The following is a 57,671-nucleotide window of genomic DNA, read 5'->3' on the forward strand; positions in this document are numbered from 1 at the left end:
TGCGTCGACGTGTGCCCGAAGGGGCTCAACCCGACCAAGGCGATCGGCAAGATCAAGGAATTGATGGTGCGCCGCGCGGTGTAGCGCGAATGGCGTAACAAGCATTGAACGACTGCCGAAGCTGAGCGTGAGCCAGCTTCGGCAGTTGTCGTTTGAGAGCTAGCCCAAGCGCGCAAACGTCCCGTCGAAAACGGACAGACACTAAGACTAACTAAGCACATTTTTAACTATCCGGTTAGAATATCGAGATCGAACAGGTGCCGTCCTCGGCACCGTTAATCGCCATGCTCCTCGCATGGTGTTGAGAAGGGCCGTGCCGCGCGCAACCCTGCGCCGTGCAGCAACGCTTCGTCTGCAAGCGTGTTTCGCCGATGCGTTCCCATCCAGCGTACCGAAGGCTCTATCCTTCGCGACCGACCGCGCCCGAGCTTCTTGGAGAAAATAGATGTCTACGAGTAATACCCGTGTTTCAGCCGCGCTGAGAACCGGTTGTGTGTTGTTGGGGCTCGCAATGCTGGCCACGGGTCTGTTCTTCGTTGCAGGCGGCGCGAAGCTCGTCTTGCTCCACGGCAGCCCGTACTTCGTGATCGCCGGGATCGTGATCGCCGTGGCCGCGGTGCAGTTGATTCGCGCGCGGTCTTCCGCGGTCATCGTGTATGGCGTGGCGTTCGTCGGCACGCTGATCTGGGCCTTGATCGACGCAGGCTTCGATTTCTGGCCGCTGGTGTCGCGTCTCATGTTGCCGACGGGCTTCATGGTGCTCACGTTGCTGCTGTGGCCGTCGTTGCGCAAGCATGAGAGGGTGACGCCCGCGTCGAAATGGGCATACGGTTTGAGCGCGCTGTTTGCGTTGGGCATGGTCGTCACGTTCGTGCAGATGTTCGAACCGCACGACCCGGTCGCCTTCGAAGGCACGGCTGCGCCGCTCGCACCGCTTGCACAGAACGACGCGCAGAAGAATTGGAGCAACTATGGCAATACGCCGGGCGGCAGCCGTTTCGTGGCGCTGAACCAGATCACGCGCGACAACATCAAGGACCTGCATGTTGCATGGACTTTTCATACGGGCGACGTGCCGGTGAGCCCCGGTGGCAACGGCGCGGAAGATCAGCAAACGCCGTTGCAAGTGGGCGATCGCATCTTCATGTGCACGCCGCATAACAACGTGATCGCTGTCGATGTCGACAGCGGCAAGCAAATCTGGAAGCGCGAAATCAATGCGCAGGCGCAGGTGTGGAACCGTTGTCGCGGCCTTGCATACTTCGATGCCACGCAAGCGCTTACGCAGCCTTCGGTCGCGGGTTCGACGCCCGTGATCGCGCCGACGCTTGCATCGGGCGAAGCGTGTCAGCGCCGCATTCTGATGAACACGATCGATGCGCGCCTCGTTGCCATCGATGCGGATAACGGCGCGCTCTGCGAAAGTTTCGGCGACCATGGTTTCGTGAATCTGAAAGCAGGCCTTGGCGCGGCGGATGACCCCAAGTATCAGCTTACTTCCGCGCCGACGCTTGCAGGCACGACCGTGGTCGTAGGCGGGCGAGTAGCGGATAACGTGCAGACCGACATGCCCGGTGGCGTGCTGCGCGGTTTCGATGTCATCACGGGGCAAATGCGCTGGGCTTTCGATCCGGGCCATGACGATCCCAACGCGCAACTCGAGCCGGGTCAGACCTTTGCTCGGAGCACGCCGAACTCGTGGGCGCCCATGTCGTACGATCCCGCGATGAACACGGTGTTCATCCCGATGGGCAGCTCCTCGGTGGATCTCTGGGGCGCGAACCGCACGGCTCTGGATCATCGTTATGCCACGTCCATCCTCGCGCTCGATGCCACGACGGGCAAGGAGAAGTGGGTCTACCAGACGGTCCACAACGATTTGTGGGACTTCGACGTTCCCATGCAGCCGAGCCTGATCGACTTCCCCGAGAAGGATGGTTCGACAAAACCTGCCGTGGTCTTCGGCACGAAGTCCGGGCAGATCTTCGTGCTCGATCGGCTTACGGGTCAGCCACTCACGCGCGTCGAGGAAAAGCCCGTCAAGAAGGGCAGCATTCCCGGCGAGCAGTATCCCGATACCCAGCCGTACTCGGTCGGCATGCCGCTCATCGGCGCCGATACGCTGAAGGAATCGGACATGTGGGGTGCCACGCCTTTCGATCAACTCATCTGCCGAATCAGCTTCAAGTCGATGCGTTACGACGGACTCTTCACGCCGCCCGACACGGACATCTCGCTGAGCTTTCCAGGCTCGCTCGGCGGCATGAACTGGGGCAGCCTTTCGACCGATCCGAATAGTCATTACATCTTCGTGAACGACATGCGCCTCGGCCTCTGGGTGCAGATGATTCCGCAGAAGACCGACAACGTGCAGGCCAGCAACGGCGGCGAGTCCGTAAACACCGGCATGGGCGCGGTGCCGCTGAAAGGCACGCCTTACGCCGTCAACAAAAACCGCTTCATGTCGCCGCTCGGTATCCCTTGTCAGAAGCCGCCTTTCGGCACGCTTTCCGCGGTCGATCTGAAGACGCAGAAGATCGTATGGCAAGTGCCTGTGGGCACGGTGCAGGACACGGGTCCCTTCGGTATCAAGATGGGGATGAAGATGCCCATTGGCATGCCGACGCTCGGCGGCACGCTGGCGACGCAGGGCGGCCTCGTGTTCATCGCGGGGACGCAAGACTACTACCTGCGTGCCTTCGAAAGCGCGACCGGCAAGGAGGTATGGAAAGCGCGTCTGCCGGTGGGAAGTCAGGGTGGACCGATGAGCTATGTATCGCCGAAAACGGGCAAGCAGTACGTGCTCATCTCGGCGGGCGGCGCGCGACAGTCGCCGGATCGGGGCGATTATGTCATCGCCTATGCACTGGATCATTGAGTACGCGCCGTTGCTTGGTTAAAGTGACGGCTTCTCTTCGAGCCTGTCGGCCTGGCGCGTCAGCACAACAACAATATGCGTCTTACATCTCTTTCGGGCCGCTGTCTGGCCCTGACCCTGCTAAGCACGTTTGGCGTGGGCGCTACGGCGGTTCATGCGCAGAGCGCCGTGACCTTGTATGGAACGATCGACACGAGCATCGAGGTGACGAATCCCGGTTCAGGGTGGACGCCGCGCATGGATTCGGGCGCGTATCGCGGTTCGCGCTTCGGCATGCGGGGCGCCGAACCACTGACTGGCGACACGCGTCTCCTGTTCGATCTCGAAAGCGGCTTCAGTTCCGCTGACGGGACGCTTGCGACCGCGGGCACCTTGTTCAATCGTCAGGCATGGATCGGCGTCGGCGCGCCGTGGGGCGAAGTGCGCATGGGGCGTCAGTATTCGCCGATCTACATTCCGTTCAAGGGACAACTCGACGCCTTCGGTGCCGGGACGATCGCATCGGGTCTCAACAACCTGTCGAAGATCACGCCTTATACGGATAACGGCATCACGTATCTGTCGCCGGACATTCACGGCTTCACGACGACCATCATGTTCGCCTTGCGCGATGCCGGCGCGGGCAATGGCTTGTCGGGCAATTACGAAACCTTCGCGTATCGCAACGGGCCGTTCCGTATTGCTTACGCGCATCAGGACACGCAGGGCAGCACGGGGCTACGTTCCAATCTGAGTGGCGTGTCGTATCGCTTCGGCAAGACGACGGCGTTTCTCAACTTCTTCAATGGCGATGGCGGATCGCCGCGTTATCACGACGACGGCATGTCCGTCTCGATGCGCTACGCGTTCTCGCCGGCTCTGCGCGCATCGCTTGGTTATGCTTATGCGCGCGATCGATCGGGCGGCGACAATAACGCGGACCAGTTCAGCATTGCGTGCGAATACGATCTTTCGAAGACATTGATGTTCTACGCGACAGGCGCGATGCTGCGTAATCGCGGCGATGCCACCTTCACCTTGCGCGGTGTGAATGTGACGGGGCTTCCGGCCGCGTATCCGGGTGCGCCGATTCGCGGCGTGCAGATCGGCGCAATCGAGCGATTTTGAGCGGCTCCAGGCGGCTTTAAGCGACGCTAAGCGGCTTTATCGAAGTGCGTCGATCAAACCGCGCAACGCGACGCGCAACGGATCGTCCGATGTCGGCTTGCGACGAACCTCATCGCGGGCGCGCATGTCAAGTCAGGCATCGAAATTCAGCATCATTTGACCTATCCGAAATAAGAAGTCGAACAGAATCCATGTACAAAAAAGGCGCGGCACTCGAATTGCAGTTTGCTCCGGCTCGTTTGAATAGCGGCGCTGGCGATCCCTACTGGATCGATCTGACCGTGGAAGAAGCGCGACGTCTTCATGCCGAACTCGACGCGTACCTCGCCGCCGATCGCGAGCGGGGCGCAGACCCGCTGGTGGTCACGCTCGACCGTGGCGCAGAGGACGAGACGCTCAAGGACGAGCAGCCGCCAGCGGCACGCTCCCACGTCGAATCCGAATTCAAGCAATGGGTCTGCGTGATCTGCGGATGGATCTACGACGAAGCCACGGGTGATCCTGAACACGGCGTTGCAGCCGGCACGCGCTGGAGCGACATTCCGGACGACTGGCGCTGCCCGCTGTGCGATGTCGGCAAGGAAGACTTCGCGCTGGTCGAGTTCTGAAAGACCTTCGTTCGTTTCATCGAGTTACCGAGTTGCCGAGTTGCCGACTTGCCGATTAGCGGGCGACCTTGCATCGGCGCTTGTCCGTGGTCTGTCGCGATGGAAGGTATCTGCGATAATCGGCGCATTGCATCGAGACCCCACCGCCATGCATCCATTGCTCAACGCCGCAGCACTCGCAGAACGCGCGCAAGCCGCCGAAGATCGCGCGCGGGGTGTTGCATGCGACTGCACGAAGACGGCCCTCGATGGCTGGCAATCGCAGCCTTTATCGCTAGACGAAGCGGCGCTCGTTCAGGTCGGCACGCTCATGCCGCCGAATGTTCCCGAGCCGACTTACGCGGAGTATCCGCCGGGGAATTCGCAATACTGGTCGGCGGAGGCACCTATCGCGCCGCGCTACTTTCCGTATAACCGCTGCGACGTGTGGGAATGCTCGAAGTGCGGCAGGCTCTATTTGCGTTATACGGAAGGCGGCGGTTATTTTGTCGATCGTCGCATTCGCGCGCTCAAGGCGCGTCTCGTGGAAGACGCCGCGCTTGAATAAAGCGCGCGGCGCGACTCATCCCTTGCCGCGCGCGGGAGCGCTTTCCCCCTCGGGCGCAGGCGTTCCCTTCGATGTCCCTCGCGCCGCGCTGACGAGATCGCGCAACGTCCGCACGACACGGTAGCCGATCAATCCCCATGTCGTATTGGCAATCTGCATCGTCCATGCATGGCTGCCGTTGTTGCGGCTCCAGTAGGTCTTGAAGCGCTCGGAACCCACGCCGAAGTCGATGTCATAGCGCTGCTCGAAGGCCCACTTCACGCTGTGTTCCCATGCAATGGAGCCCGGTCCGAACCGGCCGTATTCCGCATTGAATCCCGCGATAACGGCGTTCGCCATCGGATTGCCGTGACTCATGATGACCGCGGCCATTGGCTGGTCGTCGAGTGTCACCATCACGAGTCGCGCGGGCGGTTCCTTGTCGGACGTCTCGCCGCGATAGGTGAGCGTGGAGATGAGAAAGCGTTCATAGTATGGCGAAAACAGCCATTTTCCGCGCTTGCCGACACGGTCGCTCCAGCCACGCTTGGATTCGAGCATCCAGCGTACGTAGCGCGCGATTGCTTCGGTATCCGATGTATTGACCATACGAATACTCAGTGCGCCTTCCTTGGCCAAGCGACGTTCGAGCTGACCGGGCTTCTTGCCGAACATCGTGCCGAGCGAACCGGAGAACGTCTTCCAGTCGCTTTCGTCGCGCAATTTCGCTATCCACGATTCATGTCGCGACCGGCCGAGAATATGCCGCTCCGCCGACGCAATGCGATGCAACTCCGACCCTTCGTTCATATAAGGCAGGTGGATGAAATCCGTCTTGAAGCGTTCACACGCAATACGCCATGCGCGCTCGATCAGCGCCCGTGCGTCCTGACCGTCCTCGACGAGCACGCTGGTGTAATCGCCGGCATCGGGGCTAAGGGGCAGCAGATACGTCCACAGTGCGCGTCGATAAGCAACGAGCGGCCACACCAGCCGAAGCTCGCCGTTCTCGCGCAAGACGATGCAGCGCAACTTGCGGCGTCGCGGTTTGGCAACGTGGAGCCACGCAAGCAGACACACATCGAAACGCTGGAAGTAGCGGCCCTGTGCTTTCAGCCAAAGCGTCTCCCATTCGTCCTTGAGCGCACGCAAGCCAGGCTCGTCGCAGACGAGTTCGATTCGTATCTCGGAGTCGCGCATCGGGTCGCTCTTGACTGACTGTCCATCCTTGAATATCCCACGACTTCAGAGCGACTTAGGTTCGGGATCGCTCATAGGTTTTCATGATTTGCGCGCCGTCGCGCAGACCGTAAGGTTAGAGTAATTTAGGCGTCAGATTGTCGATGCTTTGCCGAAGCAATGGCGCATGTATCGCACGACATGCGAGCGCTCGACGATGAATCGCATGTAAGCGTTTGCGCACCGCAACGTGCATGTGCGAGGGGGAAGCCCGGCGCGCGAGGCGTATATGATGGCAGCGTCTTACTTCCGGGAGCGACCATGCAGCCGACTACCTTGCTTGTCCCCACTTTCACGCAAATGCTGAAAGGACTTGCCGCCTGGCTCGACAAGGCCGACGCGCATGAAAAAGCGCGTGGCATGACCGCCGATGCATTGCTGCCGTTGCGTCTCGCGCCCGACATGTTTCCACTCGCGGCACAGGTGCGCTTCGCCTGCTTTCAGGCGCAGGAGCCGGTGCATCGTCTGCTTGGCGCGGCGCTGCCCGATGCGCTGATAGCGCTGCGCGCGGAAGGCGCTCATTCGAACGAGCAACCCGGCACTTTCACGGATGCAAAAGCCTGCATAGCGGATGCCATCGGCTTTCTGTCGAACGTCGCCCCGAACGCATTCGATGAAGTAGGCGGCCGGCCCATCGCGCTCGATCTTCCCAACGGCGTCGTCTTCGATATGACTGGCGAGCAATACGCGCGCGACTGGGCGCTGCCGCAGTTCTATTTCCATATCATGACGGCCTACGCGATCCTTCGTCATCATGGCGTGCCGCTTGGCAAACCCGATTACGTGGCGCACATGCACGCGTACATCAGGCCAGGAACGCTGCCGGGCGCGAATTCATGACGCAGGGTTGCCGTATGCCGTCGAACGAATTGCTGCGCCAAGCGTGCGCAGCGTTTCGCGCGCTTGCCGGTCGGTGAGACTGGAGTACATGACGACATCGCGTGCGGGCAGCGGCGGCAACTCGAAGCGCGATCCGACATCGATCGTTCCCTTCGGCGTGACGCGTCGTCCGAGCGCGGCAGCTGCCAGTCCCGCCGATACCGCCGCGCCTATCGTGCCCAATCCGCCGCCCACGAACACTTCCGTCCACGCGATGCCGGCTGTATCGAGTGCATCGATTGCCATGCTGCGCACGCTGCACGGCGGAGGCTGAGTCGCAAGCCGCAGCGGCTCGCCATCGCAATGCTGAAAGTCGGGCGCGGCCATCCAGCCGAACGCTTCCTCATGAATGGTCTCGCCGTCCAGACGCCGGCTGTCGTGGCGCAGAACGACGGCGGCATCGAGCAGGCCTGCGTCGAAATCCTCGAGCAAGTCGCGCGATGACGCGATTCGCATCTGCAGCACGACGCCCGGTTCCGCCTCGCTCACGCGCCGCAGCAAAAGCGGCAGTTCCGTACCGACGATATGGTGGCCGATACCGATCGCCATGCGGCGAGTTCCAGCGCCGAATGAACCGAGCGCGCCCTGATGCGCGGCAAGCAGCGCACGCGCCGGTTCGAGAAACGCGCTGCCTTCCGCCGAAAGACGCACGAGCCGTGGCGTGCGTTCCAGCAGCCGGCGCGCGAGGCTATCTTCCAGACGCTTGATCTTCAGGCTGATGGCGGATTGCGTGGAATCCATCGCCTCGGCCGCGCGGGTGAAGCTTTTGAGGTCCGCGGTGAGCACGAATGCCTGCACGGCCTCGATATCGAGAGTCTTCATGGTCATTCTATTTTCGAATCATTGAAATATCGATTCATATCGTTTTCAAATGATAGGGCGATGGGTATTCTGAATGCAAGCTTCTTCCACGCTCGTTCACTCTCGAAAGGATCGATCATGCTGCTCGCTCAATATGCTCATCGTCTCCCGGCCGATTACGACACCAGCATCATTCGCGCGCGCGCTAAAGAACGCGGACCCTTGTGGGACGACTTGCCCGATCTGCACTTCAAGGCGTTCCTGCTGCGCGAGAGCGGCCGTCATGGCGCGCTCGAAAACACTTATTCGTCGCTTTATCTGTGGCGTCGTGACGAGGCCTTCGGATCCTTTCTCGTCGATGGCCGCTTCAAGACGGTGACGGACAGTTTCGGACGGCCGCGAATCGAAACGCGCTTCGCGCTCGATGCCGCGAGAGGCCCGGCACGCATCGCACGCTTCGTGTACAAGGAAGAACTGGCTGTTTCACCGGACACGGATTTGCAAACGGTGTTCAAGGCGGAGATCGAGCGCAACCGGCAGACGGCCGCCGAGTCGCATGTGGTCAGCGCGGCGGTCGGTGTGGACGCACAGCAGTGGAAGTTGACGCGCGTAGTGGTGAGCGAACGCGAGCCCGTTGCAACGGGCAAGGCGATCGCCTACGAAGTGCTGCATTTCGCGACGCCGTTGCTGCATGAGCTGGAATCGGCGAGCCGTTGAAGATGCGCGAACCGGCGTATGGGCCGTGGCTCATCTTCGCGGTTCATAGGCCGGTTTGTATCGATGGAAGCCAGGCTATGAGTAGAACGATGGCGTCGGCATGCGTCCATTGAGCGCCCACTCGCCAAGCTCGCGCACCTTGTAGTCGATCGGATCGTGCAGCGTATGCATGCGCACGTTGCGCCAGAAGCGGTCGAGTCGTAACGCGGCGGCGGTCGATCGCGCGCCGGTCACGTCGAACATGCGATGCGCTACATCGAGACCCGCACGCGCCGCCGCCACACGCGATGCCGCCACCGCGACGGCCACGTCGCCGCGTTCGTCTTCGGTGAGCGCGAGGCCGCGTTGCCATGCGGTATCGAATTCATGCATGGCGCGTTCGGCAAGGAGCCGCGCGCTTTCGAGCGCGAGCCAGAAGTCGCCGTAATGCGCGAGCACGTATGAGTCTTCGCTCGGGCGCGCCGCCGGCGATGCGATCCACGGACGCGTCTGCGCAAGCGTCGACTCGCGCGCCGCCTGCAGCGCGCCTTCGCCGATGCCGAGATAAATGTGGCTCAGGATCGATTGCGCGAGCAGCGGCCTTAAGCACGCGAACGGGCTGGAGAGCGGGCCGGGATCGTCGAGCAGTTCGTCGGCTGCGACTTTCACCTGATCGAAGCGCACCGTGCCGCTATCGGTCTGGCGCTGTCCCATGTTGTCCCAGTCGTCGAAGATGGTGATGCCTGCGCGCTTAGTAGGCACCACGCCGATCAGAAGACGTCCATCGGACTTGAATGCGGAAGCGAGAAGCCGGTCGGAGTCGGTGGCGCCGGAGCAAAAGCTCTTGCGGCCGTCGAAGATATAGCCGTTCGCGCCGTCCGCTTCGGCCCGCGTGCCCTGATCCAGCGGGTTGAGCGCGTTGCCCCAGAACCATCCTTCCTCGATGGTTTGGCCGAGCCACTGGCGAATCTGCGCGTCGCGGCCGAAGAGGCGGATAGTCGCGAGTTGCAGATGATGGAACGCGAAGAGATGCGCGAGCGAGCTATCGACTTGCGCCATGCGTCGGACGACATCGAGTGTCGTGGACCAGTTCGCGCCACCGCCGCCGTATTGTTCGGGCACGCTCAAGCGCAGCAGGCCGATTTCACGCAGGAGACGGCGCTCGTGCAGAGCGGTGCCGCCGGCTTTGTCGCGTGCAGCGGCGGTTTGCGCCCATTCGCGCAGCAAGGCTTCGAGGGTTGCGCTCAAGGCATCGTCGATGTGGGTCATGCCGGTGTCTCCCGATAGCGTTTCGCCATATGCGGGGACACGAGCGTATCCCGGCGCCTCGCAAGGTAACGCACGATAGCGCGCCGGGCAAGTTATCGCTTGATAAGAGCCTGTCTTGCGGATGACTTCTCGCGTGAGCCAGGTGCCGCACTACGCAGCCAATGCCTCCACCACCTCATCGACTTCGGCCAAGGCAGCCGCATGCTCGCGAATCAGCCGATAAACCGTATCACCCGGCACCGTCTCATCCTCCAGCAACTGCGCGGCAATCGCGCGCAGCACGGGCTCGTTCGCGCGCAGCAGCGCGTAGCAGGCATCGTTCAGATCGTGGAGGAGCCGATTCGCGTGTTCGATCGCGTTCTTGAGCTGAAAGCCCGCATACTGCTGCGGCAGCGACGCAAGACTGAAGAGATCGCCGTCCGCGTTGAAGCCTTGCTTCGACACCATGTCGAGACCGATGCGCGATGCTTCCTGAAGATCGTGCGCCGCGCCGCTCGATGCTTCGCGGAACATCAGCAGTTCCGCATTGCGCCCGCCGAGCAGCACCTGAATCTCGTTGCGCAGTTCGGTTTCGCGGTACAGGTGCTTGTCCTGCATCTTCGTGATCAGCGCCACGCCCAGCGCGCCGCCGCGTGGCAGGATGGTGACTTCTTCCAGCACGCCCGTGCCGAGCAGCGCGGCGACGAGACCGTGTCCGGCTTCGTGAACCGCGATACGCTTGCGCTCGCTCTCCGACAACGCACGCTCCGCACCGTTGATGTCGCCGATGCGCGCAATCTTCACCGCTTCCACGAAATGCTTCGCGCCGACTTCCCGTTCGCCCGCCTTGCGCGCGACGAGACCCGCCTGATTGACGATCATCGACAGCGTGGCCGGCGACACGCCGGTAGTCAGACGCGCGAGCTGATCGAAGTCGATATCGTCTGGCTTCGTCTTCAGCTTGGCCGCATAGAAACGCAGGATCTCGGCGCGATCCGCGAGATCGGGCAGCCGCACCTGAATGGTCCGGTCGAAGCGGCCCGGGCGTCGCAACGCTTCGTCGAGACTGTCCGGATGATTGGTCGCCGCGACCACGATCACGCCTTCGTTCGAAGCGAAGCCGTCCATTTCCGCGAGCAACTGATTGATGATGCGGTTGCTTTCGGCTTCCACCGGACCGCCGCCGCTATCCGTGCGCTTGCCGAGCCCGTCCGCCTCGTCGATGAAGATGACCGTCGGCGCGTTCTTGCGCGCCAGTTCGAACAGATGCTTGACCTTCTGAATGCCCACTCCGTAATACTTCGCGCTGAAGTAGCTGCCCGTGATCGCGATGAAGTTGGCGCCGCATTCGCCAGCGAGCGCTTGCGCGAGACGCGTCTTGCCGACGCCGGGGCCGCCCGTCATGAGGACGCCGCACGGCGCGCGCACGCCCATGCCGGTGAATTGCGCGGGTTCGGTGAGCCACGCCTGCACATCGGCGAGCGCCGCCTTGGCTTCACCCGCGCCGATGACGTCGGCGAAACGCAACGTCGGCGATTTGGCGAGCAGACGCGCGCCACCTCGCATTTCGCGGCGCATGAACCAGATCAGACCGCCCATCATCAGCATCGGCAAGAGCAAGCTCAAGGCGTCGCGCACGAGGTCGAACCGGTCGGTCCAGCGCGCCATGCCCGTGCGCACGTTGACATCGGGGAGCCAGACCAATTGGTAGGGCGACGCGTTGCCTGATTTCAGGTCGCCGAGCAGCAGGGCGTTGGAGAAGGCGCCGTTATGATCGGCGACGAAGTATTGGTCGGCACGAAGCGTCGAGACGAGGATGGCGTCGCGGCTGACGCCGATCGCGGCGACGTCGTGTTCGCGGATATCGCGCATCATCTCCGAGACGTCTTTTTCCCGATGCGTCCACGGCGACGCATCGCGGCGCATCTGACTCGCGACGCCTGCCACCGTCGGCGTAGTCTGCGTAGCGGCCGGTTCATCGCGCGAAAGCAGCACGCTCACGGCTGCCACGAGCACGGCTGCGGTCATGCCACACGCGATGAAGCGGCCGATGCGCGACCGTAGCAGTTTTCTGAGCCTATCCATTAAACATGTCCTGAGGGGCGCGGCGAGGCGGCCGTTGTAGCTGTCGTGATTCGATCTGACGAGGCGCTTGCAATGGAGCGAGTTACGCACTGTGCGAGCGCTCGAGTGACGCGTGTCGTACTCAAATTGAATGACGGCAGAGGGCGCGCCAATCTTTAGTGGCGGCTTGAGGCGGGAAGCTACAGCGCGAGGGCGGCTTCGGTAAAAATGGGGAGTTGCGAGCTGCGGGGCAGCTTGCGTCGTGACGTCACGGCGTTAAGTCGCTGACCACTCAGAACGGCTCGGTCTGCCACCGCAACACAGGATGCGTCGCTCCCGCGGGCATCGCCCAGACGCCGTTCGTGCCGAAGTTATATGTCGGACCAAAACTCGCCGTCTGGCTCATCTGGGCCGTGGTGCGTCCTTGCGAGGCGGGAACGGTATTGCCCACGGTGACGCCCGCCGGCGCGCCCGTCGTCTGCTTGTTCCAGTACACGTCCTTGCCGATCACACCATCGTTCTCGAAGGCGATTCCTGCAGGCGCCGGTCCCTGGCCCGCCTGCACGTTGTCGATCACCGCGCCCGTGGCGAACGACTGCGTGATCTTGCCGGTCGCCGTGTTGATCCGCACGAGCGCGCCCGGCGCCGATGTGCATACGCTCGCCCCGAATCCGCAATAGTTCGGGCTGAACGTGGCGCTGCCCGTGGCGTACGACTGCGTGATCGTGCCCGCGTTGCCATCGACGAGTCCGCCCGCGCCGTTTGTGTGGGCATAACCCTCCGCGTTACCCGTGGCGTACGACTGGCTGATCACACCGGTCACGTCGTTGGCGGCAACGAGGCCGCCTGCATCCGCGTCCGCGGACACGTTCGCGCTGCTCGACGAACGAGCGATCAGGCCGGCATTTTCCCCCACGAGGCCGCCGACACTGATCAACGATGCGCCGGCGCTGCCGCTCGAATGCGCGTTGACTATGGTGCCTTGATTGAGGCCCGCGAGCACACCTACAGCGCCGAAGAAAGCGCCCGTGCCGTAGGCGCCGCCATCCACGTTGATATTGCGCACGACACCCGTCGTGCCGATGACGGCGAACATTCCGCCCGCGACGTAGTCTTGCGATCCGCAGCATATATCGGTCGCGTTGCTGTTCAGATTCGTGACGGTCCGACCCATGCCGTCGAACTGTCCGGTGAAGGGCGTGGCGACGCTGCCGATCTGCGTGCTGTAGCCGAAGGCCGAACGGTTCGCCGCAATGTCCTTCCCGAGCGCATAGTTACCGGCCAGATCGAGCACGACGTTATCCAGATCGGCAGGCGTATTGACGAGCTTGTATGCCGTCACCTGACCGACGAGCCCGCTGTAGACGGGCGCCTTCCACGCCGCGTTCGCGCGGATGGTTCCTCGCGTGAAGCTGCCGGTCATGTCGTAGAGCGCGCTGACGGTCCCGGTGCTTTTCGACCAGTCGATGGTGCCGCCGTTCTTCACGCTGCCGCCGTTATCGATAGCCGATCCATCCGCGCGCAGCACGACGCTGCCCGAGCCCGCGTTGCGCAGTGTCGTGTGAGGCGCAATCGAGACGTTGCGATACCCCGCGAGCGTGAGACCGGCGGCGCCTTTCCACCGCATATCCGCCGATACGGCCAAGTCACCGTTCGTCCCCTGTCCGCCCGTCGTGGTCAGCGCAACCGAGGTTCCCGCGCCGAGGCTATCCTGCAGCGCGTGCGCCGTGGCTGACCGTACCGTGATCGATGGCGTCGCGATGTTCCACTGCGCGGCGTGCACTTCGGCGTTGTCGCCGAACGCGAGTTGCGCCGCTTGCGTATCGACCGTGCCGCCGCTGCCATCCGCGTTCTTCGCCGTGACGACCCCACGTTGCGTGACCTTGCCGTCGCCTGCGACCAGCCAGACGTGGCCATCGCGCGTGGCCGTGCCCGTCGCACGCACGCGCGTGCCTTCGCCCGCGAGCGCGTAGACGTTGCCATCGGCGGCTTGCAGGTCGATCTGCGCGGCGTCGATGCGCCCCTTGTTCGCGATCACGCCGTCGCTGCCCGTCTGCACGAACACCTGCTTGCTGCTCTTCGAGTCCTGCAGCAAGACCTTTTCGCCGACAGCCAATTCCGCCGTGCCTTTGGGCGCCTTCACGCTGCCGGCATTGACGACTGCGCGTTGCGCGATCAGGAACACGTCGCCGCCGCTCGAACTAATGCTTCCGAGATTGATGACGAAGCCATCCGACTTGCCCGCCAGGGTGAGCGCGCCGCTGTTTTTCATGAAAGCGTCGTTGGCGACGTCCAGCGTCGAGGCGACGAAGCGCCCGCCCGTAGTGACGACACCCGAAGGCCCCACGACGATGCCCTGCGGATTGATTACGTAAAGGCCGCCCGTGGCGCTCAGGCGTCCGAGGATCTCCGAAGGCGAGCCGCCGGTCACGCGGTTGAGTGTCGCGCCCGTGCCGTTGTTGAACACGACCGCATTGCTTGTGCCGATGGAAAAGCTCTTCCAGTCGATGACGCCGCGCGTCGAGCCTGGCTGCGTGATGACGAGTTGACCGTTCTGCCCCGCGATGCTTCCCGCGCCCGCCGCATAGTGGCCTCCCTGCGGCAGAACACCGGCCGCCATCGCCGTTTGACCGACGATCGTCGCAGCGAGCGATACACCGAGCACAAGCGGCACGAGTCTCGAAGAAGCACGGAGGCATTGCAGCGAAGGCGTAATCATGGACGTTCCTTTCCACTTGTGGCGCATCTTCACGACGAACGACGCTTCGCCGTTGTTACTTCGACAACCGGTTCCCTGTGAAAGACGACGGGCGCGGTTCGTTCGCCGCGTCAGCGGGCGGGGCGGTCGCCGGCATGAATCGTGACCGTGCCGTGACGATTAACTGCACCAGGGAAGTGGGTCGAAAGCAGGCATCGGGAATACATCGGAATGCTAGGTATTCCAGGTCTGATCGGAATGCCCGAACGTTCGTCGAGCGTGGCAGATGTTGCCTTTGAATATAGTTTGGATCACGAGATTATTCAACTTGGCGGATACCCGCCATGAGGCTCGATGTTCGATGAATGTCGTGTCGTGTTGGCCTTGAACGCAGCATTGCCGACACGCCGATGTCGCTCCGAGCCGCCTTCGCTCCAACCACGCATCGCGACGCCGACATTGTCGAATTCGAACGCAAGCCGCGTTTGCGCTTGAGGGGCGGACTCACCGCGCGCAGGGCCTACGAGCGCTCGGCCTCTTGCGAACCGATGAGCCGACTTGCGGCCATCGCGTCGAATGAAGTCCATTCCTCATGCCAAGTCGATGCCCGATTTGCCCGTTCTGTGGTTTTTTATTGACAAATAGTTTGCTTTATTTTGGCTTCGTACACTTGAACCGGGCAGATCACACACATCTCGCATGCGGAGCGGACAGATGACAATGGAATCCGGATCACGTCGTAAAGCGTTGAAGTTCGGTGCGGCGGCAGCCGTCGGCGCGCTGGTCGGGCCTTACGTGACCCGTAGCGCACAGGCGGCCGAACCGATCAAGCTCGGCAGCCTGCTCGACGGAACCGGTGCGCTCGGCCTCGAAGGCCGTCGCATGATTCAGGCAACCGAATTCGCCGTCAATCAGATCAACGACAAGGGCGGCCTGCTTGGGCGTCCCATCAAGCTGATTGCCTACGACACACAGAGCAGCATCCAGCTTTACACGCAGTACGCGCAGCAACTCGTCTTGCAAGACAAGGTGGACGTGATTCAGGGCGGGATTACCTCGGCGTCGCGCGAAGCCATCCGGCCGATCTTCGATCGCAGCAAGACGCTTTATTTCTACAACACGCAGTACGAAGGCGGCGTGTGCGACCGCAACGTGTTCTGTACCGGCACGACGCCCGCGCAGACGGTGAATCATATCGTCGACTACGCGATGAAGAACTGGGGCAAGAAGGTCTATATCATCGCCGCCGACTACAACTACGGTCATATCACCGCAAGCTGGATGACCAAGTTCGTGAAGGCCGCAGGCGGCTCGGTGGTCGCTACGGACTTCTTTCCGCTCGATGTCACCAATTTTTCATCGACGATCAGCCGCATTCAGGAAGCCAAGCCGGACATGGTGCTCTCGGCGCTCGTCGGCGCGAACCACGTCGGCTTCTATAGGCAATGGGCGGCGGCCGGCATGAAGTCGAAGATTCCGATCGGCGCGACCGTGTTCGGTCTCGGCGACGAACTCACCACCATGGATGCCGCGACGACCGACGGCATCATCACCTGCTTCGGGTTCTACAACAACCTCGGCACGCCCGCCGCCGATGCCTTCGTCAAAGGCATGCAGGCGAAATACGGCCCGAGTCTGACCGACCTCGGCGAACTCGATACCGCGACGTACGAGGGCATCATGCTTTGGGCGGAAGCGGTGAAGAAGGCCGGTTCCGTGGAGCAGGCGAAGGTCGTGGCGGCGCTCGAAACGGGCATCACCATCGACGGGCCTTCGGGCAAGGTCAAGATGGACCCGGCCACGCATCACACCATTCGCAACGCTTATCTCGCGCGTCCGAAGAACCAGAAGTGGGAGATCCTGCAGACTTTCAACGACCAGTTCCCGTCCGATACCGGCGGTGCGTGCGACCTCATCAAGTCGCCGCGCACCAACAAGCAGTTCACGCCGCAAGTCTGAGCGGAGTCGAAGCGATGGCAACGGATCTCGTGGGATTGCTCGCCTTCAACGTGCTGACGGGCATCGCCACGCTCGCGTTAATCACGATCGGGCTGGGCGTCATCTACGGCATGATGCGCATCATCAATCTCGCGCACGGCGAGTTCATGATGCTCGGCGCATACACGGCGGTGACGGCCAGCACGGCCGGGATCAACATCTGGATCTCGATGCTGATCCTGCCGCCCATCGTGGTCGGACTGTTCGGGCTGCTGTTCGAGCGCGTCATCATCCGCTTTCTCTATGGCCGGATGATGGACACCATGCTCGCGACCTGGGGTATCAGTCTCGGGCTGATCGGGCTCATTACGTCGATCTTCGGCAACGTCATCAAGTCGGTGCCCATGCCCGTGGGCAGTTTCTCGATCGGGCAGTATCACGTGAGCGCCTATAGCCTCGTGCTGATAGGCGTCTGCGTGGTCGTGATGGTCGCGATGCTGCTGCTCCTGCGCAAGACGCGCTTCGGCCTGATCCTGCGCGCCACCATGCAGAATCCGGCGATGGCCGCGTCGCTCGGCGTGCGGCCGTCGGCGGTATACATGGCGACGTTCTCGCTGGGCGCGGCGCTCGCGGGACTCGCGGGCGGCGTGCTCTCGCCGATCTCGGGTGTATCGCCGGGCATGGGTGCCGCGTATATCGCGAAGGCGTTCATCACCGTGCTGGGCGGCGGTCCGGCGATCATCGCGGGCACCGGCCTCGCGGCGGGTCTCTTCGGCTTCATCAACGAGATCGTGTCGTTTCTGTCGACGCCGGTCATCGGCGACATCGCGCTGCTTGCTTCCGCGGTGCTCCTGATCCGCATCCTGCCGCAAGGCATCACTGGTCGATTCCTGAGGCGCAGTTCATGAAATCGCTTCGGCTGGGCGGCGCGGGCGCCGTCATCATCGTCGCGCTCGTCGTCATGTTCGCGTTGCCGAAAACCATCAGTGCGTTCGGCGTGATGCAGGCCACGCTCTTCGCGGCCATGGCGGTCTACGGCCTGAGCCAGGGCTTCGTGTGGGGCTACGCCGGCATCCTCTCGTTCGGGCAGGCGGCGTTCCTCGGCATCGGCGGCTATACCTATGCCATTGCCGCCATCAATCTCGGCGACACCACCGTTTCCGCCGCGCTCGCGATCGTCGCGCCCATGCTGTTCGCGGCCTTGCTCGGCTACTTCATGTTCTTCGGGCGTATCAGCGATGCGTATATCGGCGTGATTACGCTCACCGTGTCCGTGATCCTGTTCGAGTTGATGAACTCGACTTCGGGCAGCCAGTATCACATCGGCGAAGCGGTGCTCGGCGGCTTTAACGGTATTCCCGCCATACCCGTGCTCGCGCCGCCCGGCGCGCCCGACGAGCCGCTCGATCAGATCGGCGTGTGGTATGTCGCAATGGGCACGCTCATCGTGGCGTATGCGCTCCTCAAGTGGATACTCGCGTCGCGCTTCGGCCGCGTCGTCGTGGCGATCCGCGAGAACGAAACGCGCGCCATGCTGATCGGCTACGACCCGCGCGTCTTCAAGCTGCTCGCGTTCGTGACGGGTGCGGGCATCGCGGGGGCTGCGGGCTGTCTCTTCGCCAACTGGGGCGGCTTCATCAGCCCGACCGTGTTCGCGCTCACGATGTCCGCGCAGGTCATCATCTCCGTGCTGATCGGCGGGCTCGGCACGCTCATCGGGCCGATTCTCGGCGCGGTCGCGATCCAGTATCTGATCAACGTGGCGGGCACGCAGCATGTAATCGACCCGAGCCTCGGGCTCGGCATCGTGCTCGTGGCCTTCGTGCTGCTCGTGCCGCAGGGCGTGGTGCCGGTCGTGCGCTCGGCGATGTTGCGCGTGTTCAGCTCATCGAAAGAAGTCAAGGCCGTGGCGCCCAACGCGGCGGCCAACCCGGAATCACGCCCATGAACGCGCTTCCTCCGCTTCTTCAGGCCAAGGGCGTCACCATGCGTTTCGGCGGCGTGACCGCCGTGCGCGAGGTGGACTTCTCCTTGCGCGAAGTCGAACTGCGCTGCCTGATCGGACCGAACGGCGCCGGCAAGAGCACCTTCTTCAAGGTGCTCACGGGACAGCTCAAGCCGACCGAAGGCAGCATCCACTTTCGTAACAACGACGTGACCGGCAGCAATCCGCATCAGATCGCGCGGCTGGGCGTGGGCATCAAGACGCAGGTGCCTAATGTCTTCAACGGGCTTTCGGTGCGCGAAAACGTGTTTATCGGCGCGGGACGCAGGAAGTCGATAGCGCAGGCGCGGCGCATCGTCGACGAAACCCTCACGCGGCTCAAGCTCGACAGCATTGCGGACCGTATCGTGGGCCAGCTCGCGCACGGTCAGCGTCAGTGGGTGGAGATTGCAACGGTCCTCGCGCAGCAACCCGAACTCATCCTGCTCGATGAACCCGCCGCCGGCATGAACCACGACGAAGTGCATCGCACGGCGGAGCTGATTCAGGAAATCAACCGCACGCAGGCGCTCGTGGTGGTGGAGCACGACATGCAGTTCATCCGCATGATCGCGCGCACGGTCACGGTGTTCTCGCAGGGCGCGGTGTTGGTGGAAGGTTCCGTGGATACGGTGCTCGCCGATCAGCGCGTCAAGGACGTTTATCTCGGGAGGCGCGCGGCATGAACGACACGATTCTCTTCGAAGTCTCGCAACTCTGTTCGGGCTACGGGCGCATTCCCATTCTGAATCAGGTCAATTTCACGGTGAGGGAAGGCGAGCGCGTCGGCATTCTCGGGCATAACGGCATGGGCAAGACCACGCTTTTGCGCACGCTCACCGGCCATTTGCCGACCACGGCGGGACACGTGCGCTTCAACGGCGCGGACATCACGCATCTGTCGGCGACGGCGCGGGCGAAAGCAGGCATCGGCTATGTGCCGCAAGGGCGCGAGATCTTCCCGCAGCTTTCGGTGATGGAGAACCTGCGTGTCGGATGCTTGTTGTCGAAGCGCGCGGAAGGCGAAACCATCGAGGACATTCTCGGGCTCTTTCCGCGGCTCAAGGCTTATCTCGACCGGCCGGGCGGCGCGCTGTCGGGCGGCGAGCAGCAATTGCTCGCGCTCGCGCGATGCCTGTGCGGCGGCCCGAAGATCATCTTGCTCGACGAGCCGACCGAGGGCATTCAGCCTTCGATCATCGATGAAATCATCGACACGTTGAAGAGCGTGGCCGAAGCACGCAGCCTGACCGTGCTGCTGGTCGAACAGAACCTCAACTTCATCGCGTCGCTGTCCGAGCGCATTCTGATCCTGCAGAAAGGCACGGTCACGCGCGAGATTCCGCCCGAGATCGTCACCGATCCCGCCATGCTCGACGAGTTCGCGGGCATTGCCTGACGCGCCTTCCTTCCGCCAATCCATAAGCAAGCGATCAAACATCATGACGAAAATTATCGATGTAACCGAGCTGACGGTCGAACAAGTCCAGGCCGGCTTTGCGAGCGGCGCGTTCACGTCGGAGACGCTGACGGCCGCGTTCCTCGATCGCATCGCGACCTACAACCCGCGCTACGTGGCGCTCAACTTCCTGAACCCCGCCGCGCTCGACGATGCCCGCGAGATCGACCGCCGCCGCGCCGCTGGCGAGGCTCTCGGGCCGCTCGCTGGCGTGCCGGTCGTGGTCAAGGACACGATGGACATGGCAGGCTTTCCGACGACCGGCGGCTGGACGCTGCTCTACAGCAAGACGGGCGGCGTGGACCTGATGCCATCGACGGATTCGCCGGTCGTCGCCCGCATGCGCGCGGCGGGCTGCGTGATCCTCGGCAAGACCAACGTGCCGGTGCTGAGTGCCACCGGCTCGCACGCCAACGATAGCTGGGCGGGTCCGACGCTCAATGCCGTCGATACCGCGTTCATGCCGGGCGGCAGCAGCGCCGGCACGGCCACCGCCGTGGCGGGCAGCATGGCGGTGCTCGGTCTCGCGGAAGAAACGGGCGGTTCGATCCAGAATCCGGCGTCGGCGCAGGCGCTCGTCGGCATCAAGCCGACCTTCGCGCTCGTGCCGAATGCAGGCGTGATGCCGCTTGCGGGCAGCACGCGCGATGTCGTCGGTCCGATCGCCCGATGCGTACGCGATGCCGCGCTCACGCTCGATGTACTGGCCGGATTCTCGGCGGAAGACTTGAAGACGGTGGCGGGCGTCGGCATGAAGCCCGCTGGCGGCTATGCCGCGGGACTGCGTGAAGATGCGCTCAAGGGCAAGCGTCTAGGCTTGTACGGACCGGGATGGCGGGATCGCGCGTTGTCGGAAGAGACGCGTCACTTGTACGAGCGCGCGCAGGCGGAACTCGAAGCGCGCGGTGCGGTGCTCGTCGACGATCCCTTCGCCGGCAGCGGCTTCGCGGCACTTGGCATGCCCGCGCCGGGCTCCGATTACTTCGACGCGCGCGGCATGGAAAGCCTGCCCTACGACATGCAGAAGTACCTCGAACGCCTGGGACCCGGCAACACCATCACGACATGGACGCAATTCGTCGAAGCGACGCGCGCCGAAGATCCGTTCGGCGCAACGGGCGTGCTGACCTATATGTCGAGCCTGCCCGACATGGCCGCCAATCTGCGCGATGCAGCCGCGCCGCCTGTCATCGATGCCTTCTATGCGTTGCGCGTAACCTATCTCGCCATCTTCGAAGACGTGATGACGAAGCACGCGCTCGACGGCCTCGTATTCCCGCAATTGCGCGACGCCTTGCCGCCGCGCGAGGGAACCGAGACGCTGCACGAGACCACGGTCTGCGAAATCAACATTGCCGGATTGCCGGGCGTGACCATTCCCGCCGGCTATTACGAATCGGGTTCGCCGTTCAACCTGATCTTCGTGGGACGGCGCTTCAGCGAGCCGGCGCTGCTCGCCATGGCTTACGATTACGAGGTCGCCGGACGTCATCGGCGCGTCCCCGAACTGACCGCTTGAGGAGCGCGCGAGAGACGAGGCAGTTTCCAGTAACGAGACCATGTCCGAGCACCGCTACCAAGAAATTCTCACCCGCCTTCGCGACGAGGGCCGCGTCTCGGTTACGCCGCTCGCGAAGATACTGGACGTCGCCGAGGAAACCATCCGGCGCGATCTGAAGGAACTGGAGCAAAGCGGCTTGCTGCGCCGCATCTACGGCGGCGCCGTGTTGCCACGGCTCGATGTCGAGCGGCCCGTGACCGAACGCGGCAAGGTCAATGTAAAGGGGAAGGCGCGCGTGGCGGAACTTGCGGAACCGCTCATTGAAGACGGCATGTCGGTGTTCATCGACTCGGGCACGACGACCATTGCGTTCGCGCGGCGGCTGATCGGCCGTAACGTGACGGTGACGACCAACTCCATCAACATCGCGCTCTTGCTCGGCACGAGCGTGAGCCGCGTCAACCTCACGCCGGGCATGTTGCGCGGCAAGGACAACGCACTCGTGGGTTACGAGACGCTCGCCTATGCAAGACGCTTTTTTTACGATGCCGCGTTCATGGGCATCGCGGCGTGCGACCTGAAGCACGGCTGGATGGACTACGAGGAACACGAGTCCAATTTGCGTGGCGTGCTCAAGTCGCAGACACGTCATTCGGTGATTCTCGCGGATATCGACAAGTTCGGGCGCGAAGCTTATCTCAACACCTTTCCCATTTCCCAACCTGTCACGGTGGTGTGCGACCGCGCGCCGCCCAAGCCTTTCATGGATAAATTCGCCGAGCATGACATCACAATCATTCATGCCTGAGGCGCTCGGCGCGGGTGAACCGGGTACGCTTGCGGCCTTGCTGACGTGCTTTGCCGCGTTCGGCGGCTTGAAGACGGGCGGCGTCACGCGCCTCTGTGCGAGCGCGGCAGACGGCGCGGCGCGCGATGCCTTCGCCACGCTGCTTCGCGATGCCGGCGCGCATGTCGTCACCGATGCGGTGGGCAACCAGTTCGGCGTTTTCACCCTGACCGACGCGGCCGATGCGCCGCTCGTCATGATGGGTTCGCATCTCGACAGCCAGCCGCGCGGCGGACGCTTCGACGGTGTGCTGGGCGTGCTTGCCGCCTTCGAGGCGGGCCGCCGGCTAATGCTGGCGAAGCGCGCGGGCGCATCTTTCAACGCTAACTTCTGCGCGGTGAACTGGACGAACGAGGAGGGCGCGCGCTTTCGTCCGAGCCTGCTTGGCAGCGGCACGTTCACCGGCAAGATCGCCGTGGCCGATGCCCTCGCCAGTATCGACGACGACGGCGTGACGCTCGGCGCAGCGCTTGCCGCCATCGGTCATGACGGCGTGGATGCGCCGCCGCCCGTGCCCGCGTGCTATGTCGAAATGCATGTGGAGCAAGGCGGTTTGCTCGAAGCCGAATCGGTGCCTGTCGGTGTGGTGACGCGCAACTGGGGCGCCGCGAAAATGGACGTGCGCTTCACGGGCGAGCAGGCGCACACGGGGCCCGCCAAGATGCACGCGCGGCGCGACGCGCTCTTCGCTGCGGCACAGCTGATCTGCGACGTGCGCGCCATCGCGGACGAATGGCCGGAGCGCATCCATACGTCTGTCGGCAGGCTCGTCGTGCAGCCGAACTCGCCGAACGTGGTGCCGGCGCAAACCGACTTGTCCGTGGAACTGCGCGCCGTGGATGACGCCATTCTTCGCGAAGCCGAAGCGCGCATTCTCGCGTGCATCGACGCAGCCGCGAAGCGCGCGAACGTGGGCGTGCAAATCCTGAGCCGCACGAGCCGGCCGATCCGAGAACTGCCGCCCGCAGTGGGCAATCTCGTGCGGACTTGCGCGCGCGCGGCGGGCGTGCAGAGCCGCGACATCGACACCATTTCGGGCCACGACGCGTTGAGCCTGCTCGATGTCTGCCCGACCGGGCTCATGTTCGTGCCGAGCGTGGGCGGCATCGCGCATAACGAGAACGAAGAAACACATGGCGAGGACCTCGACACTGGCATGACCGTGCTCATGGGCGCGGCGTATCGCTTGTGTGTATCGCGCGGCGATCCGGTCGCGGCGGCCGCTTGGGAGCCTCGGCGATGAACACGACCGCGCGCGAGCGCAACCCCGCCGAAGTGGCGGCCAGAGCGGCCGCAGCGGCAATCGCCTCGATCGATGCATGGCGCGGTGTCGACGTACGCCACGAACCCGCGTTTGCGCCGGTCATGTCGCCGATGCATCGCGGCGTGTCGCATAGCGCCTGGCGCGTGCGCGTGGACGACAGCGCGACGTTCTTCATGAAAGTGGCGCACGGCGATCTGACAGAATCCATCGATGCCGGCGCGTCGTTTCTTGCGGCGCGAGCGGCGGCATCGCTGGGTATCGCGCCGGCGGCGCACTACGTGAGCGAAGCGCACGGCGCGACCGTCTTCGACTTTCTCGATGACGGCTGGCGCACCGCGCATCTCGACGATCTCGCACGACCCGCCACGCTCGACGCGCTCCTGCAAGCGAAGCGTGCCATCCATTCGCTGCCTGCGTTTGCGCGCACGACGAACGTTTTCGAGCGTATCGAGCATCTTGCCGAAGGCATGCCGTTGACGCCGGATCAGGTGTCATGGGTCGATCTCGCGGGCGACTTGCGCGCGGCGATCGACGCGGCCGGTGCCGACGTTCGCCCTTGCCACGCGGACGGCGTGACATCGAACGTCATGCTGCACGACGATGGCGCACTCATGCTGGTGGACTTCGACGAAGCCGCGAACACCGATCCCGCGTTCGACCTGGCCGTCACGTTGAATGAAGTGCTTGGCTTCGGACACGACTGGATGCAGGCCATCGAAATGTCGATGGGCGCCGCCTCGGAACGCATGCTCGCGCGCTGCCGCGCCTACGCGTTCGCCGACGACTTGCGCTGGGGCTTGTGGGGCATGCGCATGGACCGCGACTCGCCGCGCCGCAACGTCGAATTCCTCAAGTATGCGCAATGGCGGTTGCTGCGTTGCTCCATGGCGCTGCCGCGCTGGAACCTCGACGCCGCGCCGGCATCGATTTGAGAGGTCATGCTCATGCAGATCAAGACGATTGGCGGCGCCGCGTGCGACGCCGAGCGCGAGGTGGAAGCGGTGCTTGCAAGGATCGAACCGTGGTCGGGCCGCGCGTTGCGCTATGCGCCCGTGTTGGGCGGCATCAGCAACACGAACTGGCGCGTGTGGGTCGACGGCGAAGCGCAAAGCTATTTCGTCAAGGTGCCGGGCCGGGGCACGGAGCAGTTCATCGACCGCAAGGCTGCGTTTGCCGCAAGCCGGCTCGCGGAGCAGATCGGCATTGGTCCGCGTCTTTACGACTATGCTTTCGAGCAGGGCGTGGAGATCAACGACTTCGTCGAAGGCCGCGCGACCTGCTCGAACCGCGACTTTCTGGAGCGCAACGTGCGCGCTTCGGTCATGCACGCGTATCGCACGCTGCACGGCGCGCCGCCATTGCCGCTCACGAAGACCATTTTCGATCTGATCGATGAACACGTCGCGCAAGTGCATGAAGTAGGCGGCACGCTGCCCGCCGACTTCGCGCTGATTCACGCGCGCTATCGCGAGGCGCGCGCGGCGCTGGAGGCATCGGGACTGGATATCGTGCCGTGCTTCAACGATCCCATGCCGGGCAATTTTCTGCGCGACGACGCGGGTACGATCTTGCTCATTGACTACGAATACGCATCGAATAACGACCGCTGTTATGACATCGGCGCGCTCTCCGGCGAGATGTTCTTCACGGCCGACGTGGAAACGGAATTGGTCGAGACATACTTCGGCCGCGTGAGCAACGACGTCATGGCACGCGTCACCGTGCACAAGGCGCTCGCCGATATCAAGTGGGCCACTTGGTCCATGTTGCAGAACGAAATCTCCACGCTCGATTTCGACTACGCCAAATACGGCGCGTGGAAGTTCATGCGCGCACGCTCGGTGATCGAGGCGCCGCGGTGGCAGGACTGGTTGCGCAGTCTTTGAAGAAAGTCGTCGAGCGTTACGACCGTCCAAAAGAAAGGGCGTGCTCTCGCACGCCCTTCAAGTCGCCACGCAGCGAATCAGACTTTTGACAACCCCCTGGGACTGCAGCGCTTTATGTGATCGACGATCGCCTGAATCAGCGGCAGTCTCTTGCACAATCAATCCGTGACCAGATTAACGACCGAAAGGTCGCGGACTTGAGAAAACTTGCGAACGCCGGTTCGAAATTCAACGCTCAAGTTTCACGCATGGCGTGACGATAGCGCCACGCCCTTGAGCAACATGTCCAGATCGTCCGCGTTGAACGGCTTCGACAGCACGGCGACACCGAGACGTCGCGCCTGTTCGAGATGCTCCGCATAACCCGTCATCAGCGTCACGGCCTGCTTGGGGCGTTGCCGCTTGATCCATTCGACGAGGCCGATGCCATCGCAAGTTCCGGGCATCTGGATGTCGGATAGAACGAGGTCGAATTCGAGGCCTTCTTCCAGCACCTTGAGCGCGGCATCGCCGGAAGGCTCGTGGCGCGCGCTCCAGCCGAGCACATCGAGAACGGCGACGAGCCCCGCCGCCACTTCCTCGTTGTCTTCGACGAGCAGGATGGTGGACTTCGCGCCGCCCGGTTCGATGGCACCCTCGCGCTCCGCCGGTGATGCTTCCGTGACGCCCGCCGTCCAGTGCGGAAGGTAGAAGAAGATTGTGGTGCCGCGCCCGACATCGGTTTCCACGCGTGCCTTGCCGCCCGCCTGTTCGGCCATGGCGAGCACTTGTGCAAGGCCGAGCCCGGTTCCCGCGCCAGCCTGCTTGGTGGTGAACAACGGCTCGAACGCGTGCTGCGCGACTTCTCGCGTCATGCCGGTGCCGCTGTCCTGGCAGGAGAATTCGACATACTCGCCGGCTTCGAGCTCGTAGCGCCCTTGAGATAACGCCACGTTCCTGCAGCGAACGATAAACGTGCCGCCTTGCGGCATCGCGTCCTTTGCATTGCCCGCGATGTTGATGATCGCCGAAGTGATCTCCGACGGATCGACCTTGATCGGCCACGACGCCTCCGCCACTTCGATCTGCACGGCGACCTTGCTGCTTACAGCCGAGCGGATCAGCGCCTCGGTTTCGAGCAGCCACGCGCCGGGTAGCAGCGTCTGCATCTGCAACGGCTGTCGGCGCGCCACGCTCATGAGACGGCGCGCGAGCGCCCGTGCGCTCGTGGAGGCGCGCTCCACTGCATCGATCTCGTTCTTGACGCCGTTGTAGTTCTTGCGCCGGACGATCTCCATGTTGGCCGTCACGACCATCAGCAGATTGTTGAAGTCATGGGCGACGCTCGCGACGAGATTGCCGAGCGCGCCCATGCGCTGCATCTTGCGCGTGGCTGCTTCCGCCGAGCGGCGCCGCGACAGCTCGCGCCGCCAGTTCTGCCAGGAGGTTTCCTCCGCGCGAAGACGCCGCAGCGAAAACACGATCAGCACGCACAGACACATGCAAGGAATCAGCGCGACGGCCACGAGGGACATGTCGTCGCGCAGCCAGTTGCTGACCACATCGTCGATTGCGTAGCCGGCGGAAACGTAGACGGGGTACTGACCGGCGCGCCGGTACGCGAGCATCTTGCGGGTGCCGTCCAGCGGCGAATCGATTTTGATGATGCCCTGTTCCGCCCCTCGCGCGAACGCGGCCGCGAGAGGCTCGTGCTTCGGTGGCGGGTTCGCCAGGCGTGGCGCGGGCAGGCGGAGCAGAATGCCGCCATCGGCGCGATAGAGGCCGACCGTCAACGCAGGCGTCTCGGCGATGAGCCGCTGATAAAACTGCAGCAAGTAGGAGCGATGCAGGGAAACAACGATGGCGCCGAGAAAGCGCCCGTCGGGAGCGGTCCGGGCGGCGAGCGTGTTCACGATATCGGTGCCCTGAACGCGGCCGCGCTCGGGCAGCGAGACATAGAGCTGCGAGGAGGTCGCGCGCGTCGCCATGAAGTCGCCGCGGTCGCCGATAGAGACGTCGGGCGTCGGGGAGAAGCGGCTGCTGACGATCAACTGGCCGTTCTTATCGACGATGGAGAGCGCGACGACCTGCGGATGATTGGCGACGAGCGCTTCGAGTTTCCTGTGCAGGCTTGCCTGTTCGCGCAGAATCTGCCGCTCGTCAGCCGTTCCGACCACGTCCTGGACGCGCGAGATGAGGTCGCGGTTCGAGTCGAGCAGATTGGTGAGTTTCCCTTCCGCGACCCACGCCAGCCGATTGAGTATCTCCGACTGCTCCGCGACCGCACGTTCGTAGGTGTAGTAGGCGTAAAGCGCCGACAGACTCAGCGGCACGACCACCGAGGCGGTCAGCGCGAGGACGAGCCGCCGGCGGGCAGCCCTGAAATTGAGCGGAGGAAACGAAACCCGGTCCGACGGGTCGGAATGTTGAGTCGCGAACTCAGTCATTAAACACCCCGGTCACGCTAAGGGGAGTCATCCGACGCCGGCACATGTTTGCGCGAAACATCGATTCAAATTCCTTGGCGGTGGCGCGCCCGCGACCTCCTCCCCGTATCACGCCTGGTTCCTAGCTGCGGATGTTCGCTCCGCTAAGCTTGCTCGCATCGTGCCGAAGGGGGCTTTGTCAGGCGAACGGGAAAGGTCTGGACGTCGTAAGACGTACCTACTATTTCATAATACTCATACGGTTGATGGTAGCACGCCTTGTTGCCGACTTAATTGCCTGTGGTTTTTTGATTGCTAGGCGGCAGCGGAATGGCCGTGGCGCTTGGCTCGGGCTCCGGTAAACTCCGCGTTCATCGTTTGGCCGGCACGGGCTCAAAAGTTGCGCAATCTGGCCGTAAACCTTGATGCGAGCCGCGCGGACAGCGAGCAGAAGTCCGCTAAACCGGCTCTTTAGCAACGAATAAGAAAGCGAGTCGTCGAGCGTCGCGTGGCGGGGTTCGGCAGGAGAGAATCGTTGGGACCGTGGTTCAAGAGGAGCGCCCGAGCAGAAAGCCCGGCATCGTGGGTCGACAGACACTCGGTGCTGGTTGCGCTCGGCGCGACACTGGCGAGCGTCATCGTGCTGATCGCCACCGTCGCGGTGCTGATCTCGAGCCGCGAGGAAGCCATCGCGAAGGCGCGCCGCACGTCGGCGAACGTCGCGGTGGCGCTCGCGCGCGACATGTCGAGAAACCTCGAAATCTACGATCTCTCGCTGCAGGCCGTCGTCGACGGCATGGCGGACCCGACCATATTGAAGCTGCCGCCTGAACTGCGCCGGCAGATTCTCTTCGACCGTTCGACCACCGCCGCTTATATCAGCGGCATCTATGCGCTCGACGAACGCGGCCGGATCGTGCAGGGCCGTGCGCGGCTTCTTCCGACCGTCGATCTCTCCGATCGGGATTACTTTACGGTGCATCGCGCCAATCCGAATGTCGGGCTCTTCATCTCGAAGCCGTACGCGTCGCGTCTGCGAAACGGCGCGCCATCGATTGCCCTCAGCCGGCGGATTTCCAAAGCCGATGGCAGCTTCGGCGGTGTCGCGCTCATCTCCATCAACCTCGATTACTTCCAGCAACTGGTGGATGACATCAGGCTCGGCCACGAAAGCGCGGCGACGATCGTACAGAGCGATGGCGACATCGTCGCGCGCAATCCGAAGCTGCGTCCAGGCAGCGTCAGCAGCATTCGCGGCTGGCCGATCTTCTCGAAGATGTTCGGCGTCGAGAGCGGCTCGTTCGACGCGCGCTCGCCCGTCGACAACGTCGACCGCATCATGACGTTTGCGCGCGTGCGCGGCAGCAATCTCGTGATGATGGTGGCGCTCGGAAAGGACGACGTGACCTCGGAGTGGCAGCAGCACTCGCTCATCATCGGCACGCTGGTGGTGGCCGTGGCGGGCGCGTTCACCATCGTGGTCTGGCTGCTGGTCTTCGCGGTGCGCCAGCGCGACGCGGCGCAGGCGAAGCTCGTCGAGATCGCGGACACGGACGGTCTGACCGGCGTCGCCAACCGCCGCAAGCTCGATGCGGCGCTCGACGAACTCTGGACCTCGGCGGCGCGCGAAGGTTATCCGGTCGCGCTGCTTTTCGTCGATGCCGATCGCTTCAAGGCTTACAACGACACGCACGGCCACGAAGCCGGCGACCGGGCGTTGCAGTTCATCGCCGAATGTCTCGTGAAGCATGCGAGAGGACCGCACGATCTGGTCGCGCGCTACGGCGGCGAGGAGTTTGTCGTGGCGCTCGCCGACTGCACCCGCAGCCGCGCGGAGGCGGTGGCGGAGGCCATGCGTATCGACGTGGCCAATTCGAACGGCGCGCGACTTCGCCAGCAATTTCCTCCGACGACCGTGAGCATCGGCGTGGTGGTGGCTCGACCCGATAGCGGCTCGACTATCGACGACGCCATGCGCCGCGCCGACGAAGCCTTGTATGTGTCGAAGAGCGGCGGACGCAATCGCGTGACGCTCGCGGCTGTGTCCGAGAAGCGGCGCGGCGAACCGGTCGGCACCGCGCCTTGATGCCTGACGCCTGATGCTTCAAATCAATTCGCGCGAGGCCGCATGCTCGACTCGCGCGAGATGAAACGCGCGCCGCAACTCGAAGCCGAGACGTTCATATAGACCGATAGCCGCGAGATTGTCGCTGAACACGTGCAAGAACGGTGTCTCCGCGCGCGCCTCGATCTCTCGTTGCAGGATCTGCATGAGCCGCCCGGCAAGGCCTCTGCCGCGATGCGTTTCATCGACACATACGGCGCTGATCTCGACGTAACCATCCAGATGCAGGCGTTCACCGGCCATTGCAATGAGCCGCCCGTTGTCTCGCACGCCGATGTAATTGCCCGTCTCGCGGGTCCGTACGGAGAACGGCCCGGGCCGCGTTCTTCCGGCAAGATCCAGCATGTCGTCGTTATCTGCCTGGGTGAGTCGGATCACATCCAGCTTTTCGACGCTTGCGGCTTTGGGCGCTTTGCGAGTGTTCGCGACCATCTGATGAAGGATGCCGACACGCGTTATCTGCAAGGCATCGTATGACGGCAAGGGCTGCGTGGAGAGCAAGGCTACTTGCTGCCCAGGCTGCAGAAGGCGGTGAAGGGCGTCATACGCATCCGGCGTTGCGGTTGCCAGCGCGGCGAACGGCGCGACGTCGGGATGATATCGACGAACGAGCGTGTCGCCGAGCGCGAGGTGTGCGTGTCGGGTCGTCAGCGCCTCCCAGATAGGGCGGTCGAGGTCGGCAGGTTTCGGATGGCTCATGGGCGCTCCAATGGCGTGTGATTGCTGTGCAGTCTAGACGGCCCGGGCGCACGGGGCTATAGTCGCAAATGACATTATTAGCACTATTTGCGACATGAGACTGGCAATCCTCGCGCTCGACGGCCTGTTCGACACCGGACTGACCGTGTTTCTCGATACCTTTTCGATGGCCAATGAAGTGGCCGCCGCGCAAGGGTTCGAGGCCGCGCCGTTCGAGGTGAGGCTCATCGGCATGCGCAGACGTATTCGCACCGCGCATGGCTTGTCGACTTCGGTCGAATTGGCGAGCAGCGCGCCGTCGCCGGACTGGATCGTCGTGCCCGCGCTGAACGTGAGGCAGCCGGAGCGGCTTGCCGAGGCGCTCGAGCGTCGCGACACGCGCGAGGCGATCGCTTATCTGCAAGCGCGGCACACGGCGGGCGCGGGCGTAGCGGCGGCGTGCATCGGCACGTTCATATTGGCCGAAGCCGGTTTGCTCGATCATCGCAAGGCCACGACCACATGGTCGCTTGCACCGTTTTTCCGACAGCGCTATCCGGCCGTCATGCTCGACGATTCGCGCATGGTCGTCGCATCGCAAGGCGTCGTCACGGCGGGCTCCGCAATGGGTCATCTCGATCTCGCGCTATGGTTGCTGCGTCAGGCGAGTCCCGAACTGGCGACGCGTGTCGCTCGCATGATGCTCATCGACAAGCGTGCGTCTCAGGCGGAATACATCATCCCCGATCATCTTGCGCATGCCGACCCTTTAGTCGCGCGTTTCGAGCGATGGGCGCGCGACAATCTCGCGGCGGGCTTTTCGCTTCAGGCGGCGGCGAGTGCCTTGTCGGTCGGGCCGCGCACGTTGCAGCGCCGTACCGAGTCGGTGCTCGGCAAGTCGCCGCTGGCATTCTTTCAGGACTTGCGCATAGAACGCGCGCAGCACCTCGTCGCTATCGGCTACGACATCGAGAAGATTGCAAGCGAAGTCGGCTATGCCGATACGGCGACCTTGCGCACCTTGCTGCGCCGCAGGCTCGGCCGTGGCGTGCGCGAGTTGCGCGCCGGGCGATAACGCCAGGCATCGGGCGACCACGAACATAAAACCGGGAGACGGCATTGACACAGGGACACTCGAACTGGTTCGTGCGCGCGCGGCTCAAGACGCGCCAGCTCTTGTTGCTCGCCGCGATGGAGGAAGAGGGCAACGTGCGCCGTGCCGCCGATGTCCTCGGCATGACGCAGCCAGCGGCATCGCGGCTTCTGAAGGAACTCGAAGATGTGCTGGACGTGCGTCTCTTCGATCGCACGCCGCACGGCATGCAGGCGACGCTCTACGGCGAAGTGATGATCCGTCATGCGCGCATGGTGCTGTCGAATCTCAACAAGGCGCAAGACGAGATTGCCGCCTTGCGCGCCGGTCTGGTGGGCGAAGTGCGCGTCGGCGTGATCGCGGCGGCGGCGGCCAGAATGGTTCCGCTCGCCATCGGACGCGTGAAGGCGCAGTATCCGCAACTGCAAATCTGGCTGCAGGTGGAGACTTCCGATGTCATGCTGCCGCTTCTCACGCAGGGGCAACTCGACGTGATGATCGGCCGCGTGCTCCAGCAGCACGTGCAACTGAAGCCCGCCGTGCAATACGCGCCCATCGCCGATGAACCGCTGTGCGTGGTGGTGCGCCCCGGGCATCCGCTCGAACAGACTGCGGGGCTCACCATGAGCGGTATCGCCGACGCCGAATGGGTGCTGCATCCGCCGGGGAGTGTCTTGCGGCATCGTATCGACATGGCGTTCGCGGAGCTTGGGCTGAACCCGCCGCGGAATGTGGTCAACACCAACAACTTTCTGGCGATATCGAGCCTTCTGTTGCAGAGCGACATGCTCGCCGTCATGCCCGATGAAGTGGCGCGGCAATACGAGCGCTTCGGCACGCTCAAGCGTCTTGCAATCGACCTGCCTTGCCGCATGGATGCATTCGGCATCATTACGCGGCAAGCGCATGCGCTTTCGCCCGCGGCGACCGTGGTGCTGCATGCGCTTCACGACGCCGCCGCCGAAGTATACGGCGTATCCGCCGATGCCCTGAGCGCCTGACCGGGTAAGCCCGAATCGCGTTTTCCACTATATCAACATTGGTATCGGGATCGCTGAATAAGTGATTGGACCATCATGGGAGTGAGGGCTAACCTTGCCCGGGGCTCAGCCTGAGCCTTCGACCCCGGACTTCGAGCCGCGGCGCACATGATCCAATCAGGAGACAGCCATGAAACAGACCCGACGCGCGGTGCTCGGCGCAATGCTTGGTTCGGTGCTGGTACTCGCCGCGAGTGTGAATGCACACGCCGACGACAAGAAGATCACGCTCGGCTTCGCACAGGTCGGCGCGGAAAGCGCCTGGCGCACGGCCAATACGGTCTCGGTCAAGTCCGCCGCGAAAGACGCGGGCATCAACCTCAAATTCTCCGACGCCCAGCAGAAGCAGGAAAATCAGATCAAGGCCATACGCTCCTACATTGCGCAGAAGGTCGATGTGATCGCGTTCTCGCCGGTCGTCGAGTCGGGCTGGGAGCCGATTCTCATCGAAGCGAAAAACGCCAAGATTCCCGTGATCCTGACCGACCGCAACATCGACGTGAAAGACAAGTCGCTCTATGTGACGATGATCGGCTCGGACTTCCTCGAAGAAGGCCGGCGCGGCGGCAAGTGGCTGGAAGAACGCTACAAGAACGAGAAGGGGCCGATCAACATCGTCGAGTTGCAGGGCACGGTGGGATCGGCGCCAGCGAACGACCGGCGTGCGGGTCTGCTCGAAGTCATCAAGAACGATCCCAAATTCAAGGTGATCGCCTCGCAAAGCGGCGACTTCACGCTCGCTGGCGGCAAGCAGGTCATGGAAGCCTTCGCGAAGACCTACGGCAAGCAGATCAACGTGGTCTACGCGCATAACGACGACATGGCGCTCGGCGCCATTCAGGCAATGGAGGAGGCGGGCATGAAGCCGGGCAAGGACATCACGGTCGTCTCGTTCGATGCAACCAAGGGCGGTTTCGACGCCATGGTCGCGGGCAAGATCAACGTGGACGTGGAATGCAGTCCGCTGCTCGGCCCGCAGTTGATGACCGCGGTGAAGGATGTGGTCGCGGGCAAGGAACTGCCCAAGCGTATCGTGACCGAAGAGACCATTTTCCCGATGAGCGTTGCCGCTGCCACGCTGCCGCAGCGCAAATACTGAAGCTCGGGCGCCATCGCACGTCCATCGCGCCATCATGTGAGCGCGATGGACGACTCATTCCCTTTCCGGCGATATCCATGACCGACACACCCGTGCTCGAAACCATCGGTTTGTCCAAGTCGTTCCCCGGCGTGCGCGCACTGCACAACGTCGATTTTCGTTTGTTTCCGGGCGAGATTCATACGTTGATGGGGCAGAACGGCGCCGGCAAATCGACGCTCATCAATGTGCTGACGGGCGTCCACGAGCACGATGCAGGCGAGATCCGGCTCGGTGGCAGTCCCGTGAATTTCGCCGCGCCCATGGAAGCGGAAGCCGCCGGAATTCGCACGCTCTATCAGGAAGTGAACCTGTGTCCGAATCTCTCGGTGGCGGAGAACGTTTTCGCGGGCAGACAGTTGAAGCGGCATGGCGCGATCGACTGGAAGAGCATTCACATGCGGGCGCAAAAGGCGCTCGCGGACCTCAACGTTTCGGTGGACGTCACGAAATCGCTCGATACGTATCCCATCGCCGTGCAGCAGATGGTGGCGATTGCGCGTGCCTTGTCGGTCGATGCGCGCGTCCTGATCCTCGATGAACCGACCTCCAGTCTCGACGACGGCGAAGTCACGCGCCTCTTCGACGTGTTGCGCAAGCTCCGCCATTCAGGTCTCGCGATTCTCTTCGTGACGCACTTTCTGGAACAGACCTATGCGGTATCGGATCGCATCACGGTCATGCGCAATGGCGAGCGCGAAGGCGAATATCTCGCGAAAGATCTTCCGGTCGAACTGCTCGTGTCGAAGATGGTGGGCCACGAACGCATGACCGAGCGCCTGAAGCGCGCGGCTTCCGAGCCGCCCACGCAACGAGGCGCGGCTGCGCCGTTTCTCGAAATGCGCGGCGTGGGCCGTCGCGGCTTGATGAATCCCGTGGATCTCGACGTGCAGCCGGGTCAGATACTCGGGCTCGCGGGCTTGCTCGGTTCGGGGCGCACGGAAACCGCGCGGCTTCTCTTCGGCGCGGAGCGTTCCGATGCAGGCGCGACGAAGGTGTCCGGCAAGCCGGTCAAGCTGCATTCGCCGCGCGATGCGGTGCGTCAGGGCATCGGCTATTGCCCGGAGGATCGTAAGAAGGAAGGCATTGTCGCGGACCTGTCGATTCGCGAGAACATCATCCTGGCGCTTCAGGCGCGGCTCGGGCTTTGGCGCTGCATTCGGAAGGCGAAGCAACGCGAGATCGCCGAAGACTATATCGAGCAGCTAGGCATCAAGGCGCGCGATGCCGAGCAGCCTATCGGTCTGCTCTCTGGCGGCAATCAGCAAAAGGTGCTGCTCGCGCGCTGGCTTGCAACGGAGCCGCGCATGCTGATTCTCGATGAACCGACGCGCGGCATAGACGTGGCCGCGAAGTTCGAGATCATGGACCGCGTGCTCGCGCTCTGCGCGAAAGGGCTCGGCATTCTCTTCATCTCGTCCGAAGTGAGCGAGGTCGTGCGCGTGAGTCACCGGATTGCGGTGTTGCGCGACCGGCGCAAGGTCGCCGAGGTCGCGGGACATACGACCTCGGAAGACGAGGTGTATCGGCTGATCGCGGGAGGATCGCAATGAACCGTATCAAAGGTGTCTTGCAGCATCCGCTCGTGTGGCCCTGCGTGACGCTCGTCGCGCTGTGTCTGCTCGATCTGGCGCATAACCCGCGGTTCCTGTCGATTGCCATGCTCGATGGCCACCTGTTCGGCGCGCCCGTCGATATCCTGAATCGCGCGGCGCCGCTCGTGCTCGTCGCGCTCGGCATGACGCTCGTGATAGCGACGCGCGGCATCGATATCTCGGTGGGCGCGATCGTCGCGATTGCCGGCGCGACGGCCGCCACGATCCTCGCCGACGATCCTTCCCGCGTGACGCTTGCCATCGCGGCGGCGCTCGCGGTCGGCGTTCTCGCGGGCATGTGGAACGGCTTGCTGGTGGCGTTCATCGGCATGCAGCCGATCATCGCGACGCTCATCCTGATGGTTGCGGGACGCGGCGTCGCGCAGTTGCTGACGGGCGGCCAGATCATCCCGATCGGCGCGCAGGCTTATTTGATGGTCGGCGGCGGCTATCTGGCGGGCGTCCCGTGTTCCGTGTGGATCGCGGCGGGCGCGCTCATCCTCACGGCGCTTCTCGTCGATCGCACCGCGCTCGGGCTTTTCATTCGGGCTATCGGCGTGAATCCGGTTGCAACCCGGCTCGTCGGCTTGCGCTCGAACGTGATCGTGTTCGGCGTGTATGCATTCTCCGGGTTGACGGCGTCCATGGCGGGCATTCTCGCCAGTTCGAACGTTCGCAGCGCCGACGGCAACAACGCCGGTCTCCTGCTCGAACTCGACGCGATTCTCGCCGTCACGCTCGGCGGCACTTCGCTGCTCGGCGGGCGCTTCAGTCTTGCAGGCACGGTGCTCGGCGCGCTCATCATCCAGACGCTCACCTACACGACTTATTCCATCGGTGTGCCGCCCGAAGCGACGCTCGTGGTGAAGGCAGCGGTGGTGCTCGTCGTCAGCGTGATTCAGTCGTCCACCGCGCGCGCCGTGCTGATGCGGCAGTTGCGACGCGTCTTTCCGTCCGCTTCGAAACAGCCGCTCGCGGAGGCATCCCGATGAAAAGTTTCTTCGACCGTCTGACGGACCCGCGCATCTTGCCTATCGTCGTCACCGTCGTTCTGTTCGCGGCTCTGTTCGGCTTCGGCTCGGTGATGTACACCGGCTTCTTCTCGCTGCAAGTGCTGCTCGGCTTGCTGATCGACAACGCGTTCTTGCTGATCGTCGCCATTGGCATGACGTTCGTGATCGTGTCGGGCGGCATCGATTTGTCGGTCGGCTCGGTCGTCGCTTTGACGACGATCCTGTGCGCCGTGTTCGCCGAACGTCTGCACTGGCCGGTGTGGATCATCGTGCCGCTCGTGCTGGCCTTCGGCGCCTGCTATGGCGCGGCGATGGGCGCGCTCATCCACTTCTTCAGGCTGCAACCGTTCATCGTCACGCTGGCCGGGATGTTCCTCGCGCGCGGCGCCTGCTTTCTCATCACGACGCAATCCATCACCATCACCGATTCCACGTTCCGCGCGCTGTCCGCCTTTCATGTGGATGTCGGCGGCGCGTCGCTCACGACGGGCGCGCTGATCGCCATCGTCACGCTGATCGTGGCGATCTTCGTCGCCCACTTCACGCGCTTCGGACGCAACGTGTATGCGGTCGGCGGCAACGAACGCTCGGCGCTGCTGATGGGCTTGCCCGTCGCGCGCACCAAGGTCGGCGTCTATGCGCTCTCGGGTTTCTGCTCGGCGCTCGGCGGCGTGGTGTTCACGCTATACGTGCTCTCGGGCTACGGATTGCAAGGGCAGAGCATGGAACTCGACGCCATCGCCGCGACGGTGATCGGCGGAACCTTGCTCACGGGCGGCGTGGGCTATGTGATCGGTTCGGTGTTCGGCGTCGGCATTCTCGGCACCATCCAGACCTTGATTACCTTCGACGGCACGCTCAGTTCATGGTGGACGCGCATCGTGATCGGCGCGCTTCTGTGCGCGTTCTGTCTGCTGCAGCGAGTCATCGAACGTCATGCCGCGCGCCGTAAATCGAATGGGACGAAGCTCGGCGAAGGCATCGGATCGAAAGAGCCGCGCACGCCTTTGCCGCCCGATGCCGCGAGCAAAGCCGAGCCGCTCGCGATGGTCCCCAGAACCTGAAGCACGCACATAAGCACGCACACCCTGCCACCCTCGTCGAGAATCCGTCATGCCCAATGAAAAACGCCTGCTCCGTTCCGCTCAATGGTTCGGAACCCAGGACAAGAATGGCTTCATGTATCGAAGCTGGATGAAGAATCAGGGCATTCCGGACCACGAGTTTCAGGGCAAGCCGATTATTGGCATCTGCAATACGTGGTCGGAACTCACGCCTTGCAACGCGCATTTCAGGAAGATCGCGGAGCACGTGAAGCGCGGCGTCTTCGAGGCGGGCGGCTTTCCGGTGGAGTTTCCGGTGTTTTCCAACGGCGAATCGAATCTGCGGCCTACAGCCATGTTGACGCGCAATCTCGCCAGCATGGACGTAGAGGAATCCATTCGCGGCAATCCCGTCGATGCCGTCGTGCTGCTGGTCGGCTGCGACAAGACCACGCCCGCCTTGCTGATGGGCGCGGCGAGTTGCGACGTGCCCGCGATCGCGGTCAGCGGCGGCCCGATGCTCAACGGCAAGCATCAGGGTCGCGATATCGGTTCGGGCACCGTCGTGTGGCAACTGAGCGAGCAGGTGAAGGCGGGCAAGATCACGCTGCATGAATTCATGTCGGCGGAAGCGGGCATGTCGCGTTCGGCTGGAACCTGCAACACCATGGGGACGGCATCGACCATGGCGTGCATGGCCGAAGCGCTCGGCGTGACCTTGCCGCACAACGCGGCAATTCCCGCGGTGGATGCCAGGCGCTACGTGCTCGCGCACATGTCGGGCATGCGGATCGTGGAGATGGCGCTCGACGACTTGCGGCTCTCGAAACTCCTCACGCGGCAGGCGTTCGAAAACGCGATTCGCGTCAACGCGGCCATTGGCGGATCGACGAATGCGACCATCCATCTGAAGGCGATTGCCGGCCGTATCGGCGTGGACCTGGAACTCGACGACTGGACGCGCATCGGCCGCGGCACGCCGACGCTCGTCGACTTGCAACCGTCCGGACGCTTTCTGATGGAAGAGTTTTACTACGCGGGCGGTTTGCCCGGCGTGATCCGGCGTCTGGGGGAAGCGGGCTTGCTGCCGTATCCCGACGCGCTGACGGCCAACGGCCGCTCACTCTGGGACAACACGAAAGACGCGCCCATCCACGACGCCGAGGTGATTCGTCCACTCGACCGCCCGCTCGTGGAAGACGGCGCGCTGTGCATTTTGCGAGGCAATCTCGCGCCGAACGGCGCGGTGCTCAAGCCGTCCGCCGCGACGCCGGCGTTGCTCAAGCATCGCGGCCGGGCGGTCGTGTTCGAGAACTTCGACGACTACAAGGCGAGGATCGGCGATCCCGAATTGAACGTCACCGCCGATTCGATCCTGGTCATGAAGAACTGCGGCCCGAAGGGTTATCCGGGCATGGCCGAAGTCGGCAACATGGGCTTGCCGCCGAAGCTGTTGGCGCAGGGCGTGACCGACATGGTGCGCATCTCCGACGCCCGCATGAGCGGCACGGCTTACGGCACGGTGGTGCTGCATGTAGCGCCCGAAGCGCGCGCCGGTGGTCCGCTCGCGGTGGTGGAAGAAGGCGACTGGATCGAGATGGACTGCTTCGCGGGGCGCCTGCATTTGGACATCAGCGACGAGACGCTGAGGACGCGTCTCGCCCGCTGGGCGGAAGAACCGCGCAAAGCGGGCGAGAACACGAGCGGCTACGGCAAGCTGTACATCGATCACGTTTTGCAAGCCGATCAGGGCTGCGATTTCGACTTTCTCGTGGGATGCCGTGGCGCCGATGTTCCGCGCCATTCCCATTGACGCCCGCGCGTTCTGCCTGTCAGCCGCGCGCTCCGAAGGCGCGCTGGATTTTCTTCTCGGTGTTGTACTGACTGAGCGCATAGACCGACCAGATCGCGGCGGGAATCCAGCCAATCAACGTGATCTGAAGAAGCAGGCAGATGATGCCGGCAATCGGTCGGCCGATCGTGAAGAACTGCAGCCACGGAAGGATGAGTGCGAGCAAGAGACGCATATGCGGTCCTCGGATGTGATGGTCTGGTGACTTTACCATCCGCGTTGCACCTGCTCGCGCGATCCCATAACATGAGGCCGGGACCTACTTTGCCGAACTCGCCAAACGCCCGGCCGACATTCGATGACCGAAGCCACCGACCTCGCGCACCTTGTTGACGCGTTGCGCCAGCATCGCCTGCTCGATGCCGATGAAGAACCGCGCTTCACGCGCCTGACGGGTGGCGTGTCTTCGGATATCTGGCGCGTCGATGCGCGCCGCGCTACGTTCTGCATCAAGCGCGCGCTCGGCAAGCTCAAGGTCGCGGCGGACTGGCATGCGCCCGTCAGCCGCAATGCCGCCGAAGCCGCGTGGCTGCGCTGTGTCGCGACCTGGCTGCCGCACGCGGTGCCTGCGCTTCTGTTCGAAGACGCGCCGCTCGGCTGCTTCGCGATGGCGTATCTTCCTGCGGAACATAACTCCGTCTGGAAGGCGAAGCTGCTGAAAGGCGGGATCGACGACACCTTCGCCGCGCAAGTCGGTTTCCTTCTCGCGCAGATTCATGAGCGAAGCGCGGGTTCGGCTGCGCTCGCGGTGCAGTTCGCGAATCACGATACCTTCGAGTCCATCCGCATCGAGCCTTATCTGCGGGCGACAGCCGCGCGTCATCCCGACCTGGCGAACACACTCGGCGATCTGGCGGATTCGGTTTCGGCTGCGCGCATCGCGCTGGTTCATGGCGACGTGAGCCCGAAGAACATCCTATGCGGTGCCGACGGCCCCGTCTTTCTCGATGCCGAATGCGCAACCTACGGCGATCCGGCCTTCGACCTCGCGTTCTGCCTGAATCACCTCGTCCTGAAGAGCTTTCTCAATCCGCATTGGCGTGAACGCTATGCCGGAAGCTTCGACGCCCTGAGCGGTCGATATCTGGCGGCTGTCGATTGGGAACCGGCGGAACGGATAGATCTGCGTTGCGCGCGGCTCTTGCCGGCGTTGTTGCTCGCGCGGGTCGATGGCAAATCGCCCGTCGAGTACCTGCAAGATCCAGCCGACATACAGGCGGTGCGCGAACTTGCGCGCGGTCTTCTCATCGAACCGGTCGATTCCCTTGCGCAATGGCGAAAGCGCTGGAACGAGGCGGCATCCATCGATAAACCCGCGGGAGTCTGAATATGAGCAGCGCGATTGCATCCGTCCACGGCCGCCGCATTTGGGATTCGCGCGGACGTCCGACCGTGGAAGTGGAAGTGACGCTGGCAAGCGGCGCCAAAGGACGCGGCATGGCCCCGGCGGGTGCTTCTCGCGGGCGTTTCGAGGCGGTGGATCGGCGCGACGGGGCGGCCGCGCTGGGCGGCTTCGGCGTGAGCGATGCGTTACGCGGTATCGACGATGAAATCGCGGCGGCGCTGATCGGCATGGATGCGCTCGGGCAGACGCAAATCGATGCGCGTCTGATCGAACTCGATGGCACCGAGGACAAATCGCGGCTTGGCGGCAATGCGTTGGTCGCGACGTCGCTTGCGGTTCTGCATGCCGCGGCGGCAGACCGTCGGCAGCCGCTGTGGGCTTATGTCGCCAACGGCCGAACCGTCAGCGTTCCGATCCCGGAAATCCAGATCTTCGGCGGCGGCGCGCATGCTGGCCGGCGTATCGATATTCAGGACCTGATGGTCATGGCGCCATCCGCGAAAAGTTTCGACGAAGCGCTGGAGATGACCGCCGAGGTCTATCTGGCTGCGGGCAGGATCATGGCGAAGCGTGGTCATCTTGCCGGTGTCGCCGACGAAGGCGGGCACTGGCCCGTGTTCGAGAGCAACGAAGCGGCGCTGGATACGCTCGTCGCGGCTATCGAAGAAGCGGGGTTCGTTCCGGGCGAGCAAGTCGCCATTTCGCTCGATATCGCCGCATCCGAATTCGGCTCGGGCGGGCGTTACAAGCTCGGCCTGGAGCGCCGCGAGCTCGACAGCGACGCCATGTGCGAACTGATGCTCCGATGGTGCGACCGTTACCCGATCGTGTCGATGGAAGACCCGTTGAGCGAGGACGATGCGGCCGGCTTGCGCCGATTCACGGCAGCCGTGGGAGAACGCGTGCAGGTGATCGGCGACGATTACCTCGTGACGAACGCGGCGCGCATCGCAAAGGCCGCCGAGCAACGCGATGTCAACGCTGTCCTCATCAAGTTGAATCAGGCGGGTACGGTGACGGAGACGCATGCGGCGCTGGAAGCGGGAAAGAACGCGGGGTTTGGCACGATCGTATCGGCGCGCTCGGGTGAGACGGAGGATACGACCATCGTGCATCTTGCCGTTGGCTGGAATGCGGGCCAGCTCAAAGTCGGCTCGTTCTCGCGCTCGGAACGCATGGCCAAGTGGAACGAGGCGATTCGCGTTGAAGAAGCGCTTGGCGACGCGGCACAGTTTGCGGGTATGTCGATGCTCGGTCGCAGGCGATAGGTGCGCGTCCGTTAAGAGGCCCAAGCGAACCGTCCCGGTGCCTTTTTACAATATCCAGACGAATAATCAGCATATATTCCACGAAAAATACATAACGTGTGGAATTTAACCAGTGGCTGCTTCGTTCATCCCTTAAGCGATCGCGAGCGTTGACGTGTGCGCGAGTATGTTGCGTTCGACGGTCTGGCAAATTGTTTGCTCATGTTGTCGGCCTTAAGGCGTGAGTCACGCCTTCGTTTCAACATGGTCTGGAACTTGCCGCGATGAAAGCATAATCCATCGGTGTGCGTAATTGCGCATCGACGCGCAAAGATAAAGGCACCGATGAACGAAGCGCCAGCGGCAGAGCAACAATGCGTGGCATTTTGGACTATGCTGGCCTGAGCACTATCGAACGATGGGCAGGTGTGGACAACAAGGCATGGCAAGCGTGCACACCATTTGATTCGTCCCCCTTACTAGCGTACCCGCATCATGAAAAATGATGCGGAAGCGGAGAGGCGCATGAAAATCGCGTTTGTTGTCGACAGCTATCCTGTTGCATCGGAAACCTTCGTGGTCCGTCAGATCGCGGGATTCGCGGAACGAGGACATCATGTGGTCGTTCTTGCCGCGCGCTATGACGAAGGCGCCGACGATCCGCTCAAAGGCCAGATCGAATTACGCATATTTCGTCGCAAACAGGGCACGGCGGCACGCATTGCGCATTTGGCGCGCTTCGGACTGAGTTCACTCTCAACGCCGGAAGGACGCAAACGCATTGGCGTGGCCTGGCGCGCGGCGACATCCGGTTGCCGCTCGACCCTGTTCGACCTCTCGGGCGGCGGAGCAATGTCGCACGAAAGTTTCGACGCGGTAATCGCACATTTCGGTCCCCTCGGCGTGCGCGCCATGTATCTGCGCGATGCGGGCTATTTCGAAGGCCCTATCTCCACCGTCTTTCATGGCTTCGACATGAGCGACGAAGCGCTCGTCAAGCGTTATCTGCCGCACTACAAGCAGCTCTTCGGAAGGGGGTCGCTGTCGCTGCCGGTCAGCGAATTCTGGCGGATGCGCCTGATCGACTGGGGCGCGCCTGCATCGCGGACGCTCGTGCATCACGTGGGAGTGGATGTCGAGCAATTGCCGCTTGCCACCGACAAGCAAAAGCCCGGACGCCCGCTCAAAGTGCTGAGCGTGGGAAGATTCGTCGAGAAAAAAGGCCTTGAATACGCGATTGCCGGCGTTCGCGATTGCAGCCTGCCCGTGGAATACAACGTGATCGGCTACGGCCCACTTGAGGCCGACTTGCGCGCGATGGCCGCGAATAACCGCAATCCGGTCAACTTTCTCGGCGCGCGCGCACAGGACGAAGTGTTCGCGGAACTAAAGCGCACCGACGTGTTTCTGCTGCCGTCCGTGACGGCCGCCAACGGCGACATGGAAGGCATTCCGGTGTCGATCATGGAAGCGATGGCTACCGGCGCGATCGTCGTCGCAACGCGTCATAGCGGCATTCCCGAGCTCGTGGTGGATGGCGAGACCGGCGTGCTCGTCGACGAGCGTTCGGGGCCGAGCATTTCCGCCGCGCTCGAAAAAATCGCCAAAGGACAGATCGACACCGACAAGATGCGCGCGACCGCGCGGCACACTATCGAAACGAACTTCAACAACCGCACGTTGCACGCGGAACTGGAGGCCATTCTGGTCGAGGCGCGCGCGGGCGAAGCGCGCGAGATCGCAACGTGATGCGGTCTCGCGCGGTATCAGAAATCCGCATGCGAGCGGACGAAATTCACGAAGCTCAGATACGTCGGCAAGATCGGCACGCTGTTGTGCATGATGCCGAAGGTGTGGTCGCCGCTGTCGAGCACGTAATACATGGTGGATTGAATGTTGTGCGTCTTGCGGGCGTCGTAGAACGATTGCAATCGGGACTGCACGAACGCGCTCCGGTAGTCGTCGCTTTGTTCGGGATTGGCATTCCACTCGGTAATCATGAAGGGAACGCCGTAACGCGCCTTGCAGTATTGCGGCAGGTCGAAGTGCGGGCCCGCGCCATCCGAACCGATATCGAACAAATCGCCATAGACTTCGTAGTTATGCCATGTCGTCATGTCCCAGCGGACTACGGGATGACCGCTCGTGCCGTCCGGCTGATTGCCTTCCCATAACGCGTCCGACGCACCGATATCCGCCACGCAGAAGTTGATGCCGCACATGGCGTCGGGCTGCGCGGCCTTCACGCCGTCGATCAAACCGCGCATGACGCCGCGCATGACCGGCCAGTTATCGTTGTTGAAGTCGGCGACATCCGTTCCGGCGCGATTCGAGTCGATTACAGTCTGAGCTCGGCGCGTGAGTTCGTTGCCGCATTCGTACATCGTCACGCCGTAGGGCTTCAGCGTGCTCGCGACCGTCACGCCTGTGCTGTAGGCCTTGGCGTATGCCGCGGCCTCGCTCCCGAACAGGTTACCCCAGTCATCCGTCAATCCTTGTTGAATCAGACAGAACAGTTCGATGCCCGTTCCGTTCATGGCCCTCGCCATCCTTGCGACAGGTCTGAGTTCAGCCGACGTCTCATTGCACCCGAGCCGATAGATACTGCAACCCATGCCATTCAAAATAGCGATGGTTTGCGCGGGTGTGTAGAGATAATCGTAATGACCGTTCATGCCGAAGAACATGCCGGATTGCGCTGCGAGCGGTGTGCGCGGGTCCCGGCAAAGTAGCCAATCATTCGACCACACATAGAATTGCCCGCTCGTGTTTCTCTGATAGATCTTGCCGCCCGACCAGAGAAGCATCAAAACGTTGGCAATGGATATTGCCGTGTCGTTCTGAAATACGACGCCGTTATTCACCGTCCAGACGGAGCCGCGTTTGTCCACGATCGCGGTTGCGTCAGGAATGGTCGTGCCATCCGGCGATGGGCCTTGCGACTCCGCTCTTGCAGTGGGATTCAGTTGTCTGGACCGCCCGGAAGCGCTCGATGTCGAGTTCGGTACGTCGCTTTCGCTTCCGCCTCCGCAGGCGGCCAATGTATAGGTTCCGGACAACGCGCCCAGGCTAGCTAAAAATCTACGTCGATCAATCATCGAATATGCTAATCCGCCTTCTCGCGGAAAACTCCAATTACTCTGCGATAAAATCGCCATTCTTTAAACATAGTAGGAATGCGAACTAATAAATCGAAGGCGAAAGGATGCCTGCGCTGCCTTGACCAGAGGCGCGGTCGAGAGCCCTCGAGACCTGCGTTAAGCGATGACTGCGTTGACGCCAGGGACTACGCGGAACACTTCGAGTCTGAACGAATTCGGCGGGGATTTGCAGGTCGCTTCTCGAACTACAGAGTTGCGCAAACGCTTTTCCTTAACGGCGCTTTGTGAGGCGGCAATATGAAAAAACGTGAATGCGTCGTAAAGACAATGCAGAGAGCGTGATCGAAATCTTGAACCATCGATAACGCACGAACGCTTCGGGTAGCGAAGGCTTGCGAAATGCAACGCAACCGCGGACGCGACGTTGTTCAAGAGGAAGAGCCTTAGGGAAACGATGTGACGTGACGTGAACCGATGGCTCAGTGTGTTCACGTCACGCCTGAGTGACCAATGCGGGCGGTGTCAGCGTTTCGACAACCGCACACACGCCGATTCACCCGATCGTCCGCGTCGACATTTTCGGCGTGGATAACAGAGGCGCCGCCTGCAACATTTGCCCCCACTGATAATCCACGCTGTCCGGGAAGAGGGGATATAGTCCACCGCCCGGCGTGAAGGTCATTTCGCCGAAGAAGATCTTGCAGTCGGGTGCATAAAGATCCACGCGCACATAGTCGAAGGATGCCGACAACGCTCTCGCCTTGGCGAGGATCGCGTCGAGGTTGGCCGGGCGCTCGCAAGGCGTCGCACTACGCGGATAGTGTCCGATCCTGATGTCGAGGTGGTTCCACGATTCATCGAAGAAATCCCCGCGCGGATGGCCCGTATAGCGATCGGAGATCAGCAGGACAAACAGCTTGGAAGGTCCCTCTTCGGGATTGAAGCAGTGGATCTTGAAATCGGCGGGAATGTTGCCTTGTTCATCGAGAAGCAGGGCTTCGAAAAGCAGCCGCGGTTGAATCGCGCGGTAATGCCGCTCGCGCCCGGTTCTGGAAAAGTCGGTTGCAAGCCACCGGTCGGCAAGCGTCCTCAGTTCCTGATAACTCGTTTCCGCTTTGTCGCGGACGATCTTGACGAAGCCGCTGCCGTGATTGGCCTTCATGACGAAGGAGTCGGGCAACGCCTCGAAATCCTCTTCGGTGAAGAGCTCAGACGCCTTGAGCAGCGGAATCAGATGTTCTTCGCCGATCACGCGCCTGACGAAGTCACGCACAATGAGCTTGTCGGCCAGATCGGTAAAGCGCGCGTCCGGGTTCAGACTGCGCCGGAGCATTTTCTCGTTGAAGGTTTCGGGATTTGCAAGACTCGGGAATCGCCCGATCTTCCTGCGATGCTGCAGACGGAGGAAGAGTTCGTCGGGCATCCAATTTTTGAAGGCGTTCGCGATCATCGTGAATTAGATATTCATTCCGTTTTGGCGAAGCAGGGCACGCACAATGTGCCATATTCAAAATAATGCAGCTACTGAATAAGTCGCGATGAAAATCGCAGCCTTTCAGACGTGAAGAAGGTCACGTGGGTCAAGTATGGCCAGCGACGTGGCTGGTTTTGTGCGCTAACGCACGTTGCGATGGAACGTAAGGGACGTCAAGTTCACGTCTTACTAATGCGCGGAGTTTATTTCTAAAGCAAGCGCATGAGGTCTGATATCTCAAGCTCTTTCGAATCTGTATGTAATCAGGTTGATAGATTGCGTTCAGAGGCGATATGCGACCGAAGCCATTCCGTTCACATCCAACCTGCGTTCTGTAATCGGGCTGCCGGCAGCGAAGCGTTCGAGCCGGCCAACGACTGCGACCAGGTTGGCCGACCAGTGCGAAGAGATCGTGTAATTCGCGGCCAGATTGAAGTGGACGTCGCGCAGGCCCGAGCCGGTGGAGTATTGCGGCAATCCGGACACCACGCTTTCCGGTTGTGAAACGCCGAAGAACGTGCGCGTATAAGCGCCATTGGCCCAAGTCAGCCCCGGCCCCGCCGACAGCAGCAATTTGCCGATGGGCGCGGAGACATAGAGATCCGCCATCGCGGTGAGTCCTTGCCCGGTGCCGCCGATGTCCTGATAAACGGCTGTCGATCCGGTGAAGGCCCAGTACGTGTAATCGGCGAATAGTCGCAGCTTCGGTCCGTAGTGCACGTTGGGCAGGCCGTCGAGTCGCGCGTCATCGGACGAGGATCGCGACTGAAAGTCGAAGCTCACCGACATGCCTGCATGGTAGTTCTCCCCGCGCAGCACGTTGACGCCGAGCACGTCCGGACCTTGCGAAAAGATACGGTCGCGCCAGGAAATATCCTGCACGGGCAAGGGAAATACCTTGATCCGCGACGATCCCGGAAATTCGGGGAACACGTACAGTCCGGGCCCGATCGAGATTTTCCAGTCACCATTCGTTTGCGTGTCCGCGTCGGCGGCGTGTGCCGGTCCAAATGCGAGCACGGCCGCAAGCGCCACGCAGGTGCGCGCGATGAATGTTTGCGCGCGCTTCATGCTCTCTTCGCGCCTGCAGCCGTTTGCCGGAGCCGACGCGCCAGGGCACGCGACATCACGGGACCTGTGCCATCGGTGGAGTCGCAGGCAGATGCGCTCTCGCGCAGGAACATCGTGCATTCGCGAGCCACCACTTCGCGCTCGTTGTCGGACGTGATCATGTGATAGGAGTCGTCGAGCCAGATGGTCCGCAAGAAAGAGGCGCCTACGTTTGCCGCGACGAATCGCGCGTTGTGCGGGCTCGAGGTCTCGTCGTCGATAGCGTGAATGACGAGGCAGTCGCTCGTGACGCGCTTCAGCTTGCCACGCACCGATGCCGCGAGACGGCTGGCCTCGTGCAGCGCGGGCATCGAAATGGATGCCGGGCCGACTTCGCTGATCTCGCCTTTTTGCATCGCGCGGGCGATCTTCGTGCGCAGCGCTTCATTGCGCAGACCATAAGGCTCGTGCTCGCGGTAGCGATAACGCGTACGCAACGGCGTGTAGTACGCCCAGTCGAGCAGGAATCGACACCACGGGATGGCCCAGCCGTCATAGTCGAGCGTGACCGAGAGCAACAGCAGGGCGCGCGCGGAAGGGCGTTCATGGGCGACCGCGGCGGCGAGCGCCGCGCCCATCGACAGGCCGCACACCGAAACGTGCCGATGCCGCGCCGCCAACGCGTCGAATTCCGCCACGGCCGCGCGCAGCCACTCTTCCATCGAAGCGTGTCCGGCGCCCGCGCTGTATCCGGGCAACTCCGGCGTGTGCGTTGCGAAACCCTCTTCACCGAGATAGCGGGCGAGAAAGCGCAATTCGAGCGGCGAACTTGACAGGCCGTGCAGCAGCAGGACCGCGTGATCCCGGTTCTGGGCGGGGGGAAAGTAAGGCATGTTCATGGTCAGGCAGCCGAACGGAGGACGAGATAATCGCCGGATGGCGTGGCGAAGCGCTCGCAAACACATTCGACGGGCCGCCAGTCCTGCTCGTCCGACTGGAACCGGATACGGTGAAGCCCCGGCAGAAGGGCATCGCTGACGCGGGCAATATCTTCGCCGTGGGCATCGGCATGCTTGGCGCCATATGCGATGCCGGCGCGCGGCGCGTCATCGTCGATAACTGGGGAATTCGCCGCCGCGACGAAATTGGCGGGCGAGACGCGCGTCGTCGAATCGAGCGCCTTGATGAGAATCAGCGAACGGTTGTATTGCGTGACGTGCTGGAGCATCCGGTGCATTTCCTCGGTCGCCCGGCGCGTGATGAGGCGTTCGTTGTCGTGACGCAAGAGCATTTCATAGCGCGACTGCGCCACCGAAGCGAGCAACTCGGCGCGATACTGCGCGCGCTTGAGCCGCTCGACGAGCGTCATCATGACGATAGTGATCAACGGATACGACACGAGCAGCTTGATATCCGCGCGGTCGAAGTCCTCGATGCGCGCATAGGGCGGCACGAAGAGAAAGTCGGCAATACATAGTCCGGCAAGCATCACGCAAACCGCCGGCGCAAGACCGCAGTAATACTCGACGAGAACGGCGGCAATGAGAAACGCCGTTCCGGGCATGACGGGTCCAAGCAGCGGGTGCAGCAGCGTGCGGATGAGTGCGGCGGTGAAAAGCGCGCTTGCCGCGATGATCCATCGTTTGCCGCCGCGCGGCGCCCATCGGCGAGAATTACTGATATGCATGCTATTGCACGAGGCGTGTGACTGTCCTCGTGGTATCGGCGTTCCGGCGCGCGACTTTAATGCCATGTGAGGCATAACGGGCTTTCGCGGCGCGCGGGCGCTGGAATGATTATGCTTTCAACGTCTGAAAAAGCTTGATGATGTCGAACGAGAGAATTCGCATGCCCCTGCTGTCCCACGGTCTACGCTTTGCCATCGCCGCTTATCTGCTTGCGGCGCTGACGCTCTTTATGGTGCAGGACCGGATGCTTCTGCCTTCCACTCCGAGCGCGCCGGATCTTCGCACAGTCCCGCACGCCGGTGCAAGCATCGACCTGTTGCAAGTGCGCGACCAATTCGCGGGCTATGTCGTCACTCCGGCCGGGCGCGAACCGCGCGGGACGGTCATGGTTTATCACGGTAACGAGGAGTCGGCCGACACCAAATTGCCGCTCGCCGACGTGTTCGTGCGCGACGGGTATAGGATCGTGATCGTCGAGTATCCGGGGCACGGCAGACGCCCGGGAGAGCGCACGATGAAGGCGGCGCTGGCCGCATCGCGGGAAGCGTTGGCGGCCACCATCGCGCAGTGGCGCGGGCCGCTTTATCTCGTCGGGGAGTCGCTCGGTGCGGGCATGGCCGCGCAGGTCGTGAAGGGCAATGAAGCAGCGCTCGCGGGCGTCGTTTTGATCACGCCGTGGGACTCGCTCGCCGACGTCGCCGCCGAAAAATATCCGATTTTTCCGATCCGCTGGATGCTGCACGACGGCTTCGATTCCGTCGCCGCCGTGTCGCATTACGATGGCCCGCTCGTGATCGTGGGCGCGCAACTGGATACGCTGATCCCGGTGGTGCACGCGCGCCGCTTCGCAAACGAACACGAACGCGCGCGTTTCATGCTCCTGCCGACCGCCGATCATGACGACTGGTTCGGCGTCATGACGCAGGCGGACTGGCGGCAGGTCTTGCAGTGGATGCACGCCGGCTGACGAAGCCCGGCGCCGGCGTTTCCTCGTCGGTCAGTCGCGCGGGCTCAATGCGAGGTCGGCTTGACAGGCGCAACCGGGCTCACGCCGTCGATCGCACGCACCGGGTCGACGCTCTTGGCTTCGACGTGTTCGACTTCGACATCCGTGCCGCGCAGTGTCTCGTTGATCGTCTCGGTGCGCTCGGTTGCCTGCCGGCCCACGACGACTTCCTCGACGACATGCGCGGTCTTCGCGACGACGGCGTGTTCTGCCGTCTCGCGAATTTCCACGAAGCCTTCCTTCAGGTCGGCGGCCGTGGCGGGCCGGTCGACCGGACGGCGCTCGATCGTCGCATGCTCGTCACGCAGATTGACGGTCTCGCTGACAGGCGTTGCAGTGGCGCGCGAATAGACGCGCACGCCGCCGGTTTCGACTTCGCGCTTGCCGACTTCGAGCGACTCACGCGTCACCGCAAATGACTGGCGATCGGCCAGCACTTCATCCGAAGTCAACGGCTTTGCGGATGCATCGAAGCCCGCATAACCGCCGCTTTTCCAATGCGCCACGCGTTCGTCGATATCCACGACGCCCGCCTCGTGCATCGTCGAACGCACGAGCGGCACCTGTGATTCTTCCTTCACGTTGACCGTGAGTAACGCGCCACCGCGACGAACCGCTTCCTGATAGTTGCCGATGTCTTCCGACCGGTCGTCGCCAGCGAACATGTTGCCGAAGAAATTCTCGATCTTGCCGACGATGCCGACTTCTTCCGTGGCGGCGGAAGCGGGTCGATCTGCAACCACGGGACGTTCCGCGCCGCTCGTCTCGTCACTGGCGTGCACTTCCATGTCGGCGCGGTCCAGACCGCCTTCTACGAGACGCGCGACCGCGCTTTCGGCTTGCTGAAACGAATCGAATACACCAACGATTGCTTGAGTCATGTTTTGCTCCGGGTAGATTTGAGTGATTTGAATGGCGGCCAGACGTTGCTTCGAAGAACGGCTCAGGAAGATGTCTTGCCCGAGCCCGAGGACGGTATCGCGGGGTCCGCAATCCAGTCTCCAACCGTTCCAGCGCGCCTTTCCACGACGACTTCCTGACGTTGCAACTCGGCTCTGTGCACGTCATTTTTTTCGGTCACTACAGTGGTGATGCGGATTTCTTCCTTGAGCATCAGCCTCAGTTCGGTCACGGGCACGTACTCGAACACGGGCACGACCAACGTGTCGCCTTCATGGCGCGGCGCAAACTCCGCGTCCACGAAACGATTGAGGGCAATGCGTTCTATCTGTGCCGTGCGGTTGCGCAGAACGACGGGCACCTCGCGCGACTCGGTGTGCGTCACGACACGAACGCGCACCATGCCGGTTTCGAGCGTTTCCGTCGATACGTGCAGACGTTCTTCAGTGGCGGTCAACGTCGACGTTTCCACGACACCTGTCGCCGTTCGATTCTGCGTGCTCATGCGCGGCTCCAAGTTTCGTGGATCAGTCGGATAGGGCTTTTAGCGTGTGACACGGTTGTCCGGCGTAAGGCGTCCTGCGGCACCGGCGCGCAAGGCGACGTCATCGGGAGCGCTGCCGCTTGCATCCTCGAACGGCGGTTGGTGACGGAATCCCGCACCACCCGACACGATCGCGATGATCGCGCCGACGAGAAGTGCAGCGAACGAGAACCACGAAGCGCGGGCGACGCCGCGTGCGGCGGTATCGGCGGCCTGACGTGCATCGGCTTCAGCTTGCGGGCCGGATGCAGCGGCCGTTGCAGAAGCAACCGCGCCTTGAACCTGCGCCTTGAGCGAACCCAGCATCGTGCCGCTTGCGGCCGAAGGGTTGGCCGCGGCGGTAGCCGTCGCACCGGTCGATGCGATGCTGCCTGCCGCACTCACTGCGCTGCCGACGAGCGACGTTGCGCCGTATGCCATCGCGATGATCATCACGGCCCATGCAAGCAGGCCATGCAGCCAGCCAAGAACCGGCGCGCAACGCCCTGCAAAATAGGAACCGATGAACACGGCGATGACCGTCATCACGATCATGTAGGCGCCGGAGCCGAACGCGAAGCCGCGTGATGGATCGGGCTGAGTCAGTGGCGACAGCACCGATGCCCCGATAGCGGTTCCGAGCACCGTCAACATGAGGTACGCGATCAGCGAGAGGATGACTCCCGCGATGACGGCACCCCATGAGACGCGGGGTAGACCATATTGTGTAGTAAGCAGGCGCATAGCGGTATCCAAAAGAATTTAGGAAGCCATAACAGGCACGTCTAGTGAGCAACGCGTGCTGGCCAACTTGTAGGTGCAATCACCATTCCCACGAAGTGCCGGAGTTGGCTTGAACCGGCATGGACGAAGGTTCGCGCATGCGGTCGGGAGCAAATAGGTGGGATCTGCTTGAGGGTGTCGCGCGGCGGGCGAAGAACACTTAGCGCCGCGTTGACCTATCCATGTCCGTCAATGCGGACTCAGGGCGAGTTTGCTTCCACGCGATCGTGTTCATGCTCGAGGCTCTGCGCCTCGATCAGACGATGGATGAACCTCAGCTTTTTCACGGCGCCAGGTGCGAGCGTGAACGGATACGGGTCCGGCATGCCGAGGCTTCGGTTAAGGCTGTTCATGGCGTACGTCAGCATCGTCCATTGCTTCATCAGCAATTCGAAACTCGGCGAGTGAGGCAGCACTTGCGCGGCGAAGTTAGGACCTTTGCGGCTCACCGGCGCGATGTTGATGCCGCATGCGCGCGCGGTGCCGGTGGTATCCACGATATGAAGATAGTGCGCCCAGGTTTCCGCCCAGTCTTCCCAGGGATGCATGGTCGCGTAGGCGCTGACGTGATTCGTCGCCCAGTCGGCAGGCGCGCCGTTGCGATAGTGGCGCGAAAGCGCTTCGCTGTAACTCGCCCGGTCATCGCCGAAGAGCGTGCGGAACGACGCCGTTCGCCGCGCGCCCACCACGAGGCGATCGAAGTAGTAATGGCCGATCTCGTGTCTGAAGTGACCGAGCAAGGTCCGGTAGGGCTCGCGCATGGCGATGCGCACGCGTTCGCGGCGCACGTCGTCTGCCTCGGCGATGTTCATCGTGATGAGGCCGCTATGATGGCCCGTCAAAACCTTTTTGCCTCGGCGGCTTTCGAGAAACTCGAATTCGAGCCCGGTTTCAGGATGCTCCTTGCGCGTGTCGACGCGCAATCCCAGCACGGCGAGCGTGTACAGCAAACGACGCTTCGCGGCTTCGAGTCTGGCCCAGTAATAACGACGGCGCGGCGCTTTCAGATTCGGGATTACGGCGGTCAGACGGCAAGAATGACAGAACGGGTCCGGCGAGTCTTCCGGCACCATCCAGTTGCAAACCTTTTCGACCGAATAGTTGTGGCACGGCTTATAGCGAACGTCGCTGTCCGCCGGCTTCGCTTCCCACCGAGGCCCCTTCAGCTTGACGAATGCGCTCATCTCGCCCGTTTCCGGAATGAAGCCGAGCATCGACCCGCAGCGTTCGCATTGAACGTTTTCGAAGAAGATGAGATGTCCGCAGTCGGTGCAGTGAAACGCTTTCATAACGGACGATTCGTGGGCGTTCTAAAGGTGGACGCGAAGATCATTCGCACGGCTCGCAAATCACCTTGAAGTCGACCAGGGCCGCGCTCCCGAAGGTCATGCTGATAGGCACGTCGGTCGCATCGCGGCCGCGCGCCATGAGTACACGGCCAGTGCGCGGTGCGTTGTTGCGCGGATCGAAAGTCTGCCAGGTTCCGCCGAGATAGGCTTCGAACCATGCACAGAAATCCTGGTCCGCATAAGGCGGCGGCAGGTTCACGTCGCTGATATAGCCGGTGCAATACCGCGCCGGAATGTTCAGGGCGCGGCAGAGCGCCACCGCCAGTTGCGCGTAATCGCGGCACACGCCGATGCCTTCCTGATGCGCTTCGGAAGCCGTGCGCGTGGGCCGTGCCGTCTTGTAGTCGAACTTGATGTGTGCGTGCACGTAATCACAGATGGCGAGCACCTGGGTTCGCCCTTGCGGCAGTCCGCCGAACCGTTGCCACGCGAAGTTGGAAAGCAAGTCGGTTTCGCAATAGCGGCTGCCCAGCAGAAACTGTAGACACTCGTCGGGAAGTTGTTCGACCGGGAGTTGACCATCTTCCAGGGGATAGCTTTCCGGCGTATCGGGCACTTCGAGCACGCCTTCGGTCGCCACGACGAGCGGACCCACAGACGGCGTCACGATACGCGTGCACAGATTGCCGAAGCCGTCGTAATAGTGCGTGAACGCGAGCGGCGGATCGAACGTAATGCGATCGGCAACGACGACCTTGTCCGACATGGAAGGATGCGTGTTGAGCATGAGCACCGCAGGCGTGGCCTGAGTGCAGTTATAGGTCAATTGAAAACCGACGCGGAGCTTCATGGAGGTGGGTCCAAAGGATTAACGGGCGTACTAGGGCGATCAACCGAACGCCTCAACCTTCGACACGACCCAGGAGATTTTGCCAGCTTCGCCAAGCGCCGCCATTCACCTGATGTATGCATCGGATGAAGACGTTCTTGTTGCATGCCAGCATGAGATAACTTGTTCCAGCAACATCGGGGCCTGGAACCATCGATGCTTGTGAATACACGATAACACCATTACTTTGTCCCAACGCTTTGGAAAGAAAAGCAGCATCCACTCCGAAGCGCGCCAAAACCGGTTCATTCGACTTGACGCACCTTGCCCGAATCGCTTCAACGGTGTCGCCGATGGAAAACATCAGGAAACCGAAGGATCACAAAAACTTTGCTTGACGCATGCGACCACTCCCGTATGATGGACTCATTGTTGCAATGCAACAAAACGGGCGCCGTACCCACGGATCGGCTCGCACGTACCTCTTTATGGAGCGGACAATGTTTCCTATTCTTCAATCATCGGCACCGGCGGCAACGGCACAACTCGAAGCGTTTTTCGGCATCACGAAGCGCTATGCGATGGGACTTCAACAGCTTGCCGATCTGAATGTGCAGACGGTCAAGGCTGTGTTCGAGGAAAGCGCCTCGGTCCTCACGTCGGGTTCGGACGTGAAACCGGGCGACTTCATGGGTTTTCAGTGGACGCTGTTCGCGGAAGTGCCGGAAAAGTCGGCCGCTTATGCGCGTCACTTCTTCCAGATCGTTCGTGAGACGGAAGCCGACATCTTCAAGGAAGCGCGCAGCCAGTACGAGCAATACGGTTCCGGTATGAAGGGCGCGTTCGAATCGGCCATGCAGCAAGGCTCGTCGCAAGTGCAAAAGTCGATTGCTTCGATATCGGATGTGGCCTCGTCCGCGCATGCGGCAAGCGCTGCGCCCAAGCTCATTCTCGATGCAAGCGAGAGCACGGTGGATAGCGTGACTGGTGCGACCAACGCCAGCATCGAGCTATTGAACACCAGCCCCAAACATTCGGCGTGAAGTTTCCGGGAATGTGACATCCGTCGCCAACGCCCGCTTAAGCGGGCTTTTTATTGCGGCCACGCCTGGAGCACTCCGGTGATTTTGCTGGCTTAGAGAGGTCCCGCCATGACAGACAAGATTGCGACCGCCGACGAAGCGATCGGACTGATCCGCGACGGCGACGCCGTCTGCTGCTCGGGATTCGTCGGCATCGGTACACCCGATGAATTGCTTATCGCGCTGGAACGACGTTTCCGAAGCTCGGCCACGCCACGCGATCTGACGGTCGTTTTCGCCGCCGCACCGGGCGACGGCGGCGAGCGCGGACTCAACCGCATCGCGCTGCCGGGGCTCATCAGGCGCGCTATCGGCGGACATTGGTCGCTCGTGCCGAAGCTCGCACGCATGGCGACCGACGACCTGATCGAAGCCTACAACCTTCCGCTCGGCACGATGTCGCATCTGTTTCGCGATATCGCGGCGCATCGCGCGGGCACGATCACACAAGTCGGAATCGGTACGTTCGTCGACCCGCGGCTTGGCGGCGGAAAGATCAACGCGAGCACGACGGAAGAGCTCGTCAGCGTCATCGAGATCGATGACAAACCGTGGCTGCTCTACAAAGCCTTTCCGCTCGACGTGGCGCTGATTCGCGGCACCACGGCCGACACCGACGGCAACATCACGATGGAGCGCGAAGCGCTCGTGCTCGACGCGCAAGCTATCGCCATGGCCGCGCATAACGGCAAAGGTCTGGTGATTGCGCAAGTGGAGCGGATCGTTCCAAGCGGCACGCTCGATCCGCGCGCGGTGGTGGTGCCGGGCATTCTCGTCGATCGCATCGTGCTCGCGTCCGCCGGCGCGCAGCCGCAGACATACGGCACGGTCTATGACCCAGCGTTCTCCGCCGAAACGAAAGCCGTGGTCGGCGAGATGAAAAGCCCCGTGCTCGACGAGCGCAAGGTGATCGCACGCCGTTGCGCGTTCGAGTTGCCGCCGGGCGGCGTCGTGAATCTCGGAATCGGCGTGCCTGAAGTGGTGGCGGCTGTCGCGGGCGAGGAGCACTTGCTGAGTCATCTGACCTTGACCGCCGAGCCAGGCGTGATCGGCGGCATGCCGCTCGGCGGCCTCGATTTCGGCGCCGCCATCAATGTCGATGCGCTCCTGCATCAGAATCAGCAATTCGATTTCTACGATGGCGGCGGTCTCGATCTCGCCTGCCTGGGCATGGCCGAAGTGGACCGCGGCGGCAATGTCAACGTGAGCCGCTTCGGCGCGCGGCTCATCGGCGCGGGCGGCTTCATCAACATCAGCCAGAACGCGCGCTCCGTGGTGTTCGCGGGCACCTTCACGGCGGGCGGACTCACGGTGCAGATCGAAGGCGGGCGGCTCGCGATCATCGTGGAAGGCGCGAAGAAAAAGTTCGTGGAGCGCGTCGAACAGATCACTTTCAATGGCGAATTCGCGGCCGCGCGCGGTCAGCCCGTGCTGTATGTGACCGAACGCTGCGTGTTTCGTCGCGTGCCCGAGGGACTCGAACTCACGGAGATCGCACCGGGTATCGATCTCGAACGCGATATCCTCGCGCATATGGACTTTGCGCCCATCGTGCGTCAGGTCCGGCTAATGGACCCGCGCATTTTCCTTCCGCAGATCATGGACCTGTCGACCATTCTCACCGAGCGCGGCGCAATGACCCGCGAACTCGCGTTGCAAGGATACTGCCAATGAAAGCATCCGACCTGTTTGTCAGGGCGCTCGAAAACGAAGGCGTCGATCGTATCTTCGCCGTGCCAGGCGAGGAAA

50 protein-coding genes and 1 pseudogene (1 of these 51 running past the window's edge) are annotated in these 57,671 nt (G+C 62.5%); 32 read left to right on the forward strand and 19 right to left on the reverse strand.

The annotated features are described in order from the left end of the window. From sdhB to NCT03_RS24670, 5 genes and pseudogenes are all read left to right on the forward strand, one after another. Positions 1-84 (forward strand): annotated as a pseudogene (sdhB, locus tag NCT03_RS24650) (succinate dehydrogenase iron-sulfur subunit); the annotation flags it as partial. A gap of 361 nt (positions 85-445) precedes the next feature. Continuing rightward, complete coding sequence (locus tag NCT03_RS24655) at positions 446-2,878, forward strand: glucose/quinate/shikimate family membrane-bound PQQ-dependent dehydrogenase (RefSeq protein ID WP_250494270.1); 2,433 nt, start codon at positions 446-448, stop codon at positions 2,876-2,878. A 75-nt stretch (positions 2,879-2,953) separates the two neighbouring features. After that, the gene (locus NCT03_RS24660; protein ID WP_250494271.1) at positions 2,954-3,985 is read left to right on the forward strand and encodes a porin; all 1,032 of its coding nucleotides are present in this window, start codon (positions 2,954-2,956) and stop codon (positions 3,983-3,985) included. 191 nt (positions 3,986-4,176) lie between these two features. Then, on the forward strand, positions 4,177-4,593 hold the full coding sequence (locus tag NCT03_RS33880; RefSeq protein ID WP_284503456.1) for a rubredoxin: 417 nt from the start codon (positions 4,177-4,179) through the stop codon (positions 4,591-4,593). 148 nt (positions 4,594-4,741) lie between these two features. Next, the gene (locus tag NCT03_RS24670) at positions 4,742-5,140 is read left to right on the forward strand and encodes a hypothetical protein (RefSeq protein ID WP_250494272.1); all 399 of its coding nucleotides are present in this window, start codon (positions 4,742-4,744) and stop codon (positions 5,138-5,140) included. A gap of 15 nt (positions 5,141-5,155) precedes the next feature. On the opposite strand, the gene NCT03_RS24675 is transcribed toward NCT03_RS24670, so the two are convergent. Beyond that, the gene (locus tag NCT03_RS24675) at positions 5,156-6,319 is read right to left on the reverse strand and encodes a GNAT family N-acetyltransferase (RefSeq protein WP_250494273.1); all 1,164 of its coding nucleotides are present in this window, start codon (positions 6,317-6,319) and stop codon (positions 5,156-5,158) included. 300 nt (positions 6,320-6,619) lie between these two features. Here NCT03_RS24675 and NCT03_RS24680 point away from each other — a divergent pair, with 300 nt between their 5' ends. After that, complete coding sequence (locus NCT03_RS24680) at positions 6,620-7,198, forward strand: DUF1993 domain-containing protein (protein ID WP_244830222.1); 579 nt, start codon at positions 6,620-6,622, stop codon at positions 7,196-7,198. Here the strand turns inward: NCT03_RS24680 and NCT03_RS24685 are convergent. Further along, complete coding sequence (locus tag NCT03_RS24685; protein WP_250494336.1) at positions 7,193-8,059, reverse strand: LysR family transcriptional regulator; 867 nt, start codon at positions 8,057-8,059, stop codon at positions 7,193-7,195. The two genes, NCT03_RS24680 and NCT03_RS24685, sit on opposite strands and share 6 nt — an antisense overlap. A gap of 117 nt (positions 8,060-8,176) precedes the next feature. Here NCT03_RS24685 and NCT03_RS24690 point away from each other — a divergent pair, with 117 nt between their 5' ends. Then, positions 8,177-8,755, forward strand: coding sequence for a DUF4865 family protein (locus NCT03_RS24690; protein ID WP_250494274.1), 579 nt, complete (start codon positions 8,177-8,179; stop codon positions 8,753-8,755). A 75-nt stretch (positions 8,756-8,830) separates the two neighbouring features. Here NCT03_RS24690 and NCT03_RS24695 read toward each other — a convergent pair whose 3' ends face one another. From NCT03_RS24695 to NCT03_RS24705, 3 genes are all read right to left on the reverse strand, one after another. After that, positions 8,831-10,003, reverse strand: coding sequence for an acyl-CoA dehydrogenase family protein (locus NCT03_RS24695; RefSeq protein WP_250494275.1), 1,173 nt, complete (start codon positions 10,001-10,003; stop codon positions 8,831-8,833). A 150-nt stretch (positions 10,004-10,153) separates the two neighbouring features. Next, on the reverse strand, positions 10,154-12,010 hold the full coding sequence (locus tag NCT03_RS24700; RefSeq protein WP_250494276.1) for an AAA family ATPase: 1,857 nt from the start codon (positions 12,008-12,010) through the stop codon (positions 10,154-10,156). 328 nt (positions 12,011-12,338) lie between these two features. Continuing rightward, positions 12,339-14,765: a two-partner secretion domain-containing protein gene (locus NCT03_RS24705; protein WP_250494277.1), complete on the reverse strand. Its 2,427-nt coding sequence runs from the start codon at positions 14,763-14,765 to the stop codon at positions 12,339-12,341. Positions 14,766-15,458: 693 nt separating this feature from the next. On the opposite strand from NCT03_RS24705, the gene NCT03_RS24710 reads away from it, so the two are divergent. Genes NCT03_RS24710 through NCT03_RS24755 form a run of 10 tightly spaced genes read left to right on the forward strand, consistent with a single transcriptional unit; the run spans position 15,459 to position 25,623 of the window. Next, entirely contained in the window at positions 15,459-16,703 is a 1,245-nt protein-coding gene (locus NCT03_RS24710; RefSeq protein WP_244830228.1) for an urea ABC transporter substrate-binding protein, read from the forward strand. Positions 16,704-16,717: 14 nt separating this feature from the next. Next, a complete protein-coding gene (locus NCT03_RS24715) occupies positions 16,718-17,590 on the forward strand; it encodes a branched-chain amino acid ABC transporter permease (RefSeq protein WP_250468144.1) in 873 nt (290 codons plus the stop codon). After that, complete coding sequence (locus tag NCT03_RS24720) at positions 17,587-18,630, forward strand: branched-chain amino acid ABC transporter permease (protein ID WP_244830230.1); 1,044 nt, start codon at positions 17,587-17,589, stop codon at positions 18,628-18,630. The genes NCT03_RS24715 and NCT03_RS24720 overlap by 4 nt, the downstream gene beginning before the upstream one ends. Further along, positions 18,627-19,352, forward strand: coding sequence for an ATP-binding cassette domain-containing protein (locus tag NCT03_RS24725; protein WP_250494278.1), 726 nt, complete (start codon positions 18,627-18,629; stop codon positions 19,350-19,352). The genes NCT03_RS24720 and NCT03_RS24725 overlap by 4 nt, the downstream gene beginning before the upstream one ends. Further along, on the forward strand, positions 19,349-20,065 hold the full coding sequence (locus tag NCT03_RS24730; RefSeq protein WP_250494279.1) for an ABC transporter ATP-binding protein: 717 nt from the start codon (positions 19,349-19,351) through the stop codon (positions 20,063-20,065). Before NCT03_RS24725 ends, NCT03_RS24730 begins: the two co-directional genes overlap by 4 nt. A 43-nt stretch (positions 20,066-20,108) precedes the next feature. After that, positions 20,109-21,644, forward strand: coding sequence for an amidase (locus NCT03_RS24735; protein WP_250494280.1), 1,536 nt, complete (start codon positions 20,109-20,111; stop codon positions 21,642-21,644). A gap of 40 nt (positions 21,645-21,684) precedes the next feature. Next, entirely contained in the window at positions 21,685-22,434 is a 750-nt protein-coding gene (locus NCT03_RS24740; protein WP_244830234.1) for a DeoR/GlpR family DNA-binding transcription regulator, read from the forward strand. Further along, a complete protein-coding gene (locus NCT03_RS24745) occupies positions 22,409-23,716 on the forward strand; it encodes a Zn-dependent hydrolase (protein WP_250494281.1) in 1,308 nt (435 codons plus the stop codon). The genes NCT03_RS24740 and NCT03_RS24745 overlap by 26 nt, the downstream gene beginning before the upstream one ends. Then, entirely contained in the window at positions 23,713-24,669 is a 957-nt protein-coding gene (locus NCT03_RS24750) for a phosphotransferase (protein ID WP_250494282.1), read from the forward strand. Before NCT03_RS24745 ends, NCT03_RS24750 begins: the two co-directional genes overlap by 4 nt. Positions 24,670-24,675: 6 nt before the next feature. Further along, positions 24,676-25,623 carry a phosphotransferase gene (locus tag NCT03_RS24755; protein ID WP_250494283.1) on the forward strand — a complete coding sequence of 316 codons (948 nt, stop codon included), beginning with the start codon at positions 24,676-24,678 and terminating at the stop codon, positions 25,621-25,623. Positions 25,624-25,865: 242 nt separating this feature from the next. Here NCT03_RS24755 and NCT03_RS24760 read toward each other — a convergent pair whose 3' ends face one another. Continuing rightward, entirely contained in the window at positions 25,866-28,049 is a 2,184-nt protein-coding gene (locus NCT03_RS24760; RefSeq protein ID WP_250494284.1) for a hybrid sensor histidine kinase/response regulator family protein, read from the reverse strand. A 514-nt stretch (positions 28,050-28,563) separates the two neighbouring features. Here NCT03_RS24760 and NCT03_RS24765 point away from each other — a divergent pair. Then, a complete protein-coding gene (locus NCT03_RS24765; protein ID WP_250494285.1) occupies positions 28,564-30,114 on the forward strand; it encodes a GGDEF domain-containing protein in 1,551 nt (516 codons plus the stop codon). A gap of 18 nt (positions 30,115-30,132) precedes the next feature. Here NCT03_RS24765 and NCT03_RS24770 read toward each other — a convergent pair whose 3' ends face one another. Then, entirely contained in the window at positions 30,133-30,852 is a 720-nt protein-coding gene (locus NCT03_RS24770; RefSeq protein WP_250494286.1) for a GNAT family N-acetyltransferase, read from the reverse strand. Between the two features lie 94 nt (positions 30,853-30,946). Here NCT03_RS24770 and NCT03_RS24775 point away from each other — a divergent pair, with 94 nt between their 5' ends. The 7 genes from NCT03_RS24775 (at position 30,947) to NCT03_RS24805 (ending at position 39,566) form a co-directional block, all read left to right on the forward strand. Then, the gene (locus NCT03_RS24775) at positions 30,947-31,906 is read left to right on the forward strand and encodes a GlxA family transcriptional regulator (protein ID WP_250494287.1); all 960 of its coding nucleotides are present in this window, start codon (positions 30,947-30,949) and stop codon (positions 31,904-31,906) included. Positions 31,907-31,950: 44 nt separating this feature from the next. Beyond that, positions 31,951-32,925 (forward strand): LysR family transcriptional regulator, encoded by a 975-nt coding sequence (locus NCT03_RS24780; RefSeq protein ID WP_250494288.1) that lies wholly within the window; start codon positions 31,951-31,953, stop codon positions 32,923-32,925. Positions 32,926-33,127: 202 nt separating this feature from the next. Beyond that, positions 33,128-34,063 (forward strand): ABC transporter substrate-binding protein, encoded by a 936-nt coding sequence (locus NCT03_RS24785; RefSeq protein ID WP_370652268.1) that lies wholly within the window; start codon positions 33,128-33,130, stop codon positions 34,061-34,063. 77 nt (positions 34,064-34,140) lie between these two features. After that, positions 34,141-35,655: a sugar ABC transporter ATP-binding protein gene (locus NCT03_RS24790; protein WP_250494289.1), complete on the forward strand. Its 1,515-nt coding sequence runs from the start codon at positions 34,141-34,143 to the stop codon at positions 35,653-35,655. Continuing rightward, positions 35,652-36,689, forward strand: coding sequence for an ABC transporter permease (locus tag NCT03_RS24795; protein ID WP_250494290.1), 1,038 nt, complete (start codon positions 35,652-35,654; stop codon positions 36,687-36,689). The genes NCT03_RS24790 and NCT03_RS24795 overlap by 4 nt, the downstream gene beginning before the upstream one ends. Further along, positions 36,686-37,774, forward strand: coding sequence for a galactofuranose ABC transporter, permease protein YjfF (yjfF, locus tag NCT03_RS24800; protein ID WP_250494291.1), 1,089 nt, complete (start codon positions 36,686-36,688; stop codon positions 37,772-37,774). Before NCT03_RS24795 ends, yjfF begins: the two co-directional genes overlap by 4 nt. A 49-nt stretch (positions 37,775-37,823) precedes the next feature. Continuing rightward, positions 37,824-39,566, forward strand: a complete 1,743-nt coding sequence (locus tag NCT03_RS24805; RefSeq protein ID WP_250494292.1) for an IlvD/Edd family dehydratase — start codon at positions 37,824-37,826, stop codon at positions 39,564-39,566. Between the two features lie 19 nt (positions 39,567-39,585). On the opposite strand, the gene NCT03_RS24810 is transcribed toward NCT03_RS24805, so the two are convergent. Further along, positions 39,586-39,780: a YqaE/Pmp3 family membrane protein gene (locus tag NCT03_RS24810; protein WP_244830248.1), complete on the reverse strand. Its 195-nt coding sequence runs from the start codon at positions 39,778-39,780 to the stop codon at positions 39,586-39,588. Between the two features lie 123 nt (positions 39,781-39,903). Here NCT03_RS24810 and NCT03_RS24815 point away from each other — a divergent pair, with 123 nt between their 5' ends. The 3 genes from NCT03_RS24815 to NCT03_RS24825 all read left to right on the forward strand — a co-directional run bounded on the left by NCT03_RS24815 (position 39,904) and on the right by NCT03_RS24825 (position 43,946). Continuing rightward, positions 39,904-40,932 carry a phosphotransferase family protein gene (locus NCT03_RS24815; protein WP_250494293.1) on the forward strand — a complete coding sequence of 343 codons (1,029 nt, stop codon included), beginning with the start codon at positions 39,904-39,906 and terminating at the stop codon, positions 40,930-40,932. Between the two features lie 2 nt (positions 40,933-40,934). Then, a complete protein-coding gene (gene eno, locus NCT03_RS24820) occupies positions 40,935-42,218 on the forward strand; it encodes a phosphopyruvate hydratase (protein WP_250494294.1) in 1,284 nt (427 codons plus the stop codon). Between the two features lie 504 nt (positions 42,219-42,722). Beyond that, positions 42,723-43,946 carry a glycosyltransferase gene (locus NCT03_RS24825; RefSeq protein ID WP_244830251.1) on the forward strand — a complete coding sequence of 408 codons (1,224 nt, stop codon included), beginning with the start codon at positions 42,723-42,725 and terminating at the stop codon, positions 43,944-43,946. 17 nt (positions 43,947-43,963) lie between these two features. Here the strand turns inward: NCT03_RS24825 and NCT03_RS24830 are convergent, their stop codons facing one another. The 5 genes from NCT03_RS24830 to NCT03_RS24850 all read right to left on the reverse strand — a co-directional run bounded on the left by NCT03_RS24830 (position 43,964) and on the right by NCT03_RS24850 (position 49,509). Continuing rightward, entirely contained in the window at positions 43,964-45,295 is a 1,332-nt protein-coding gene (locus NCT03_RS24830; RefSeq protein ID WP_250494295.1) for a hypothetical protein, read from the reverse strand. Between the two features lie 556 nt (positions 45,296-45,851). After that, entirely contained in the window at positions 45,852-46,721 is an 870-nt protein-coding gene (locus tag NCT03_RS24835; protein WP_244830253.1) for an ATP-grasp fold amidoligase family protein, read from the reverse strand. Positions 46,722-47,054: 333 nt separating this feature from the next. Further along, entirely contained in the window at positions 47,055-47,843 is a 789-nt protein-coding gene (locus NCT03_RS24840; RefSeq protein ID WP_250494296.1) for a MipA/OmpV family protein, read from the reverse strand. Then, a complete protein-coding gene (locus tag NCT03_RS24845) occupies positions 47,840-48,715 on the reverse strand; it encodes an alpha/beta hydrolase (RefSeq protein ID WP_250494297.1) in 876 nt (291 codons plus the stop codon). The genes NCT03_RS24840 and NCT03_RS24845 overlap by 4 nt, the downstream gene beginning before the upstream one ends. Positions 48,716-48,723: 8 nt before the next feature. Then, complete coding sequence (locus tag NCT03_RS24850; RefSeq protein ID WP_250494299.1) at positions 48,724-49,509, reverse strand: DUF4118 domain-containing protein; 786 nt, start codon at positions 49,507-49,509, stop codon at positions 48,724-48,726. Positions 49,510-49,670: 161 nt separating this feature from the next. Between NCT03_RS24850 and NCT03_RS24855 the strand changes: the two genes are divergently transcribed. Further along, positions 49,671-50,477, forward strand: coding sequence for an alpha/beta hydrolase (locus tag NCT03_RS24855; protein ID WP_250494300.1), 807 nt, complete (start codon positions 49,671-49,673; stop codon positions 50,475-50,477). Between the two features lie 44 nt (positions 50,478-50,521). On the opposite strand, the gene NCT03_RS24860 is transcribed toward NCT03_RS24855, so the two are convergent. The 6 genes from NCT03_RS24860 to NCT03_RS24885 form a co-directional block, all read right to left on the reverse strand. After that, positions 50,522-51,397, reverse strand: coding sequence for a YsnF/AvaK domain-containing protein (locus NCT03_RS24860; RefSeq protein WP_250468165.1), 876 nt, complete (start codon positions 51,395-51,397; stop codon positions 50,522-50,524). Between the two features lie 62 nt (positions 51,398-51,459). Then, on the reverse strand, positions 51,460-51,921 hold the full coding sequence (locus NCT03_RS24865) for a YsnF/AvaK domain-containing protein (RefSeq protein ID WP_250494301.1): 462 nt from the start codon (positions 51,919-51,921) through the stop codon (positions 51,460-51,462). Between the two features lie 39 nt (positions 51,922-51,960). Beyond that, the gene (locus NCT03_RS24870) at positions 51,961-52,593 is read right to left on the reverse strand and encodes a hypothetical protein (protein WP_502800416.1); all 633 of its coding nucleotides are present in this window, start codon (positions 52,591-52,593) and stop codon (positions 51,961-51,963) included. 329 nt (positions 52,594-52,922) lie between these two features. Beyond that, positions 52,923-54,011 (reverse strand): zinc-binding metallopeptidase family protein, encoded by a 1,089-nt coding sequence (locus NCT03_RS24875; RefSeq protein WP_250494303.1) that lies wholly within the window; start codon positions 54,009-54,011, stop codon positions 52,923-52,925. Positions 54,012-54,051: 40 nt separating this feature from the next. Further along, positions 54,052-54,861, reverse strand: a complete 810-nt coding sequence (locus NCT03_RS24880; RefSeq protein WP_244830261.1) for a transglutaminase-like domain-containing protein — start codon at positions 54,859-54,861, stop codon at positions 54,052-54,054. Between the two features lie 52 nt (positions 54,862-54,913). Further along, on the reverse strand, positions 54,914-55,204 hold the full coding sequence (locus NCT03_RS24885) for a hypothetical protein (RefSeq protein ID WP_250494304.1): 291 nt from the start codon (positions 55,202-55,204) through the stop codon (positions 54,914-54,916). Positions 55,205-55,340: 136 nt separating this feature from the next. On the opposite strand from NCT03_RS24885, the gene phaP reads away from it, so the two are divergent. The 3 genes from phaP to NCT03_RS24900 form a co-directional block, all read left to right on the forward strand. Continuing rightward, positions 55,341-55,883, forward strand: coding sequence for a phasin family protein (gene phaP / locus NCT03_RS24890; protein WP_250494305.1), 543 nt, complete (start codon positions 55,341-55,343; stop codon positions 55,881-55,883). A 108-nt stretch (positions 55,884-55,991) separates the two neighbouring features. Continuing rightward, entirely contained in the window at positions 55,992-57,596 is a 1,605-nt protein-coding gene (locus NCT03_RS24895) for an acyl CoA:acetate/3-ketoacid CoA transferase (RefSeq protein WP_284503457.1), read from the forward strand. After that, positions 57,593-57,671, forward strand: partial view of an acetolactate synthase large subunit gene (locus NCT03_RS24900; RefSeq protein ID WP_250494306.1) — the 5' end (the start) only. Its footprint extends 1,586 nt past the window's final position; the window shows 79 of its 1,665 coding nt (coding positions 1-79); it begins with the start codon at positions 57,593-57,595; the stop codon falls past the right edge of the window. The genes NCT03_RS24895 and NCT03_RS24900 overlap by 4 nt, the downstream gene beginning before the upstream one ends.

Source organism: Caballeronia sp. GAWG1-1, from assembly GCF_023631465.1.
Classification (GTDB): Bacteria; Pseudomonadota; Gammaproteobacteria; order Burkholderiales; family Burkholderiaceae; genus Caballeronia.

Bases quoted from the DNA above. Each gene is read 5' to 3' on its own strand.
- NCT03_RS24715 (WP_250468144.1), top strand. From the start codon at position 16,718: ATGGCAACGGATCTCGTGGGATTGCTCGCCTTCAACGTGCTGACGGGC.
- NCT03_RS24700 (WP_250494276.1), bottom strand. From the start codon at position 12,010: ATGACCGCAGCCGTGCTCGTGGCAGCCGTGAGCGTGCTGCTTTCGCGC.
- NCT03_RS24795 (WP_250494290.1), top strand. From the start codon at position 35,652: ATGAACCGTATCAAAGGTGTCTTGCAGCATCCGCTCGTGTGGCCCTGC.
- NCT03_RS24775 (WP_250494287.1), top strand. From the start codon at position 30,947: ATGAGACTGGCAATCCTCGCGCTCGACGGCCTGTTCGACACCGGACTG.
- NCT03_RS24855 (WP_250494300.1), top strand. From the start codon at position 49,671: ATGCCCCTGCTGTCCCACGGTCTACGCTTTGCCATCGCCGCTTATCTG.
- NCT03_RS24815 (WP_250494293.1), top strand. From the start codon at position 39,904: ATGACCGAAGCCACCGACCTCGCGCACCTTGTTGACGCGTTGCGCCAG.
- NCT03_RS24695 (WP_250494275.1), bottom strand. From the start codon at position 10,003: ATGACCCACATCGACGATGCCTTGAGCGCAACCCTCGAAGCCTTGCTG.
- NCT03_RS24840 (WP_250494296.1), bottom strand. From the start codon at position 47,843: ATGAAGCGCGCGCAAACATTCATCGCGCGCACCTGCGTGGCGCTTGCG.
- NCT03_RS33880 (WP_284503456.1), top strand. From the start codon at position 4,177: ATGTACAAAAAAGGCGCGGCACTCGAATTGCAGTTTGCTCCGGCTCGT.
- NCT03_RS24690 (WP_250494274.1), top strand. From the start codon at position 8,177: ATGCTGCTCGCTCAATATGCTCATCGTCTCCCGGCCGATTACGACACC.
- yjfF (WP_250494291.1), top strand. From the start codon at position 36,686: ATGAAAAGTTTCTTCGACCGTCTGACGGACCCGCGCATCTTGCCTATC.
- NCT03_RS24860 (WP_250468165.1), bottom strand. From the start codon at position 51,397: ATGACTCAAGCAATCGTTGGTGTATTCGATTCGTTTCAGCAAGCCGAA.
- NCT03_RS24680 (WP_244830222.1), top strand. From the start codon at position 6,620: ATGCAGCCGACTACCTTGCTTGTCCCCACTTTCACGCAAATGCTGAAA.
- NCT03_RS24830 (WP_250494295.1), bottom strand. From the start codon at position 45,295: ATGATTGATCGACGTAGATTTTTAGCTAGCCTGGGCGCGTTGTCCGGA.
- NCT03_RS24675 (WP_250494273.1), bottom strand. From the start codon at position 6,319: ATGCGCGACTCCGAGATACGAATCGAACTCGTCTGCGACGAGCCTGGC.
- NCT03_RS24850 (WP_250494299.1), bottom strand. From the start codon at position 49,509: ATGCATATCAGTAATTCTCGCCGATGGGCGCCGCGCGGCGGCAAACGA.
- NCT03_RS24745 (WP_250494281.1), top strand. From the start codon at position 22,409: ATGACATCACAATCATTCATGCCTGAGGCGCTCGGCGCGGGTGAACCG.
- NCT03_RS24670 (WP_250494272.1), top strand. From the start codon at position 4,742: ATGCATCCATTGCTCAACGCCGCAGCACTCGCAGAACGCGCGCAAGCC.
- eno (WP_250494294.1), top strand. From the start codon at position 40,935: ATGAGCAGCGCGATTGCATCCGTCCACGGCCGCCGCATTTGGGATTCG.
- NCT03_RS24750 (WP_250494282.1), top strand. From the start codon at position 23,713: ATGAACACGACCGCGCGCGAGCGCAACCCCGCCGAAGTGGCGGCCAGA.
- NCT03_RS24760 (WP_250494284.1), bottom strand. From the start codon at position 28,049: ATGACTGAGTTCGCGACTCAACATTCCGACCCGTCGGACCGGGTTTCG.
- NCT03_RS24865 (WP_250494301.1), bottom strand. From the start codon at position 51,921: ATGAGCACGCAGAATCGAACGGCGACAGGTGTCGTGGAAACGTCGACG.
- NCT03_RS24805 (WP_250494292.1), top strand. From the start codon at position 37,824: ATGCCCAATGAAAAACGCCTGCTCCGTTCCGCTCAATGGTTCGGAACC.
- phaP (WP_250494305.1), top strand. From the start codon at position 55,341: ATGTTTCCTATTCTTCAATCATCGGCACCGGCGGCAACGGCACAACTC.
- NCT03_RS24880 (WP_244830261.1), bottom strand. From the start codon at position 54,861: ATGAAGCTCCGCGTCGGTTTTCAATTGACCTATAACTGCACTCAGGCC.
- NCT03_RS24755 (WP_250494283.1), top strand. From the start codon at position 24,676: ATGCTCATGCAGATCAAGACGATTGGCGGCGCCGCGTGCGACGCCGAG.
- NCT03_RS24730 (WP_250494279.1), top strand. From the start codon at position 19,349: ATGAACGACACGATTCTCTTCGAAGTCTCGCAACTCTGTTCGGGCTAC.
- NCT03_RS24710 (WP_244830228.1), top strand. From the start codon at position 15,459: ATGACAATGGAATCCGGATCACGTCGTAAAGCGTTGAAGTTCGGTGCG.
- NCT03_RS24660 (WP_250494271.1), top strand. From the start codon at position 2,954: ATGCGTCTTACATCTCTTTCGGGCCGCTGTCTGGCCCTGACCCTGCTA.
- NCT03_RS24870 (WP_502800416.1), bottom strand. From the start codon at position 52,593: ATGTTGACGGTGCTCGGAACCGCTATCGGGGCATCGGTGCTGTCGCCA.
- NCT03_RS24885 (WP_250494304.1), bottom strand. From the start codon at position 55,204: ATGTTTTCCATCGGCGACACCGTTGAAGCGATTCGGGCAAGGTGCGTC.
- NCT03_RS24825 (WP_244830251.1), top strand. From the start codon at position 42,723: ATGAAAATCGCGTTTGTTGTCGACAGCTATCCTGTTGCATCGGAAACC.
- NCT03_RS24705 (WP_250494277.1), bottom strand. From the start codon at position 14,765: ATGATTACGCCTTCGCTGCAATGCCTCCGTGCTTCTTCGAGACTCGTG.
- NCT03_RS24655 (WP_250494270.1), top strand. From the start codon at position 446: ATGTCTACGAGTAATACCCGTGTTTCAGCCGCGCTGAGAACCGGTTGT.
- NCT03_RS24895 (WP_284503457.1), top strand. From the start codon at position 55,992: ATGACAGACAAGATTGCGACCGCCGACGAAGCGATCGGACTGATCCGC.
- NCT03_RS24740 (WP_244830234.1), top strand. From the start codon at position 21,685: ATGTCCGAGCACCGCTACCAAGAAATTCTCACCCGCCTTCGCGACGAG.
- NCT03_RS24785 (WP_370652268.1), top strand. From the start codon at position 33,128: ATGCTTGGTTCGGTGCTGGTACTCGCCGCGAGTGTGAATGCACACGCC.
- NCT03_RS24875 (WP_250494303.1), bottom strand. From the start codon at position 54,011: ATGAAAGCGTTTCACTGCACCGACTGCGGACATCTCATCTTCTTCGAA.
- NCT03_RS24835 (WP_244830253.1), bottom strand. From the start codon at position 46,721: ATGCCCGACGAACTCTTCCTCCGTCTGCAGCATCGCAGGAAGATCGGG.
- NCT03_RS24810 (WP_244830248.1), bottom strand. From the start codon at position 39,780: ATGCGTCTCTTGCTCGCACTCATCCTTCCGTGGCTGCAGTTCTTCACG.
- NCT03_RS24720 (WP_244830230.1), top strand. From the start codon at position 17,587: ATGAAATCGCTTCGGCTGGGCGGCGCGGGCGCCGTCATCATCGTCGCG.
- NCT03_RS24845 (WP_250494297.1), bottom strand. From the start codon at position 48,715: ATGCCTTACTTTCCCCCCGCCCAGAACCGGGATCACGCGGTCCTGCTG.
- NCT03_RS24725 (WP_250494278.1), top strand. From the start codon at position 18,627: ATGAACGCGCTTCCTCCGCTTCTTCAGGCCAAGGGCGTCACCATGCGT.
- NCT03_RS24770 (WP_250494286.1), bottom strand. From the start codon at position 30,852: ATGAGCCATCCGAAACCTGCCGACCTCGACCGCCCTATCTGGGAGGCG.
- NCT03_RS24685 (WP_250494336.1), bottom strand. From the start codon at position 8,059: ATGAAGACTCTCGATATCGAGGCCGTGCAGGCATTCGTGCTCACCGCG.
- NCT03_RS24790 (WP_250494289.1), top strand. From the start codon at position 34,141: ATGACCGACACACCCGTGCTCGAAACCATCGGTTTGTCCAAGTCGTTC.
- NCT03_RS24735 (WP_250494280.1), top strand. From the start codon at position 20,109: ATGACGAAAATTATCGATGTAACCGAGCTGACGGTCGAACAAGTCCAG.